Consider the following 57,671-nt stretch of genomic DNA (forward strand, 5'->3'; position numbering starts at 1 on the left):
GCGCATACAGGGCGCTGAGCTCGCGTGCCAGCACCGCCATCGACCAGCCGTCGCAGGCGATGTGGTGCAGGGTCAGCACCAGGACGTGGCGGTCGCCGGCGCATCGCACCAGGCAGCCGCGCAACAGCAGATCGGCGCTGAGGTCGAACGGTTGCGCCGCGCTGTGCTGCACCAGCGCGGCGATCCGCTGCTGCTGCGCCTCCGGCGCCAGCGCGCTCACGTCCTCGCGCGCCAGGCGGAACCGGCCCTGCTCCAGCACCACCTGCACCGGCCCCGCGTCGCCGTCGCCGTCGCGGATCACCGTGCGCAACACCTCGTGCCGTTGCACCAGCGCGGCAAGCGCCCGCTCCAACGCCGGCTCGTCCAAGGTGCCGTCGATCGCCATTGCGGTGGGCGAGTTGTACGCCGAGCTCGCATTCTCCAGTTCCGCGAGCAGCCATAGACGGTTCTGCGCGAAGGACAGCGGCACCGGACGGTCGTGCTGCAAGCGCGGGATCGTCGGCAGGCGCGCATCGCCGCTGGCGTCGGCGCTACGCTGCGCCAGCACCAGCGCTGCCTGTTCCTCGATGCTGGGCAGTTCGAACAGGCTCTTGAGGGTGAAGGCCACCTCGAACCGGCGCCGGATCTGGCTCGCCAGCCGCGTCGCCAGCAACGAGTGACCGCCCTTCTGGAAGAAGTTGTCGGTCACCGCGATGTCCTCGCGCTTGAGCAACGCCGTCCAGATCTCCAGCAGCGCCTGCTCCACCGCAGTGGACGGACCACGCCGCAATGCCGCAGCCCCCTGACCCCGCACCAACGCCGCCCGGTCGAGCTTGCCGCTGCGCGTCAGCGGCCACTCCCCCACCACCTCGTACCCGCTCGGCAACAGGTGCGCCGGCAGCCGCTCCGCCAGCGCCGCTTCCACCTGCCCGGCCGTGGACTCCGTCAACTCCACGTACGCCCACAGGCTGTCCTGCTCCAACTTGACCACCGCCGCCGCCACGCCCGGGCACGCCTGCAGCGCCGCCTCCACCTCGCCCAGCTCGATCCGATGCCCACGCACCTTCACCTGGTGATCGCTGCGCCCGACGAACTCCAATTCCCCCGCCGCGTTCCAGCGCACCCGGTCGCCGCTGCGGTATACCCGTTCGACACGACCCGGCAGCGGTTCCAGCGTCACGAAGCGCTCGCCACTGAGCTCGGGCCGGTTCCAGTAGCCGCGCGCCAGCGATCGCCCGCCGATGCACAGCTCGCCCACCGCCCCGCGCGGCAGCACCCGGCCCTGCCCGTCCAGCACCCAGTAGCGCCCCCCCGGCAACGGCCGCCCGATCGGCACCACCGCCTGCGCGGCATCTACCTCGTGCACGCTCGCGGTGATCGTGATCTCGGTCGGACCGTAGGAGTTGTACAGCGCGATCCCCGCACGCCCGGCGCCGAACCAGGCCTGCTGCAGCCCACGGTCCAGCACGTCGCCACCGCAGCTCACCCGCCGCAGCGCCGTGCCCGACCAGTCGTCCACCTCCAGCAACTGCCGCAGGTACGCCGGCACCACGTGCAGCCAGGTCACCCGCTGCGCACGCACATGCGCCAGCACCGCCTCCGGCTCGCTCATCCCGTCCGGGCGCAGCACCACGCTGCCACCAACGCACAGCGGCGCCAGCAACTGGCTCAGCGAGGCATCGAAGCTCATCGAGGCGAACAGCAGGCCGCGCTCGTCCTCGCCCAGCCCGTACTGCTGCGCCAACGCCGCCAGCTTGTCGGCCAGCGCCCCATGCTCGACCAGCACGCCCTTGGGCTGCCCGGTCGACCCGGAGGTGTGGATCATGTACGCCGCACTCTCGCGCGTGACCGGGCTGTCGAATGCCGCCGCCGACTGCGCGTCGGCCGCCTCCACCGCCACCACCGTCTGGCCCGACAGCGGCAACTGCGCGGCCAACCACTCCTCGGCGAGCACGTGGCCGATGCCGGCATCGGCCAGCAGGAAGGCCAGGCGCGCATCCGGATAGCCCGGATCCAGCGGCACGTACACCGCCCCGGCCTTCAGCGTGCCGAGCACGCTGGCCACCATGTCCAGCGTGCGCTGCTGGCACACCCCGACCCGGTCGCCGGGACGGACCCCGGCCGCGACCAGGGCGCGTGCGAACTGGTTGCTGCGCGCGTCCAGGCCGGCATGATCCAGCGCGTGGTCCTCCAGCAGCACCGCCGGCTGCGCCCCGCGCTGCTGCGCGTTGCTGCGCAGCCAGTGCGGCAGCAACGGCGCCGGCCGCTGCAACGGCGCGCCCTCGGCCAGGGCGCTCAACTCCGCCAGCTCGGCCTCGCCCACCATCGGCAGCGCCTGCACAGGCGTGGTGGGATCGGCCACCGCCGCCTGCAACAGCGTCTGGAAACTGTCAGCCATCCGCGCGATCGTCGCCGGCGTGAACAGGTCGGCCGAATAACCCCAATTCACTTCGATGCCTTCATCGACTGGCACTGCGTGCAGGGACAGGTCGAACTTGCTGACGCTGTAGTCCAGTTCGTGACGCTGCAATCCCAGGCTGGCGGAAGGCGCATCGCCACCGGCGCGGAAGTCGTACCCGAACATCACCTGCACCAGCGGGTGGTAGGCCAACGAACGTTCCGGATTGATCTGCTCCACGAGCAGTTCAAACGGAACCTGCTGGTGCTCCAGGTCGGAAAGAAAACGTACCTTCTGGGCGTTCAGGAACTCGGCAAGCGTCGTCTCGCCCGACACTTCGGTGCGCAGCACGAGGTTGTTGAGGAAGCAGCCGACCAGGGACTGCGCCGACTCTTCGCCACGGCTGGCGTTGGCCGATCCGACCAGGACGTCCCCACTGCCGCTCCACCTTGCCACCAGCAGCGAGAACAACGAGTGCAGCATCACGAACGGCGTGATCGAGAGTTCTGCGCACAGCAAGCGGATCCCGGCCTGCAGGTCGGGGCCGATCAGCTGCAGGTGGTATCCGCCTGCATGCCGTTGCTGTGATGCGCGAGGAAAGTCGAGCGGCAGGGTATGCAAGGTCGGCGCATCGGCCAGACGCTCGCGCCAATAGTCCAGCAATGCCTCCACGCGCGCACCCGAGAGCTGTCCGCGTTGCCAGGCTGCATAATCGACGTACTGGACGGCGTTGTCCGACAGCGGGCTTGGCGTGCCAGCGACGAATGCGCCGTAGAGCTCGTCCAGCTCGCGCAGCAGGATGCCGGTAGACCACCCATCGGTGGCGATATGGTGAATGGTCAGCACCAGTTCGTGATGCTCCGGTGCAAACAGCAGCAGTTGCGCGCGAAACGGCATGTCCGCCGCCAAATCGAACGGATGCAGCATCTCCTGGTCGAGGAGCGCGGCATGAAACTGGTGTTGCGCTTCCGCCGCGAGATGGCGCAGGTCGTGTTCGATGACGTCGAAGCCGGCAGCAGGCAGCACCTGCTGCAACGGTTCGCCATCGTCGTCGATGTAGACCGTCCGCAACACGGCGTGGCGCTGCACCAGCGCCCGCAGCGCCTGCGTGAGCGCCGGTACCGAAATCGCGCTGCGGATCGATCCAGCCAGGCGGGTGTTGTAGATCGCCTTTTCGGATAGCGTGGACTCCAGCCAGATGCGTCGCTGTGCGAACGAGACGACTTGAGGCCCTTGCAAACGGGAAGGATCGGCGACCAGATTGTCGCCCTCGTCGCCTGCGATACTGTTCCTGCCGAGCATCGCGATCAGCAGCAGCTTGTTCGCTTTGAGCACGTCCTTGATCGAATCCGGCACCTTGTTGCGCATGGCGGTCACCCGCAGCGCCCCCTCGACGACCGACAGCTCGATGCCCTCCTTCGCGCATAGCGCGAGGATCTCGGCAAGCTTCATAGCGAGAACTCCTCCACTGCGCCTTTTCCTTCGACGCGATTGACCAGAACCTCGATAAACGCTGCCTGTTCCTCGATGCTGGGCAGTTCGAACAGGCTCTTGAGGGTGAAGGCCACCTCGAACCGGCGCCGGATCTGGCTCGCCAGCCGCGTCGCCAGCAACGAGTGACCGCCCTTCTGGAAGAAGTTGTCGGTCACCGCGATGTCCTCGCGCTTGAGCAATGCCGTCCAGATCTCCAGCAACGCCTGCTCCACCGCATTGGACGGACCACGCCGCAATGCCGCAGCCCCCTGACCCCGCACCAACGCCGCCCGGTCGCGCTTGCCGCTACGCGTCAACGGCCACTCCCCCACCACCTCGTACCCGCTCGGCAACAGGTGCGCCGGCAGCCGCTCCGCCAGCGCCGCTTCCACCTGCCCGGCCGTGGACCCCGCCAACTCCACGTACGCCCACAGGCTGTCCTGCTCCACCTTGACCACCGCCGCCGCCACCCCCGGGCATGCCTGCAGTGCCGCCTCCACCTCGCCCAGCTCGATCCGATGCCCGCGCACCTTCACCTGGTGATCGCTGCGCCCGACGAACTCCAGCTCCCCCGCCGCATTCCAGCGCACCCGGTCGCCGCTGCGGTACATCCGTTCGCCACGACCCGGCAGCGGTTCCAGCGTCACGAAGCGCTCGCCACTGAGCTCGGGCCGGTTCCAGTAGCCGCGCGCCAGCGATCGCCCGCCGATGCACAGCTCGCCCACCGCCCCGCGCGGCAGCACCCGGCCCTGCCCGTCCAGCACCCAGTAGCGCACCCCCGGCAACGGCCGCCCGATCGGCACCACCGCCTGCGCCGCGCTCACCTCGTGCACACTCGCGGTGATCGTGATCTCGGTCGGACCGTAGGAGTTGTACAGCGCGATCCCCGCGCGCCCGGCGCCGAACCACGCCTGCTGCAGCCCACGGTCCAGCACGTCGCCACCGCAGCTCACCCGCCGCAGCGCCGTGCCCGACCAGTCGCCCACCTCCAGCAACTGCCGCAGGTACGCCGGCACCACGTGCAGCCAGGTCACCCGCTGCGCACGCACATGCGCCAGCACCGCCTCCGGCTCGCTCATCCCGTCCGGGCGCAGCACCACGCTGCCACCAACGCACAGCGGCGCCAGCAACTGGCTCAGCGAGGCATCGAAGCTCATCGAGGCGAACAGCAGGCCGCGCTCGTCCTCGCCCAGCCCGTACTGCTGCGCCAGCGCCGCGAGCTTGTCGGCCAGCGCCCCATGCTCGACCAGCACGCCCTTGGGCTGCCCGGTCGATCCGGAGGTGTGGATCATGTACGCCGCACTCTCGCGCGTGACCGGGCTGTCGAACGCCGCCGCCGACTGCGCGTCGGCCGCCTCCACCGCCACCACCGTCTGGCCCGACAGCGGCAACTGCGCCGCCAACCACTCCTCGGCGAGCACGTGGCCGATGCCGGCATCGGCCAACAGGAAGGCCAGGCGCGCATCCGGATAGCCCGGATCCAGCGGCACGTACACCGCCCCGGCCTTGAGCGTGCCGAGCACGCTGGCCACCATGTCCAGCGTGCGTTGCTGGCACACCCCGACCCGGTCACCGGGACGGACCCCGGCGGCGACCAGGGCGCGTGCGAACTGGTTGCTGCGCGCATCCAGCCCGGCATGATCCAGCGCCTGGTCCTCCAGCAGCACCGCCGGCTGTGCCCCGCGCTGCTGCGCGTTGCTGCGCAACCAGTGCGGCAGCAACGGCGCCGGCCGCTGCAACGGCGCGCCCTCGGCCAAGTCTGCCAGCTCCGCCAGCTCGGCCTCGCCCACCATCGGCAGCGCCTGCACAGGCGCGGCAGGATCGGCCACCGCCGCCTGCAACAGCGTCTGGAAACTGTCCGCCATCCGCGCGATCGTCGCCGGCGTGAACAGGTCCGTGGCATACCACCATTCCAGTTCGACTCCTTCCGGAGTCGGCCTGGCATAGAGCGTCAGATCGTAGTTGACGCTGGCCGGCGGGCCTGGCTCTGACGAAGTGGCGTCATTGGCAAGCTGCGCCAGTCCGTCGTGTCCCGAATAGACCAGATTGAGCACCACCTGGAAGAACGGGCTGTGGCTGCCGCGCACAGGATTGAGGCTGCGCACCAGCTCTTCGAATGGCATGTCGAAATGAGACTGGTCGCGAAGGTGGTCATCGCGCACGTTGCGCAGATGCTCAACGAACGAAGACGCGGTAGCGACCTCGTTGCGCAACACCACCGTATCGACGAATGCACCGACCATGTACCGCGTATCCGGGTGGTCGCGGTTGGCCGTGGCGGTGCCGATCACGACATCGCGCTCGCCGCCCCAACGGGCAAGGAAGGCGGAAAACACCGCCTGGAATCCAACGAACAGCGTGGCCCGGTGCTCAAGCAGCAATGCGGAAAATCGTTGCTGAACCGACGCTTCAATGCGATGAACATGGACCGCGCCCTGGCCACTGGGAATCGACGGCCGCACGTGATCCAGTGGCAGCGAATGGGTGGCGGGCGCCCCATCCAGGCGTCCGCGCCAGTAAGCTTCCAGCACCGGCAGCCGTTCGCCGACGCGGGTACGCTGCCATGCGGCGTAGTCGCGATACTGCACGGGCAACGGCGGCAACTGCGGCGTCCGGCCGGCCGCGATTGCCGCATACGCCTGACGCAGTTCCGTCGACAACACCTCGTTCGACCAGGCATCGGTGGCGATGTGATGCACGTTGAGCAACACCCAGTCGCGCTCTGCAAGCTTGATCAGCTGCGCGTCCAGCAACGGTCCCCTGCCCAGATCGCGAAACCTGCCAGCCTCAGCCTGAATCAGGCGCGCCAGCACACCGCCGCGCTGCGGGTCAGCGACATCACGCAGATCCGACGTCAGCATGGCGATATCACACTGCCCGTGGACAACCTGCCACAGGCCATCCTGGTATTCGAAGGTCGTGCGCAACGCCGCGTGGCGCTGCACGATCAGCTCAAGCGCGGCGCGCACATCGGCATCTGCCGATCCCGCCGGCAGCGCGATGGACACCAGAAGGTTGAAGCGGTCGCCCTGGCCAGTGACGTTGTCGACCAACCAGAACTTGTTCTGGCTGTAGGACGCTGGAACCCGTACGGCTCCGTCGGCAAGCACGGGAATCGCGCTCAGGTCGCCACGCTTCATCGCAGCGCGTATCCGCGACGCCATCGCTGCCAGCCGCGAATGTTCGAATACGTCGCGTACCGGCAGGACGCAACCGAACCGCTCGTGGATCCGGCCGCTGAGCTGGATGGCGATCAGCGAATGTCCACCCAGCATGAAGAAGCAGCTGTGCGATCGGACCGAACCTTCTTCCACACCTAGCAGGCTCGACCATATCTGCGCCAGTTGCTCCTCGACCGCATCGGTGAGCTCGCCTCCTTCCTGCGCGTCGATGAAGGTGCCATTGGCAAGCAAGGCCACGCGGTCCAGTTTGCCGTTGCCTGTCAGCGGCCACGCTGCAACGCTGGCGTAGCGCGAGGGCTGCATGTACTCAGGAAGTTGACCTGCGACCGCCTGACGTACCCGCTCCAGCGTATCGGCAATGGTCGCGTCGCCGGAATGCGCGATGAGGAAGGCCACGAGCTGCTGCGTCTGCGGATTCAGAACGACCCGCGCGTCGACGACGGCGCCCGTCGCGAGGATCGCGTGCTCAACTTCACCAGGCTCGACACGGAATCCCCGCACCTTGACCTGGGCATCGCGGCGGCCGACGAACTGCAGCCTGCCGTCGTCGCGCCAGCGGACCAGATCGCCAGTGCGATAGAGGCGTCCCCTGGCCTGGAACGGATCTTCAACGAAGGCCGTCGCAGTGAGATCGGCGCGGCCGAAGTAGCCCCGCGCCACGCAGTCGCCCCCTACGTGGAGTTCGCCGATCGATCCGAGCGGGAGCAGTTCCCGCCCCTCTCCCAGCACGTGCACGCGGCATCCCTGCATCGGGCCACCGATGGTGACCACGTCGTCGAGCTCCGCGTACGTACAGTTCACCGTGGTCTCGGTGGGACCGTAGGCGTTGACGACGCGCCTGCCGGTGCGGGCGCGGTATCGCTGCAACAGCGCCAAGGTGGACGCAGACGTATCGTCGCCGCCTACGATCAGGTGCGGCGCGTGGTGCGTGTCCAAGAGGTGCGGCACAAGCGCCGCGGCGAACGCAGGCGACGTCTTGAACACGGGCGCGGCATGCGCACGGACAAGCTCGGCGACCGCGGGCGGGTCGGTCATCTGCTCGCGGGAAAGCACGACGACCTTCGACCCTTCGCACAGCAAACCCAGCCCGATCAGGGACGGATCGAAGGTGAATGCATGACTGACCAGCCATGTCGACGGCAGTGCCGCCCCCAACGTTGCGCACTGCTGTGCGAAGCCGGCCATGAATCCGGCGAACTGGCGGTGCTCCACCATCACGCCCTTGGGCTGGCCCGTGGAGCCGGACGTCATCGCGACGTACATCAGGTCCTGCGGCCCGCTTGTACCCACGGCTGCGGGGTCGACGGCATCCCAGGGTCCATCGACGTCCACAATGGCGAAGCGCGCACCGAAGGTGCTGCGAACACGACCCACATCGTCCGCGACCAGCACCGCCGGCATGACGGCCTCCAGCAGCCGGCGGTTGTGTGCTGCCGGCGCTCGATCATCCAGGCAAAGGAATGCCGCGCCCGCCCTGAGCGACGCCAACATCGCAAGCAGCGTGCGCATGCCGCGGGTCACATGCACCGCCACGATCGGCTCCAGCCCAGCCGCAGCCGCAGCAGCAACGGCGCCACGGATGGCGCCGGCTAACGCCGCAACACGCACGGCGAGATCGCCGAAGCTGATCTCGCCGTGTGCATCGACCATGGCAATCGCCTGCGGCTGCCGCACCGCATGCGCTTCGAACCGATCGACCAGCGGTCGGAACGGTTCGGTGCTGTCGCCACCGGCACGCGAGTACGCCAGCAACCGCTCCCGCTCCGGCGCCTCCAGCATGGTCAGCGCGTGGATCTCAGCGTCCGGATCGGACACCGCCGAGATCGCCAACTGGACCAGGTGGCGGTGAAGGCGCTCGATCCATTCCGAGGTGAACAGATCGGCGCTGTAGTTGAAGTGGAATTCGATGCGGCCATCGCGCAGTCCGGACGCGTGCAGATTGAGGTCGTACTTCGCCAGCGGGGTTGCGACGAGCTGGAAGCCGGTCTCTGCGGCCTCATCTTCATCCACCATGTTCAACATGATCTGGAACAGCGGCGGAGCAGCTCCCGAGCGTCCCTGCTGCTGTGCTTTCGCCAGATGGCTGAACGGCACGTCGCTGTTGGCCAAGGCCTCGATGCTGGTCCGCTGCGCTTCCGCCACCAGCTGACGGAAACTCAGCCCGGCCCGGCATTCCAGCCGCAGCACGACCGGATCGGCGAACAGCCCGATCACGTTGTCCAGTCCCACGCCACTGCCATCGGCGGCGATACGTTTGGCAAACGGCACGCCGATGACGACGTCGCTGTTGTTCGCATGGCGCGCGAGCACGATCGCGAACAGCGCATGCAGCAACGTGAACAACGTAACGTTCAACTGCGCCGACAAAGTGCGCAGCTGCGCGGAATGCGCCTGCTCCATCGTGCAGATGAACGTCTGGCCGCGGTAGCTGCGCTCTTCCGGCCGTGCCTGCCTGAGCGGCAGTCCGTGCGACGCGGAAAGCCCGCTGAGCTTGCGCTGCCAGTACTCGAGTTGCCCTGCGTACGCCTGGGTCCCGTGCTGAAGATGCTGCGCCCTGCAGAAATCCAGATAGCTGGCGGGAGCTTCCGGCAGGGGCGGAAATCCTCCAGAGGAGTGAAATCCCAACAGCGCATCGAACTCGCGTTCGAATATCCCCAGCGACAGCGCATCGAAACAGATGTGATGAACGGTGAAGACCAACACGCTGCGATCGCCGGACCGCAAGTGGATCATGCGCAGCAGCGGCCCATGCGCGAGATCGAAGACGTGCACCAGGCATTCGTCGATGCAGGCATCAAGACCGGCCTGGGTGCCCGCCTCGCCATCGGCGGTGCCTTCCCGAAACGACCACGGCACCTCCGGGTCTGCCACAGGCAGCTGCACCACTTTGCCGTCGACCACATTGAACCGGACACGCAGCGCCGAGTGCCTGGCGACGATGTCCTGAACCGCCCTCCTTCCCGCGACGTCGTCGATATGGCAACCGAAGTCGCGGACGTAGACCAGGTTGTACAGGCCCTGCTCGGAGGCGATCTGGCAATGTAACCAGACACCCGCCTGCTGTGCCGTTACAGGAATGCCTCTATCTCCAACAGGCTGCAGCCGCGCATGCCGAGAAAACATTGCCTGTGTGTTCTTGAGCATCTGTAAACGACGTCCATGTCCTTGCGAATGCACGACCCACACAAAGTGATCGTGCAGGCGCTGATTGTTCCGCCTGACGGGCGAATGATCGCCTTGAGATACAAGACTGTTGCTGGCGGCCAAATTTTTCGCATATCCAATGCATCGAGCGGCTTGCCCGACGCAGCGAAATAAAAGCAATTAAACCCCACCCACCCTGCGAATCCGGTTGGGAGAAATAAATCAACAATTCCCTGTCGCACGCCTCGTTTTAAGATCTCGTACAGGCTGCGTTTATCGATTATTGCGCTTGCAATTTCAACGTGTCAATCGCACTGATTGGCATACAACGCACGCGTCTGAAGCGACCAATAAGGCTTCCCGCAGCGGGGTTTTCGCATATTTTTCGCTGCGCTGATGGCAGACGAAATGTTTACGCATGTAGACACTTTTTCAAATGGTCGTCGCGGAGCGCATCGAACGCACATGAACTTCATTCCAGAATCGGATCCCGGATACCCGCCGATCCATTTTTTTGAAGATAAAAAAGGAGTTCGCGTCACATATTATTGCGGCGTCGCCTGCGCAGATGCGAGCCCGCCTCGCTCGACAGACTTACGACAACCCGGCCGCGTCGTGCACGACGTTTCAGTACGAACCGCACGCCCTACGACCCACGCGGCAAGCGCACCCGCGCGCACAACCCGCCACCCTCGCGGTTGCTGAACTCCAGCGCACCGCCATGCGCCTGGCAGATCGCCGCGGCGATGGACAGGCCCAGGCCGCTGCCGCCCGAGTGCCGGGCGCGCGAATCCTCGGCCCGCCAGAAGCGGTCGACCATCCGCGGCAATACCTCGGGGGCCACGCCGGGGCCGCGATCGCAGACGCACACCAGCACCTCGCTGGACTCGGCGCTCAACTCGATCAGCAGGCGCTTGCCGGCAGCGCCATAGCGCAAGGCGTTGTCGATCAGCACCGACAGCACCTGGCCGATACGGTCGCGGTCGGCGCTGATCGACAGTCCGGCCGGCATACGCAGCTCCACGTCCATCTGCGCGGCCTGCAGCGGCTGCGCCAGCCAGGCCAGACGCTCGTGGATCAGGACGTCGATCGGGAAGCTGTACGGCTCCAGCATCAACTGGTTGGCGCGGGCCATCGACAGCAGGTGCAGGTCGCCGACCAGGCGATTGATCTGCTCCAGCTGGCGATGGACCATCTGCAATTGTTCGTCGCTGCAAGGGAAGACCCGGTCCAGCATGCCCTGCACTCGGCCCATCGCCGCGTTCAATGGCGTGCGCAGTTCGTGCGCGAGCATCGCGCTGGAATCGCGGATTTCGCGCTCGTATTGCTGCAGCTGCGCGGTCATGCCGTTGAAGTCCATCGCGAAGCTGGCCAGTTCGTCCGGCGCACGCGCGATCACCTTGGCGCGTGCGGAGAAGTCGCCGTCGCTGATGCGCCGGGCCGCCTCCGCCACGTTGGAGAACTGGCGCGACAACGGCCGCGAAGCCAGCAGCCCGCATACCACGATGACCGGGATCGATGAGATCACCAGCACCGCCAGCAGCAGCCAGTCGCGGCTGGCCAGGCCGGGCAGGAAGTCGGCCACGTCGTAGTAGCGTTCGAACAGTTGCCACAGGCGCTGCTCGTTGCTGTGCGGGTCCTGGCGCAGCTCCATCATTTCCTGGCGTGCCGCCGGCGGCAGCTTGTTCAGCGTCACGATGTCCCAGATCGCAAAGCGCAGCCACATGCCGAACACGATGGCCAGCACCGTGACCACCGCCAACGCGCTCATGCGCAGGCCGACCCACTGCCACAGCGGCGCGTGCGCGGTGCGGCGAGCGAATGGCCATTTCATCGGAAGCGGTAGCCGATCGCGCGCACCGTCACCAGCACGCCGGTGATGCGTTCGCCTTCCAGCTTCCTGCGCAGGTTGTGCACGTGGGCGTCCACCACCCGCTCCAGCGCGTCGCTTTCCGGCAGGCAGATTTCCAGCAGCTCGCTGCGCGTATAGGCCTTGAACGGCGTCTTCAGCAAGGTGGCCAGGATGTTGAATTCGGTCGGGGTCAGGTCCAGCGGCACCGGGTTGCCGTCGCCGTCCTGCACTGTGGCCAGGACCGCATTGGTGTCGACCGTGAGTCGTTCGTATTTCAGCGGCTCCTCGCTCGTCCTGGCCGGGCCGGCGCGGCGCAGCACCGCATACACCCGTGCGACCACTTCCTTGGGGCTGTAGGGCTTGACCACGTAGTCGTCGGCGCCGTAGCGCAGCGCGCCGAGTTTTTCCGGCTCGTCGCCCATCGCGGTCACCATGATCACCGGCGTGTCGCTGCTGCGGCGGATGCTCGACAGCACTTCGGTGCCGCTCAGTCTGGGCAGCATCACGTCCAGCAGCACCAGGTCCGGTTTCCACTGCGCGTGCAGTTGGATCGCGCGCTCGCCATCGCCGGCAATGGCGACGTCGAATCCGTCGCGGCGCAGGTACGCCTCGAGGATGCTGGCGCTGTCGGCGTCGTCTTCGACGACGAGAATCTTCTTGGAACTCATGCCCGGTGCAGCCCTTGTCGTGCGTCTTGACGAAATCTTGAAGATTCCTAGAAGCCAGCTTGAACTGGCCGACCGACTCTATCACTCGAGATTGGCCACCGACTGACCACCATGATTCTATCGCCCGCAGGCAAGGGTCCGCACCGCCCTCGCCTCCTCCTCGCCGCGCTGGTCGCACTGCTCGGCGGCTGCTCGCTGGCGCCGGTCTACGAGCGCCCGCAGGTCGTAGTGCCGCGCACGCTGGGTGGCGTGTCCGCAGCGCCGGCGCCGCAGGCAGCGGCCGCCACGGCGACTTTGTCCGAACAGGAACAGCAGTTCCTGCATGCGTTCTCGCCGAACCACGACCTGGCGCCATTGGTGCTCCAGGCGCTGGCGCACAACCCGGATTTCCGCAACACGGTGCTGCAGGTGCGGCAGGCGCGCGCGCAATACCGGATCGAGCGCGCGCAGCAGCTGCCGCAGATCGGGATCGACGCACAGCAGGCCCGGCAGAGCTACGACGCTTCGCAACAGCAGGAACGCTACGGGCAGAAGCTGGTCACCGCGGCGGTCGGCGTCGACGATTTCGAACTGGACCTGTTCGGCAAGCTGGCCTCGTTGTCCGCTGCCGCACAGCAGCGCTATCTGGCATCCAGCGCCGGCCAGCAGGCCGCGCGCGGCGCGCTGGTCGCCGAGCTGCTGCGCACCTATACGCTGGAACGCGCCGCCGCGCAGGCGCAGGCGCGCTTCCAGGCCATTGCCGACGACAATAAAGCGCTGCTCGCATTCGCCAGCGATCAGCACGATGTCGGGCTGATCTCCACCGACACGCTCGACCGCCAACGCCACCAAGCCGATCAGGCCCGGGTCCGCGCCCTGCAGGCGGCCAGCGACCACGCCGCCGCACGCCGCGCCCTGCAACTGGTCGCCGGCTACGACGCGCCGGCCGGCGCCGGCGAGCTTGAGGAATTGCTGCCGACCGATGCCGGCGGCATCGCCCTGCGCGACCTGGATTCGGCGGTACTGCTGCAGCGTCCGGACATCCAGCAAGCCGAAGCCGAATTGCGCGCGCGCAATGCCGACATCGGCGCCGCACGTGCCGCGTTCTTCCCGTCGATCCGCCTGAGCACATCGCTGGGAACTGCCAGCGACACCCTCAGCGGTCTGTTCCAGGCCGGCAGCCGCACCTGGAGTTTCGTTCCGCAACTGACCATGCCGCTCTTCGACTTCGGCCGCAATCGGGCCAACCTGGACATCGCGCAGCTGCGCAAGCAGGCCGGCGTCGCCGACTACGAGAAGGCGATCGAATCCGCCTTCCGCGAAGTGGCCGATGCGCTCGATGCCGGCCCTGCCTTGCAGCAACGCGAACAGCGCGAGCAGGCCAATCGCGATCGCGAACGGCAACGCATCGAGCGCATGGGCCGGCGCATCGCGCAAGGCCTGCAGGATCGGCCCGCGCTGCTCGGCGAACGCATCGCCGCCGAGCAGGCCGCACTGGATCACCTGCAAGCCCGCCAAGACCTGATCCTCAACCGCATCGCGCTGTTCCGCGCGTTCTATGGCGTGCAACTGCCGCACGCATCCTGATCCCCACGTCGAAGAGACCGCTCATGAAAACCATCGCCTTGCTTCCGCTCCTGGCCTGCGCCGCATCACCGCTGGCGGCCAACGCCGCAGATGCGGACGCATCCGGCTTCCGCCTGTTCGGCCACCAGACCGAACTCAGCGTGGGTGCCGCCGCAGTGGCGGCGCCGCGCTACTTCGGCTCCAGGGACGATCGCGTGCAATTCGCCCCGCTGATCGCGGCGCAGAGCGGCGTGCTGTTCTTCGACAGCGTGCGTGGCCTCGGCGCGCAATTCCAGAGCGATGGCGGCTTCTACGTCAGCCAGTCGTTCGGCTACGACCTGGGCCGGCTGGACCGCAACAGCAGCTGGCGCCCGGGTTCCAGGACCCTGGCCGGCATGGGCGACGTGCCCGGCTCGATCACCAGCCGCACCATGGTCGCACAGCAGTTCACCCCGTATCTGATGCTGGACGCCGAAGCCGAATTCGCCGTGAAGGACGGCGCGCGCCGCAACAACTATCGCGCCGGGGCCAAGTTCATCCTGCTGCAGAACGACAGCGACACGCTGACCATGAACCTGGACGCGCACTGGGGCGACCACCGCTACAACCAGGCCTATTTCGGGGTGACCGATGCGCAGAGCGCGCGTAGCGGGTTGGCCGCCTACAACGCCGGCTCCGGCCTGTACGCCTATTCGGTCGAGGCCAACTGGGACCACGCGCTGTCCAGGCACTGGAGTACCTCGCTGACGGTCGCCGGCACGCGCTATGTCGACAACGCCGACGGCAGCCCGATCGTGCAGCGCCGCGCCTTCGCCAGCGCCATCGGCGCCGTGACCTACACCTTCTGACCCGCCACGTAGAACGCCCATGAAACCGAGTCTTGCGATGTTCCTTTGCGTCTGCGTGCCACTGGCTGCAGTGTCGTTGACCGCCTGCAGCCGCGACACGCCGCCGCCTGCGGAAGCGCCGCGCGCGGTGAAGCTGGAGGCCGTCGGCAGCCGCGACGACACCGACGGCCATCGCTTCGTTGCCCAGGTGCGCCAGGCGCAGCGTGCCGAGCTCGGCTTCGAAGGCGGCGGCCGCATCGCCTCTGTCGAGGTGGACGTCGGCGACACGGTGCGCCAGGGCCAGATCCTGGCCCGGCTGGATCCGGAACCGAACCGCTTGCGCGCCGAGCAGGCCGAGGCCAACGTCCACATTGCGGCCGCCGACCTGCAACAGCAGCAGACCCAACTGGCCCAGCAGCAGGCCATGTTCGAGGACGGCGCCGCATCCGCGACCACCTTGACCGCCGCCAAGACCGCGTTCGCCAGTGCGCAAGCACGCCTGCGCAGTGCGCGATCGGACCTGGCGCTGGCACGCCGCGGCTTGCGCCAGGCCGATCTACGTGCGCCGTTCGACGGCAGCGTGGTGGCGCGGCTGCAGCAGCCCGATGCCAACGTGGCCGCGGGCCAGCCGGTGCTGCAACTGGAAGGCCGCGGGCATGCGCAGGTGACGGTCGCGCTGCCGGCGGCGCTGGCAGCGTCGCTGCGTCCCGGCCAGGCGGCGGCCGCGTATCGGGCCGACGGGCCCGGACAGGCGCTGCCGTTGCGACTGCGCAGCGTATCCGATCGCCTGGACGGCGGCGCCACCGTACAGGCGCTGTTCGAAAGCGCCGCGGACGACAGCGCCCACCTGCGCAGCGGCGAGAACCTGCTGCTTGCGCTGCCGCAGGAGCGGACACCGCCATTGAGCGTGCCGCTCAGCGCCGTGGTGCCGAGCATGGGCAACGGCAAGCCGATGGTGTTCGTCTACCAGGACGGCAACGCCACCGTGCGCCGCCGCCAGGTGGTGACCGGAGATGCCGAAGGCGGCCGCGTGCAGATCCACCAGGGCCTCGACGCCGGCGAGCGCATTGTCGCTGCCGGCGCGGCCTTCCTCAGCGACGGACAGCGCGTCGTCCCTTTCCGCCCCGCTACCCGCCTGACCGGCAACGCCTCGCCATGAACCTGACCCGCGCCACCCTCGCTTCGAGCCGCTTCGCGCTGTTCACCGCCGTGCTGATCCTGATCGGCGGCATCGTCACCTTCCTCGGCTTCCCTTCGCAGGAGGAGCCCAGCGTCACCGTGCGCGACGCGGTGGTGCAGGTCGCGTTTCCGGGCATGCCCAGCGAGCGCGTCGAGAACATGATCGCGCGCCCGCTCGAGGAACACCTGCGCGAACTGAGCGGCATCAAGAAGATCGTCACCACGGTGCGGCCGGGCAGCGCGATCGTGCAACTGACCGCGCGCGACGACGTCGACGACCTGCCCGCCCTATGGCAGCGGGTGCGCACCAAGGCCGCCGACGCGAGCGCCGAGTTGCCGCCGGGCACGCAGGGGCCGTTCGTCGACGACGATTTCGGCCGCGTCGCGATCGCCTCGATTGCGGTGACCGCGCCGGGCTTCACCACCAGCGAGATGCGCGCGCCGCTGCGGCAGATGCGCGAGCAGCTGTACACCGTGCCCGGCGTGGAGCGCGTCAGCTTCCACGGACTGCGCGAGGACCGCATCTACGTCGCCTTCGAGCGCACCCGGCTGAGCGAGGCCGGCGTGACGCCCAGCGCGGTGGCGCAGCAGCTGCGCACGCAGAACGTGGTCGCCAGCGGCGGCCAGATCGCCGCCTCCGGCCTGGCGATGACCGTCACCGCCTCCGGCGAGATCCGTAGCCTGGAGGAACTGCGCGACACGCTAATCTCGGTGCCCGGCGCCGACGGCGCACGCCAGATCCCGCTGTCGCAGCTGGCCCGCGTCGAGCTGATGCCGGCCGATCCACCGGAGAGCGCCGCCATCTACCAGGGCCGACCGGCGGTGGTGGTGGCGGTGTCGATGGCGCCCGGCTACAACGTCGCGCAAGTGGGCCAGGCGCTGCGGCAGAAGCTCGGCGAGACCGCGCGGATGCTGCCGGTCGGCTTTGCCCAGCACGTGGTCACATTCCAGGCCGACGTGGTCGAGCGCGAGATGGGCAAGATGCATCACGTCATGGGCGAGACCGTGCTCATCGTGATGGCGGTGGTGATGCTGTTCCTGGGCTGGCGCACCGGCCTGATCGTCGGTGCGATCGTGCCGCTGACCATCCTCGGCACACTGATCGTGATGCGTGCGCTGAGCGTGGAACTGCAGACGGTGTCCATCGCCGCGATCATCCTCGCGCTGGGGCTGCTGGTGGACAACGGCATCGTCATCGCCGAGGACATCGAGCGCCGCCTCGCCGCCGGCGAGGAGCGCCGGCACGCCTGCGAAGCGGCCGGGCGCACGCTGGCGCTACCGTTGCTGACCTCCTCGCTGGTCATCGTGCTCGCGTTCTCGCCGTTCTTCTTCGGCCAGACCAGCACCAACGAATACATGCGTTCGCTGGCGATCGTGCTGGCGGTCACCCTGCTCGGCTCGTGGCTGCTCAGCGTCACCGTGACCCCGCTGCTGTGCATGTACTTCGCGCGCGCACACGGCACTGCGCATGCCGAAGGCGCCGACCACTACGACTCCAGGCTGTACCGCGGCTACCGGCGCATCATCGAAACCCTGCTTGAACACAAGGCGCTGTTCCTGGGCAGCATGCTGCTGCTGTTGGCGGTGGCCGCCACCATCCTGGGCGCGATTCCCTACAGCTTCCTGCCCAAGTCCGACCGCCTGCAGTTCCAGATGCCGGTGACCCTGCAACCAGGCAGCGATGCGCGCGAAACCCTGCGCACCGTGCAATCGATCAGCCGCTGGCTGGCCGATCGCGAACGCTACCCCGAGATCGTGGACAGCATCGGCTACGTGGCCGACGGCGGACCGCGCATCGTGCTGGGCCTGAATCCGCCACAGGCCGCGGCCAACATCGCCTACTTCACCGTCAGCGTGCGCCCCGGCACCGACCTCGACGCGCTCATCGCCCGCGTCCGCCAGCACATGCGCCAGGGCTATCCTGCCGTGCGCGCCGAGCCCAAGCGCTTCTCGATGGGCTCGACCGAATCCGGCGTGGCGATCTACCGTGTGGTCGGGCCGGACGAAGCGCAGTTGCGCCGGATCGCCGCCGGCATCGCCCAGGCCTTGCGGCAGCTGCCCGGGACCATCGACGTCAGCGACGACTGGGAGATCCGCATTCCCCGCGTCGATGTCCGCGTCGACCAGGTCAAGGCGCGCCGCGCCGGAGTCGGCAGCGACGACATCGCCCAGGCGCTGCAACTGCGCTACAGCGGCATCGATGCCTCGGCGATTCGCGACGACAGCGTCAACGTGCCGATCGTGCTGCGCGGCGGCGCCGGCGAACGCGACGCGGCCAGCGATCCGGGCAGCACCCTGCTCTACCCACCATCCGGTGGTGCCGCCGTGCCGTTGTCGGCGATCGCCGAGATCGCCCTGTCCTCCGAACCGTCGGCGATCCAGCGCCGTAACCTGAGCCGCGCCATCACCGTCACCGGGCGCAACCCGGGCATGACCACCGACGAAGTCGTGACCGCCCTGGCCGACAAGATCGCCGCGCTGCGCCTGCCGCCCGGCTACCGCATCGAAATGGGCGGCGAGCTGGAGGATTCGGCCGAGGCCAACCAGGCCTTGCTGCAATACATGCCGCATGCGCTTGGCGCGATCCTGCTGTTGTTCATCTGGCAATTCAATTCGTTCCGCAAGCTGTTCATCGTCGTCTCCAGCGTGCCGTTCGTGCTGATCGGCGCCGCCCTCGCGCTGCTGCTCACCGGCTATCCGTTCGGCTTCATGGCCACCTTCGGCCTGCTCGCGCTGGCCGGCATCATCGTCAACAACGCGGTGCTGCTGCTGGAGCGCATCGATGCCGAACTTGCGGACGGCCTGAGCCTGCACGACGCGGTGGTCGCGGCGGCGGTCAAGCGCCTGCGCCCGATCGTGATGACCAAGCTGACCTGCATCGTCGGCCTGGTCCCGCTGATGCTGTTCGCCGGTCCGCTGTGGACCGGCATGGCGATCACCATGATCGGCGGCCTGGCGCTGGGCACGCTGGTCACGCTCGGCGTGATCCCGGTGCTGTACGAACTGCTGTTCGCGCTGCGCACCGGCCGCAGCGCGGCACGGGCGGCCGCGGCGTGATCGGCCAGCGCAAGCCCGGCCGGGCCTGGCGCTTGCTCGCCGTACTGTGCCTGGCGCTGGGCGCAAGCGGCTGCGCCATGGTCAAGCTGAAGTCGGTGAGCGCGGCCGAGTACATCCAGGCCAAGCGCGGCGACCCGCTCACCACCGGCCATCTCAGCGCCCCGGCGATCGAGACACTCGCCATGCTCGGCCTGAGCGAAAGCGCCTGCAGCGCCCGGACCCGCTACTGCGCCGAGCAGTTGCTCGACAACGATGGCGTAGCGCAGGAGCGCACGCTGGCGACCGTCGCCGAACTGTGGCTGCAGGCGTCGCTGCATCTGGCCAAGCGCCAGCCGCGTAGCGACGCCGAACTGAGCGCATGGCTGGAAACCGCACGCTACGCCTATGCCTACCTGTTCTTCAGCGCTCGCGCGCCCAGCGAACGCGCCTTCGAGGATCGCCAGACCCAAGTACGCGACTACTACAACTACGCGGTGCAACAGGCAGTGTCGGCGCTGTTCGTGCGCTATCGGCAACAGGGCCAGCTCGCCGGCAACGCGGCGGAATTGTCGGCCCTGCCCGGCTGGAGGATCATGCTGGATGTAGGCCATCTGGGCGCGTTGCAGGAAATGCCGATGCCGGACACGATGTTGCCCGCCAGCGGCCTGCGCTTCACCGGGCTGCGCAGCGTCTAGCGACGCGACGGGTTCGGTGCGGAGATGGTCGCGGTACTGCCGAACGCGGCCTCGTTGCGCGACGCGGCAAGCGCGCCTGACGAGACGAGCCCGGCCTACAGCGAAATGCCGACGCCGAGCCTGACCGTGCTGCTGCGCTTCGATGGCGACAGCCCGGCCAAGGTGCTGGCCAGTCGCGCCGTGCGGGTGGAAGCCTACGATCCGTACCTGAGCGCCGACGCCACGCTGGGCGGCCACGCCGTGCCGCTGGCCGGCAACTTCAGCGCCGGCCACGGCGTGTGGATGGCGCGCTCCGGTTTCGCCGCGCAGTCGTTGCGCACGCTGTTCGGCATGGCCCGTGGCATCGACCGGCCGCACATCTTCCTGACCCAGCCCTACGATCCCAACCGCCGCGTGCTGGTGCTGCTGCATGGCCTGGCCAGCAGCCCCGAGGCCTGGGTGAACCTGGCCAACGAGCTGCTCGGCGACGAACAACTGCGCGCCCGCTATCAGATCTGGCTGGTCTACTACCCGACCAACCTGCCGATCGCCTACAACCACATCGAGATCCGCAAGGGCCTGCAGCAGGCGCTGGACCATTTCGATCCACACCGGCGCAGCGCCTCGGCGCACGGCATGGTGCTGGTCGGGCACAGCATGGGCGGCGTGCTGGCGCGGTTGATGGTGTCCTCCAGCGGCGGCGATCATCTGTGGCAGCGCCTGTTCGGCGACGGTGCGCTCGATCCGCAGGCGCAGCAGGCACTGCGAAACAGGCTGTCGCCGATGCTGCATTTCGAGCCGATGGCCGAAGTCTCCGAGGCGATCTTCCTTGCCTCGCCGCATCGCGGAACCCCGCAGGCGAGCGGCATGCTCGGCAGCCTGGTGGGCGGCCTGATCGGCATGCCCGCGCGCATCCTCGACCAGTTCAAGGACATCACCGGCACCGGCCTGGTCGGCAAGCTGCCGACCAGCATGGACAACCTCAGCGACCACGACGACTTCGTCCAGGCCGCGGCGGACCTGAAGATCTCGCCGAAGGTGACCTTTCACTCGATCATCGCCCGCCGCGATCCGCGCATGCCGCTGGCGCGATCCGACGACGGCTTCGTGCCCTACTGGAGCGCGCATCTGGACGGCGCGGCGTCGGAAACCGTCATCACCTCCGGGCACAGCGTGCAGGAAACTCCGCAAGCCATCCTGGAAATCCGCAAGCTGCTGCGTTGAAGAAAACGCACGGCGCGTCGCAGACAAAAAAACACCCGGCAGTGCCGGGTGTCTTCTTGCGAAATGGCGTCCCCACGGGGATTCGAACCCCGGTCGCCACCGTGAAAGGGTGATGTCCTAGGCCTCTAGACGATGGGGACGCTGATGGTGTTGCCGCTTTGCGGACAGGCCTATGTCCGAAAACTTGGTGGAGCCAGCCGGGATCGAACCGGCGACCTCTTGCATGCCATGCAAGCGCTCTCCCAGCTGAGCTATGGCCCCACGTGTACTGGCAGAAGCGGAATCGTACCCGATTCCCGCGGAATGTACAAATCCCGCACAAAAAAAGTCCGGCAGCGCCGGACTTCAGATGTCTTGCAAATAAAATGGCGTCCCCACGGGGATTCGAACCCCGGTCGCCACCGTGAAAGGGTGATGTCCTAGGCCTCTAGACGATGGGGACGCTGATAACGATGTAGCTTTTGCGGACAGGCCTAGTGCCCGAAAAAGTTGGTGGAGCCAGCCGGGATCGAACCGGCGACCTCTTGCATGCCATGCAAGCGCTCTCCCAGCTGAGCTATGGCCCCACGTGTGCTGCGAGGAGCGGAATATTAGCGATGGCGCCTGGCACGCGCAAGCGTTTTTTGAAGTTTCTTCACTGCGGCGAGCCGCGCGATCGGCGCGTGCGCAGGCGCAAGCGTCGATCGCGCCCTGCTCGACAGGTCGAACGCGATCCATTGCGGCCTTGGAAAACCCGGATGCCGCATGCGTTGTACCCATGCGCCGGACCGAAGACGCACAGGCGCGCCGCATTCCAAGCAGCTGGCCAACTCCCGTTTCGGTCCTGCATATGGCCCTGGTCCTGCGGCGCAGGAATGCATCTGCGCGCGAACACGCATCCGCAGCGACAGCGGGTTCCGTAGCTGCAAGCGGCGCACGTCTGCACGCCATCGCGCGCGGCGCGCGCGATCGATCGCCCTGCCGTCAATGCAGAACGTTCGGCGCCCAGGAAACGCGGAGGCCATCCTGTCCTGCGTGGCCGGCGCTGCCTGGCAGCGCCGCAGGCGCCGCAACACGTGCGGCGAAAAAAAACGGCAGCCGAAGCTGCCGTAGGTCCTGGTGCCGAAGGTGGGACTCGAACCCACACGCTTTTAAGGGCGGCGGATTTTGAGTCCGCTGCGTCTACCGATTCCGCCACTTCGGCGCGGCCGCGAAGTATAGCCGACCGTATCGGCCTGCGACAGGGGTAAATCCTTCATCTTCGCCGGGATCGGGGTCTAGCCGAGGCCGTCGCCGCTGCCGCTATAATTTCTGTTCCCAAACCTTAACGAGCAAGCGATGTCGGCATTGCAGGGCCTGCGCATCCTGGTGGTCGAGAACGACGAAATGAACGCCACGCTGCTGGAACTGCAGCTCGCTCAGGCCGGCGCCGAAGTGCTGGGCCCGGCCGAGTCGGTACGGCAGGCGCTTGCGCTGATCGAGCAGGAGCGGCCGGACCGCGCGGTGCTCGATTTCCGCCTGGCCGCCGGCGAAACCAGCGAAGCGGTTGCACGCACGCTCACCGAGCATGCGATCCCCTATGTGCTGGCCACCGGCGTCGCCGCCGAATCGCTGCCTGCCGGCTTCGCCGCCGGGGTCGTGCTGACCAAGCCTTACCTGTCGGAACAGCTGATCAAGGCGCTGCTCGATGCTCACGCGAAAATGACCGCGCGGCCTTGACAATCCCGGGTCGGGAGCCTGCCCCACGGCAGGGATAGACTCAAGGAACACCGCCATCGACGCCCATGACCGCTCGGCCCCACCTGTCTGGCTGCCCGCCAACAGCGCCACGGGAGCGTTGCTGTGCGCCACCGATTGGTCCGGCCACGAACTGGGGCCGCTGCAGGAATGGCCGCAGAGCCTGCGCTCGGCGCTGTCGCTGTGCCTGAACTCGCGCTTCCCGATGGTGATCCGCTGGGGCCAGCGGATGATCAACCTGTACAACGACGCCTACATTCCGATCCTCGGGATGCGCCATCCCTTCGCGTTCGGGCGCGCCTCGGCCGAGGTGTGGCCGGACGTGTGGCCCACGGTCGGGTTGCAGGCCGAACGCGTGCTGGCGACCGGCGAGCCGACCTGGAACGCGCACGTGCCGTTCGTGCTGACGCGCAACGGCTACGACGAAGAGGCGTATTTCACTTTTTCCTATAGCCCGATCTTCGACGACCACGGCGGCATTGGCGGCGTGCTGTGCGTGTGTACCGAGGACACCGCGCAGATCAGGCTGGAACGCGAGCGCGATGCGCTGTTGAAGGCGCTGGACGCGCAGCGCACGCAGATGGCCGACGCGTTCGAGCAGTCGCCGGCGGCGCTGGCGATCCTGCGCGGCCCGGATTACGTTGTGGAGAGCGTCAACCGGCGCTACCAGCAACTGGTCGGGCCGCGCGAGGTCGTCGGCAAGCCGCTGGCCGAGGCGATCCCGGAGATCCTGCAGCAGGGCTTCATCGACCTGCTCGACAACGTGCGCGCCAGCGGCCAGCCGTTCACCGGCGAATCGATGACCTTCAACCTGCGCCGCACGCCGCACGAGGCGGTCTCGGAGACCACGCTGGAATGCGTGTACCAGCCGATGCGCGACGCCGAGGGCAACGTCACCGGCGTGCTGGTGCACGGGATCGACCGCACCGAGCAGGCGCGCGCGCAGGCGCACGACAGCTTCCTGCTGATGCTCGAGGATGCGCTGCAGAACCTGGACAGCGTCGAGGCCATCTGCGAAACCGGTGCCGCGCTGCTCGGCCAGCACCTGCAGGCGAACCGCTGCGCCTATGCGATCGTCGACACCGACGAGGACGCCTTCGACGTGCGCGCCGACTACGTCGACGGTACCGCGCACCTGACCGGCCGCTCGCGTTTCAGCGATTTCGGCAGCGACCTGCTCGACTGCGTGCGCGAGAACCGGCCGTGGGTGGTGCAGGACACCGAGGCGCATTCGCCGCCACTGCGCTTCGACGATCCCGGCTATCGGCGCCTGGGCATGCGCGCGATCCTGACCGCACCGCTGCACAAGGCCGGCCGCCTGGTGGCGGCGATCGGCGTGCATCAGGTGCAGCCGCGGGTCTGGACCTCGGCGGAAATCGAACTGGTGCGGCTGGTCGCGGCGCGCTGCTGGGAATCGATGGAGCGCGCCGGCGCGCAGTCGGACCTGGCACGCAGCGAGGCGCGCCTGCGCGAACTGGCCGACGCGATGCCGCAGATCGTGTTCACCGCCACGCCCGAGGGCGATGTCGACTACTTCAACCGGCGCTGGTACGAGTACACCGGGCTGCCGCCTGGCGACCGCGGCCCCGACAGCTGGCGCGCCGTGCATACCGAGGAAGGCCTGGCGCGGGTGATGCAGGCCTGGCCGGAGGCCGTACACAGCGGCCGGCCGTACGAGATCGAGTACCCATTGCGCCGCCACGACGGCAGTTACCGCTGGCATCTGGGCCGCGCGCTACCCATCCGCGACGGCGACGGCCGGATCGTGCGCTGGATCGGCACCAATACCGATATCCACGATCGCCGCGTGGTCGAACAACGGCTGCAGGAAAGCGAACTGCGCTTCCGCAACCTGTGCGACAACGCGCCGGTGCTGATCTGGATGGCCAACGCCGACGGCGATTGCGAGTACGTCAGCCGCCAGTGGTTCCTGTTCACCGGGCAGACCGAACAGGAGGCGATGGGATCGGGCTGGATGGAGAAGATCCATGCCGACGATGTCGCCGCCGTCGGCCATGCGCTGACCCGCGCCGCCGCCGATCGCCGCGCGTTCACCATCGAATACCGGCTGCGCCGCCACGACGGCGAATACCGTTGGTGCGTGGACACCGCCACGCCGCGCTTCAGCGCCGCCGGCCAGTTCCTCGGCTTCATCGGCTCGCTGATGGACATCGCCGAGCGCAAGCGGATCGAGAACGCCACCGCCGCCGAACGCGCGGCGCTGGAGATGATCACCACCGGCAAGCCGCTGACCGCGGTGCTCGAAGCCATCGCGCGCGGCATCGAGGCGCAAAGCGACGTGGGCCTGCGCTGCACCATCATGCTGGTCGACGAACACCGCCAATGCCTGCTGGAAGGCGCCGCGCCGAGCATGCCCGCGGTGTTCCGCAAGACGGTGCAGCGCCTGCCGATCGGCGAGCACAGCGGCAGCTGCGGACGCGCCGCGTTCCTGCGCCGGCAGGTGCTGTGCAGCGATGTGCGGGTGGACGCGAACTGGCAGCAGTACCTGGTGATGGCGGCCGAAGCGGACATCGTCGCCTGTTGCTCCACCCCGATCCTGGCCAGCGACGGCCAGGTCCTGGGCGTGGTCGCGCTGTACTACCCGTTCGTGCACTACCCGACCGCGCACGAGCAGGACCTGGCGCGCTCGGCCTCGCACCTGGCCGGCATCATCATCGAACGCCGCGAGACTGACCTGCGCCTGCAGCAGCTGCTTGCTGCCGAGCAGAGCGCGCGCGGCGAGGCCGAGCGCGCCAGCCGCATGAAGGACGAATTCCTGGCCACGCTGAGCCACGAACTGCGCACCCCGCTCAACGCGATCCTGGGCTGGTCGCGGCTGATGCAGGGCGAGGCGGTACGCGAGAAGGACCTGACCCGGGGCCTGGAGGTGATCGAGCGCAGCGCCCATGCGCAGGCGCAGATCATCGACGACCTGCTGGACATGAGCGCCATCCTGTCCGGCAAGGTGCGCCTGGAACCCGCCGAGCTGGACCTGTGCGCGCTGGCGGGCGAAGCGATCGATACGGCCCGGCCCGGCGCCGAGCGCAAAGGCATCGACATCGTCCTGACCCCGTGCAGCGACAGCGCCACCCTGCCCTATCTCGGCGACGCGGTGCGCCTGCAGCAGGTGCTGACCAACCTGATCGGCAATGCGATCAAGTTCACCCCTAGCGGGGGCAAGGTCACGGTGACGCTCGACCATAGCGCCACCCATCTGCGCATCAGCGTCAGCGACAGCGGCGCCGGCATCGACCCGCTGTTCCTGCCGCACGTATTCGACCGTTTCCGCCAGGCCGACGCCAGCAGCACGCGCAGCGCCGGCGGCCTGGGCCTGGGCCTGGCGATCGCCAAGCAACTGACGGAAATGCACCACGGCCAGCTGTCGGTCAGCAGCGAAGGGGTCGGCCTCGGCGCCACCTTTACCCTGCTGCTGCCGCGCAACGACCTGCCAGGCCTGGATCCGGCGCGGCGCAGCGACAGCGCGGCGCTCGCCGCCGCGGCGATGCAGCGCGGCAGGATCCGCCTGAACGGGCTGCGCGTGCTGGTCGTCGACGACGACATGGATTCGCGCGGCGTCACCCAGCGCTTCCTGCAGCAAGTCGGCGCGGTGGTCGACGCCGCAGTGTCCGCCGACGACGCCGAATCCCTGCTGCGCGAGCGTCCTTACGACCTGCTGGTCAGCGACGTGGGCATGCCGCGCCGCGACGGGCACAGTCTGATCCGCAGCGTGCGCGCCCGCGGTGCCGGTGCGGCCAGCCGCATCCCGGCGATCGCGTTGACCGCGTACGTGCGCGGCGAGGACCGCTCGCTGGCGCTGGAAGCCGGCTTCAACGCGCATCTGGGCAAGCCGGTGGACCCGGCCAAGCTGATCGCGCTGGCGGCCTCGCTGACCCAGCCGCAGATCGCCGCCGAGCAGGATCCGAACGCGCAGACCGAACCGGCCTGAGCCGGCGCGGCAACGCTGCGCGCCGTGCGTCCCGCGGCCCGCGGCCCGGCCAGCAGCACGCGGCTGTGCCCGCTCAGCTGCGCTTGGCGCGTGCGAACGCGTCGGCCAGGGCGCTGTTCTGCGGCGGCGCGGCCGCGGCGCGCGGCTTGCCGTTGCCTCCGCCATTGCCGCCATTGCCGCCGCGCGCATCGCGTTCGCGACGCGGCGCGCCTGCCGCCGGACGCGCGCCGCCGTCGCGCTCGCCGGCGCGCGCCGACGCCGGCGCCGGCGTATCGTCCAGGCGCCGGGTCAACGCGATGCGCTTGCGCGCCACGTCCACTTCCAGCACCTTGACCTTGACGATGTCGCCGGCCTTGACCACGTCGCGCGGATCCTTGACGTAGCTGTCGGACAACGCGGAGATGTGCACCAGCCCGTCCTGGTGCACGCCGATGTCGACGAACGCACCGAACGCGGCGACGTTGCTGACCACGCCCTCCAGCACCATGCCCGGCCTGAGGTCCTTGATGTCCTCCACCCCGTCGGCGAAGCGCGCGGCCTTGAACTCCGGACGCGGATCGCGGCCCGGCTTCTCCAGTTCCTTGAGGATGTCGCGCACGGTCGGCACGCCGAACTTTTCGTCGGTGAACTGGTCCGGCTTGAGCGCGCGCAGGAAGCCGCCGTCGCCGATCAGCGCCTTGATCGGCTTGCCGGTGGCGCCGACGATGCGCTCCACCACCGGATACGCTTCCGGGTGCACCGCCGAGGCGTCCAGCGGCTCGTCGCCGTCGGCGATGCGCAGGAAGCCGGCGCATTGCTCGAAGGTCTTCTCGCCCAGCCGCGGCACCTTCAGCAGTTCCTTGCGGCGCTTGAACGGGCCGTTGTCGTCGCGGTGGCGGACGATGTTCTCGGCCACGCTGGCCGACAGCCCGGACACGCGCGACAGCAGCGCCGCCGAAGCGGTGTTGACGTGGACGCCGACCGCGTTGACGCAGTCCTCCACGCGCGCGTCCAGCGCCCGCGCCAGGCGGTACTGGTCCACGTCGTGCTGGTACTGGCCCACGCCGATCGCCTTCGGCTCGATCTTGACCAGTTCCGCCAGCGGATCCTGCAGGCGCCGCGCGATCGACACCGCGCCGCGCAGCGACACGTCCAGCTGCGGGAACTCCTTGGCCGCGAATTCGGACGCCGAATATACCGACGCGCCGGCCTCGCTGACCACGATCTTCTCCAGCTTCAGCTGCGGGTTCTGCTTGATCAGGTCGGCGGCGAGCCTGTCGGTCTCGCGGCTGGCGGTGCCGTTGCCGATCGCGATCAGTTCCACGCCATGTTGCGTGCACAGCTGCCTGAGCGTGTGCAGCGACTGGTCCCACTGCTTGCGCGGCTCGTGCGGATAGATGGTATCGGTGGCGAGCAGCTTGCCGGTGGCATCGACCACCGCGATCTTGCAGCCGGTGCGGATGCCCGGATCCAGGCCCAGGGTCACCCGCGCGCCGGCCGGCGCGGCCAGCATCAGGTCCTGCAGGTTGTCGCCGAACACCGCGATCGCCTCGGCTTCGGCCTTCTCGCGCGCCTGGTTGAACAGGTCCAGCAGCAGGTGCATGTGCAGCTTGGCGCGCCAGGTCAGGCGGCAGGCATCGAGCAGCCAGCGGTCGCCGGGGCGGCCCTGGTTGGCGATGCCGGCGCGCAGCGCGACGCGGCCCTCGGCGTACTGGTGGCCGGCCTCGGCGTCGCTGCCCGGGTCCAGTTCCAGGTACACGATTTCCTCGCGGCGCGCGCGGAACAGCGCCAGCAGCCGGTGCGAGGGAATCTTGGCCAGCGCCTCGGCATGGTCGAAGTAGTCGCGGTACTTGGCGCCTTCCTGCTCCTTGCCCTCGGCCACGCGCGCGCGGATCACGCCGACGTCGCCGAGCCAGCCGCGCAGTTCGCCGACCAACGCCGCGTCTTCGCCCCAGCGCTCCATCAGGATCGCGCGCGCGCCCTCCAGCGCCGCCTTGACGTCGGCCACGCCCTTGTCGGCGTCGACGAAGCTCGCGGCGAAGCTGTCCGGCGTCAGCGACGGGTCGGCCAGCAGGCCATCGGCCAGCGGTTCCAGGCCCGCTTCGCGCGCGATCTGCGCACGCGTGCGGCGCTTGGGCTTGTACGGCAGGTACAGGTCTTCCAGCCGCGACTTGGTATCGGCGGCGACGATCTCCGCGCGCAGTTCGTCGCTGAGCTTGCCCTGTTCGTCGATGCTGGCCAGCACCGCGGCGCGGCGGTCTTCCAGCTCGCGCAGATAGGTCAGGCGGGTTTCCAGGTTGCGCAACTGGGTGTCGTCGAGGCCGCCGGTGACTTCCTTGCGGTAGCGCGCGATGAACGGGACGCTGGCGCCTTCGTCGAGCAAGGCGATCGCGGCGCGCGCCTGCGCGGGCTGGGCGCCGATCTCCTCGGCGATGGTACGGGCGATCTGCTGGGCGAGCTGAGTGTCGTGCATTGCGTCCGGCCGGAGCCGCCTTGCGGAAAACCGGCATTTTCGCAGCGCCCGGGCCATCGGGGAACCCGTTGACAGGCGCGCGCCGACCTGTCGGCGTCAGCGCACGCCGACCAGCCCGCCTGTCGCCATCAGCTCACGCCGGTGGGGCCGTCCAGCACGATGCGCACCTTGCGGGTCAGGTCCAGGCGGTTGTAGGGCTTGGACAGCACCTCGAACTCGGCGCCGCCGGCATCGGTGCGCTCGATCGTGGACTCGGCGTAGCCGGTGGTCAGCAACACCTTGAGCCTGGGCCGGCGCCGCCGCGCCTCACGCGCCAGCATCACCCCGTTGAGCCCGCCGGGCATGATCAGGTCCGAATACAGCAGGTCCACGTGCACCCCGGTGTCGAGCAGTTCCAACGCCTCGCGCGCGTTGTGCACGACGTGGGTGGCGTAGCCCTGGTCCTCCAGGAACAGGCGCGCCAGTTCGGCGATGTCCGGCCGGTCCTCCACGATCAGGATCGTCTCGTCGCCCTGCCGGTCGAACGCGCGGCGGGTGCGCGAATCGCGCGGCGAGACGTTCTCGACGTTGTCGTCGATCGGGAAGTACAGCCGCACCGTGGTGCCGTGGCCCTCTTCCGAATACAACCGCACCGCGCCGCCGGACTGCTTGGCGAAGCCGTACACCATCGACAGGCCCAGGCCGGTGCCCTTGCCCTCGTCCTTGGTGGTGAAGAACGGATCCAGCACGTGGGCCAGCACGTCCGGCGACATGCCGCTGCCGTTGTCGGTGACCGAGACGCAGACGTAGTGGCCGGGCAACAGGTTGTCGTAGGTGGTGGGTTCGTCGGCGCGGATCGACACGTTGCGGGTCTGGATGACCAGGCGCGGCGCAGGCTGCGCGGCCATCGCGTCGCGCGCGTTGATCAGGATGTTGAGCAGCGCCACCTCGGCCTGGGTCGGATCGATCCGGCAGTTGCGCAGGTCGGCCGCCAGGTCCAGCGCGAAGGTGATGCCGTCGCCCAGCGTGCGCTCGGCCACGTCGCTCATGCCGGCGACCAGCGCGTTGAGGTTGAGCACGCGCCCTTCCAGCTTCTGCTTGCGCGCGAAGGCCAGCAATTGCTGGGTCAGCCGCGCGGCCTGGCCGGCGGCGTCGCGCGCGCGCTCCACGCTCTTGCGCAGCCGCGCCGGATCCAGCGGCTCGCGCTCCACCGCATGCTCGATCAGTTCCAGATAGCCGGACATGACCTGCAGCAGGTTGTTGAAGTCGTGCGCGATGCCGCCGGTCAGCTGGCCCAGCGCCTCCATCTTCTGCGCCTGGCGCAAGGCGTCCTCGGTATCGCGGCGGCGGCTGACGTCCAGCTGCGAGCCGAAGAAGTAGACCAGCTCGCCGTGCTCGTTGTAGACCGGCGAGATGAACAACGCATTCCAGAAACTGGAACCGTCCTTGCGATAGTTGAGGATCTCCACCGCCACTTCGCTGCGTGTGGCGATCGCCTCGCGAACGCTGTCCACGGTATCGCGATCGGTGTCCGGTCCCTGCAGGAAGCGGCAGTTGTTGCCGAGCAGTTCGTCGCTGCTGTAGCCGGTCATCTCCACGAACGCGCGGTTGACGAACACGATGGGGTTGTCCGCCTGCCTGGGATCGGTGACGATCATCGGCATGCGCGTGGTTTCCACGGCGGCGAAGAAGATGTCGCTGCGGTGGTCGGACAGGTCGGCGGTGGTGTTTTCGTGGACGGTGACGCGCGATGGCTTACGGGTATCGGGTGCTGGCATGGTCGATCGTAGTTCCATGCGAACCGTTGCTGGCCCGCCTATGCGGGCGACCACACCGGGGTCCGCACGCCGGCGTCAACGCGAATAGTACTTGTGCAGCCGTTCCACGACGATTTCGTCCTGCAACGATTCCAGCGCCATGATCCGCACCTGCCGATCGCTCACCGCAAGCACGCGTTCGACGTAGATCTCCGGCCCTGAGGCGGTTTCCTTCATCGACTTGCTGAAGCCGTAGGGCATCACGCCCTTCTCGCCATCCTTGCTGCCACCGATATACAGAACGACCGACATGACGCTTCCTCTGTTGGGAATTCGTGGAACTGGCGCGCAGCCTACACAGCGCCACGTGAGGGGATTCTCCACGCAGGTTAATCGTCGCTGTTTGCCCGCAGATGACTTACTTCTTTCTCACACCGGCTTAACTGCCCATGCCCGGTAGTCGCGCACCCCTCCCTGGCGGACCTGCATGGATCTCAAGAGCGGCTACCCCTTCTGGTCCGTGCGCAACGGCCTGATCCAGGCCTTCCCGCAACTGCGCAGCGACCTGCGCTGCGATGTGGCGATCGTCGGCGGCGGCATCACCGCCGCGCTGATCGCCGACGAACTGTCGGCGCACGGCCACGAGGTCGTCGTGCTGGAGCAACGCGACGTCGGCTGGGGCAGTACCGCCGCCAGCACCGCATTGCTGCAGTACGAGATCGACACCCACATGATCGACCTGGCCAAGCGCTACGACGAGGACGCCGCCGCCCTCGCCTACCGCTCCTGCGCGCAGGCGGTGGAGCAGTTGCGGGCGCTGGCGCGGCCGCTGCGCGATGTCGACTTCGGCTGGAACGACAGCCTGTACTACGCCAGCCGCCGCCGTCACGTGCGCGTACTGCAGCAGGAGCTGCAGCTGCGCGCGCGCCACGGACTCGAGGTGGAGTGGCTGGATGCGCAGGCGCTGCGCGCCGACTACGGCATCGACGCCCACGGCGCGATCCTCAGCCGCCAGGCGGCGCGGGTGGATCCCTACCGCCTGACCTACCGCCTGCTCGGCCGCGCGCACAAGCGCGGCGTCGGGGTCTACGACCGCACCCGCGTCGAGCTCATCGACCTGAGCCGCCGCGGCGCCACCCTGCATACCGAGCAGGGCCTGCAGGTCCGCGCCGGGCACGTGGTGATCGCGGCCGGCTACGCCAGCCAGCGCTGGCTGGACCCGCGCGTGGCCCGCAACCGCAGCAGCTACGCATTCGTCAGCGATCCGCTGGACGACGCGATGCTCGGCGCGCTGAAGCACACGATGGTGTGGGAAAGCGCGCGCCCCTACCTGTACCTGCGCACCACCGGCAACGGGCGCATCGTCGCCGGCGGCGAGGACGACGGCGTGGACATCCCGCTGCGCCGCGACGCCCGCGTCGACGGCAAGGCGCGCACGCTGTCGCGCAAGATCGCCAAGGCGATGCCGGGCCTGGACCTGAAGCCCACCTTCGCCTGGGCCGGCACCTTCGCCGAAACCGAAGACGGCCTGCCCTTCTTCGGCCCGCATCCGCAGCGCGGGCCGCGCATGCAGTTCGCGATGGCCTACGGCGGCAATGGCATCACCTACAGCATGCTCGGCGCCAGCCTGTTGCGTGCGCACATCGAGCGCCGCGCGCATCCGCTCAAGCAGCTGTTCGGTTTCGCCCGGCTGGACTGAGCTCAGCTCCGCCCCGGCCACCAGCCGCGGCCGAGCATCGCGTAGCGATCGGCGGCGCGCTCAAGCGGGTTGCGTACATGGACGCCGCCGCAGGCGAAGTACACCGGCAGGAACAGCGGCCCCAGCACCAGGTACTGCAGCACGTGGGCGCGCTCGTGATCGCCGAGGCGTACGTTCGGGTGCCGGCAGCGGCCGGCGGCGTGTTCGTAGGTGGCACAGGCCACGTCCAGGTCGTCGGCGCTGACCAGGATCACGTTGCCCAGCGTCAATGCGCCGCGCGGCCCCCAGGGAAACCGGTCGAACACCAGCGCCAGCTCGCGCCGGCTGATGCGTGCACGGGCACCGACCAGCATCGCGGCGAGTCCGGCGGTCAGGCCCAGCAGCGTATTGGGCAAGGTCCACAGCGCGCCCAGCACGAACCCGGCCCGGCGCAGCGCCGTCGCCGGCTGCGTCAATCGGCTTCGTTGGGAATCAGCAGCCACAGGATCAGATAGACCAGGATGCCGGGGAACGCGGCCGAGGCGATCGAGCCGATCACGTAGACCACGCGCAGCAGCGTCGCGCTCCAGCCGAAGCGATGCGCGATGCCGCCGATCACGCCGGCGATCATGCGATCGTCGAGCGAGCGCGACAGCGTACGGGTGGGTTTGGGCTGGGACATGGCGGCGGCTCCTGCGGCAAATGCGCGCTCAGTCTGGGCGCGGCGCCGCGGGCGGGGCGTGACGGCGCAGCACCGCCAGCTGTTGCGCGAACCAGGCCGCCGCATCCTGCTCCGGCTGGCCCGGACACGCCACCCGGTAAGCCTTGCCGCTGCTACTGCTTTGGCTGGCGCCGCGCTCGATGAACTGCTCGGCGGTGGCGGCCATCTCGCGCTTGCGCAGGTAGTCGTACTTGCGCTGCAGGTGCGCCTTGGCCTCCGCCGCCGGATACCAGCTGCCGTTGCGCTGGAACCGGCACGGCGAAGCCTGCAAGGCCGCCAGCAGCGCGTTGATTTCGCGCTCGGCGACCGGCGACGGCGCGGCTGCGGCCGCGACCGTGCAAACGCAGGCCAGGCCGAACGCGAACAGGCGCATGCCGAGCCGCTGCGCGGATCGCGTGGTGGGTTTCATCATGCGTCTATTCTCCGCCATCGCGCTCGGCCAGCCAGCGGTGCAGCGCCGCCGGCACTTCGCGTTGCGCGCGGCCGGACACGTAGATGCCGATGTGGCCGCCGCGAAAGCTGAGCTCGGCGTAGTCCTCGCTGCCGACCAGGCCGCGCAGCGCGCGCGATGCGTCCGGCGGCACCAGGTGGTCCTGCTCGGCATAGACATTGAGCACCGGCATGGCGACCCGGGCCAGGTCCACAGCGTGGTCGCCGATGCGCGCGCGGCCATGCATCAGCGCGTTGTCCTGGTAGAACTGCTTGACGAACTCGCGGAACGTCTCGCCGGCCAGGTCGGGCGAATCGAAGATCCATTTTTCCATGCGCAGGAAGTCCTCCAGCGCGCGCGGATCGTCGAGGATGTCCAGCAGCCCGACGTATTTCTGCAGGTTCAACCGGAACGGCTTGAGCATCAGGTAGCTGGCGTTCATCAGATCCGCCGGCACGTTGCCCAGCGTGTCCACGAACAGATCCACGTCCACCTGGCGCGCCCAGTTGGACAGCATGTTGTCCGGAGTATGGAAATCCACCGGGGTCACCATCGTCACCAGGTTGCGCACCTTCGCCGGCTGCAGCGCCGCATAGCACAGCGAGAAGGTGCCGCCCTGGCAGATGCCGAGCACGTTGACCGGCGCGCCGGCCGTGGCCGCGCGCAGGTGGTCGACCGCGCCGTCGATGTAGCGCAGCAGATAGTCTTCCAGGGTCAGGTAGCGCTCGGACCGGTCCGGATAGCCCCAGTCGAGCACGTAGACGTCCTCGCCCAGCGCCAGCAGACCCTGCACCAGCGAGCGGTCGGCCTGCAGGTCGACCATGTACGGGCGGTTGACCAGCGCATAGACGATCAGCAGCGGCACCTTCGCGGTCGGCGGCTTGCTGCCGACGAAGCGGTACAGCACCACCTTGCCGTCGCGCCACACCTCCTGCCGCTCGGTGACGCCGTACTGCACCTCGTCCAGCCCGGGCAGCACGCGCAGCCCTTCCATGAGCTTGCGCTGCAGCTCCAGGGTTTCCTGCAGCAGGTCGTCGCTGCTGAAGCTCAACGGCCCTTTCATGCGCGGCCCCGGCGCGGCGCCACGCCCGGCTTGCCACGCGCCGGCCTGGCGGCGGGCTTGGACGCCGCGGCAGACCTTGATGACGCGACAGGTTTGGACGGCGCGACAGGCTTGGACTTGACCGGCGGCTTGGACGCGGAAGCGGCGCGCTTGGTGGGCCGCTTCGCGGCGGCCTTGGCCGGCGTGCCGGCTGGCGCCGCCTTGGACGCGGGAGCAGCGGCAGGCCGGCCGCGCGACTGCGGACGCGATGCGGGTGCGGCGTTCTCGGTGGACTGGGGGTTCGCCGTCGCCGCGACCGGCGCGGCACCGCGCTCCAGCCGCCGCAGCCGCCGCTCCAGATCGGCGATGTGCCGATGCGCGGCATCCAGTTCGCTGCGGGTCGGCAGGCCCAATTGCTCGCACAGTTGCTCGGTCTCGCGCTGCAGCAGCGAACGCAGGCGCATCTGCGCGTTGGCGAAGCCGGCATAGACCTCGCGGAACTCCTCCGACAACGCCGAAGCCGCATAGGCCTCCTCGGCGGCGTCGATCCACAGGTCGAACATCGCCCGCGCGTTGGTCAGCTGGCGGCCGGGATCCTCGTGCTCGCGCAGCTTGGCCTCGAACACGCCGAAGGCGTTGTCGATCGCGCCCTGCAACTGGCCCATGTACGCCTGCAGCTGCGCCTGGTAGTCCTGCTGCGCCTTGGCCAGCGCGCGCCAGCGCGCATGGTGGTTGCGGCCCGGGCCGAAGCCCGGCATCTGCAGCCACGGCCCGCTGTCGCGCTGCCAACCCTGCAGCCATTGCGCCGCCTGCTGCAGCCACGGATCCACGCCGGCCTGGCCGGCGCCGCGGGCGGTGCCGAGCAACCATTGCAGCATCTGCTCGCGCTGGCCCTGCACCTGCTGCTTCCAGGCCGCGGCCACGTCCGCGCTGCCCGCATCGCGCCCGGCGAACTGCGCGGCCACCTGCTGCATCGCGCCGAACCAGTTGCCGGCCTGTCGCTGCAGCTGCGCCACCGCATCCTCGGTCTGAGGCGCGGCGCCGCGCGGCAGCCATTGCGCCCAGGTGTCGATCGCCTCGCGCCACGGACCAGCGGCGCCATCGGCGGGCGCTGCGGGCGCAGCCCCGCCCTGGCGCAGCGCCTCGCTCCACGCGCCCCAGTACTGCCGCGCCAACGCCTCGAAATCGCCGGCATCGTTGCCGCCGCTAGCCTTCATCGCCACCCTCCCAGGTCAGACGGGGATGATAGCAACTGCACCCGGTCAGGGCTTGGGAATACGCAGGGTCTTGCTGATCATCAGCGAACCGGACAGCGCGAACAGCAGCACCAGCGGGTGCAGCAGCCACGGCCCCAGCCGCCATTGGCCCCACCACAGCGCGTCGCCGATGTGGCCCAGGTACGCGGCGACCGCGAGCACGATCACCAACGCCAGGCTGCTGGGGATTGGCGTGCCTTCGAAATACGGGACCTTGTCGCCGTCGCCGGCCAGCTGCTCGGCGGTGACGTTGTAGCGCGCCAGGCGGCTGACCCCGCAACACACGAAGAAGCTCAGCACCAGCCAGTCCCAGCCGCCCTGCATGCCGCAGGCGTAGGCCAGCGCGGCCGGGGCGACGCCGAAGGAGATCACGTCGGCCAGCGAATCCAGTTCGCGGCCGAGGGTGGACGAGGACTTGCGCCAGCGCGCCACGCGCCCGTCCAGCGCATCGAACACGAACGCCAGCGGGATCAGCGCCATGCCGATCAGCAGGTCGCTGCGCCGGCCCTCCTGCAGGAAGCGCATCGACGCGAACACCGCGCCGGTGCCGCAGAAGGCGTTGGCCAGGGTGAACCAGTCGGCCAACTGGAATTCGCGCAGCATGGAGAAGTGGCGTTTCATCGGCATAGCGTGGCGGATCCAGCGTGAGAAGGGTGCGACCGGCACAGGGTAGCGTGGCGCCAGCGCAGTGGCGAGGATCGCCGCCATGGCGGCGTCGCGGCGCGCTGCTACGCTTGTCGCCCCTCGCCCACAGGTGCTTCCCATGCAGACCGTCCTGATCACCGGCGCCGCCAGCGGCATCGGCGCCGGCATCGCCCGCGAACTGGCCGCCGGCGGCCGCCACATCGTCGTCAGCGACCTGGATGTGCGCGCGGCCGCCGCAGTGGCCGCGCAACTGCGCGAGGCCGGCGGCTCGGCCGAGGCGGTGGCGCTGGACGTGAGCAGCGAGGCCAGCATCGATGCGGCCCTGGCGGCGATCTCGCGGCCGGTGGACGTGCTGGTCAACAACGCCGGATTGCAGCACGTGGCGCCGCTGCAGGACTTCCCGATGGCCAAGTGGAGCCTGCTGGTCGAAGTGATGCTGACCGGCGTGGCGCGGCTGACCCAGGCGCTGCTGCCGGGCATGCGCGCGCGCGGCTTCGGCCGCATCGTCAACATCGGCAGCATCCATTCGCTGGTCGCCAGCCCGTACAAGAGCGCTTACGTCGCCGCCAAGCACGGCCTGGTCGGGTTTTCCAAGGCCGTCGCGCTGGAGACCGCCGATACCGACATCACCATCAACACGCTGTGCCCCAGCTATGTGAAGACGCCGCTGGTGGACAAGCAGATCGCCGACCAGGCGCGCACCCGCGGCATCTCCGAGGCCGACGTGATCGCGCAGGTGATGCTCAAGCCGATGCCCAAGGGCGTGTTCATCGATTACGACGAGCTGGCCGGCTGCGTCGCGTTCCTGGCCTCGCCGGCGGCGCGCAACATCACCGCGCAGACCATCGCCATCGACGGCGGCTGGACCGCGCAATAGCGCGACGGCGCGTGCCGGCAACAATGGGGTTGCGGAACGGCGATCCTTGCTGGCGAATTTTTCGCCAATGCGGCGGCGGGCGTTGCGCTGCAACGCGGCCGCACTCTTATCCACAGACTTCGGTCGGTTCCATCCACACCCGCTGTGGAGAAGCGCGGCAGCGGCTGGCGAAAGTTTCGCCAGTCGGCAAAATCGGCCAGCCGTATCAGCGACTTGCCGCGCTTGCCCACAGGCTTGTGCAGGATCGATCCACAGCCGCTGTGGACAAGCGCAGCGCAGGCGCGGTGGCGCTCAGACCCGCGAGTAGCGCCACGACAGCATGCGCCCGTCGCGATACGGCATCACCCCGTGGAACGGACGTGGATCGGCGTCGAACACCAGCGGCAGGAAATGGCGGTCGCCCTCCCACAGCGGCAGCAATGGCATGTCCGCCACCGGCACCCAGGCCAGCGTGCCCTCGGCGTTCTCGGCGAACGGTTCGCCACTGTAGGCGCTGATCAGGAACAGGAAGCCCAGCCAGTCCTCGCCGTGCTTGCCAAAGCCGGGCCAGCTGATGGTGCCGCGCAATTGCAGCGCCTCGCATTCGATGCCGGCCTCCTCGCGGATCTCGCGGCGCATGCCGTCCAGCACGTCCTCGTCGGCCTCGACCTTGCCGCCCAGGCCGTTGTACTTGCCCAGGTGATGGTCGCCGGGCCGCGCGTTGCGATGGATCAGCAGCACCTTGGAACGGTCGGGCGACAGCACGTAGCCCAGCGTGGCGACGATCGGGGTGTAAGGCATGCGGCGGTCGGGCGAGTCGGCGGGCGCGCAGTATGCCGCATCCGCCGCGGCGAGCGGTCTATGCCACCACGCTTACAGCAGCGGCACCGGCGCGTCCTGCGCCGGCCGCGGCAATGGCGCGGCCGGCTTCAGCGTGGCCACGCCATGGCCGCGTTCGGCCAGGTATTCCAGCCATTTGCTGAGGAAGGTGTTCATGCGCATGCGGTGGCTGATCAGTTCCGCCGGCGGCGGATACAGCCCCATCACGTCCTGCCAGCGGCGGCCGACGTAGCAATGCGTGGTCTCGGCCTGGCGCGCATCGCGGTACATGCGCACGTAGGCCGACGGGTCCGGCTCGCCGGTGAGCGGGTCGCACAGGTCGTAGGTCAGGCGCAGTTCCACCGTGTAGCGGTGGTGCTCGATCACGTCCAGGCGCAGGTCCAGGCCGTCGCCGATCGAGGACAGGTAGCTGCCCACGGCCAGGTCCGACGGGACGAACAGGCGATTCAGGTGAACGTAGTTCTCGGCGTACAGCCCCATCAGCCAGCCGAATCGGCTGAGCCGGGGGATGCGTTCGCTGCGGGTCAGGGCGTGCTGCATGGAGCCGATGCTACACGTTGAAACGCCCGCGCGGCAGCATTGACGGATCGCCCGTGCCGGCCTACCTTGGAGGTCTCGGCACGGCGTTTTGCGGCCTGCCCGATGCGCCCTCCCTCTGGCGCCGCCGCATTCAGAACATCTCGCGCTGCAGGCCCAGCGTCGCCAGCACCTTGCTGGAAATCTCCTCGATCGAGGTATGCGTGGTGCTCAGGGTCGGGATCCGCTCCATCCTGAACATGGTCTCGGCCGCGGACACCTCGCGTCGGCACGTCTCCAGGTTGGAATAGCGCGAATTCGGCCGCCGCTCCTGGCGGATCTGCTGCAGGCGGTCCGGGTCGATGGTCAGCCCGAACAGCTTGCTGCGGTAGGGACGCAGCCGCGGCGGCAGCCGGTCGTGTTCCAGGTCCTCCTCGGTCAACGGATAGTTGGCCGCGCGCACGCCGTAATGCAGCGCCAGGTAGATGCAGGTCGGCGTCTTGCCGGCGCGCGAGACGGCAACCAGGATCAGGTCGGCCTCGTCGTAGTTGATCGCGATGCCGTCGTCGTGGGCCAACGCGAAGTTCATCGCGTTGATGCGGCGGTGATAGGTCTCGAAATCGACCATGCCGTGCGCCCGCCCTACCCGCGAATGCCGCGGCGCGTTCAATTCGCGCTCCAGCGGCTCGATGAACGGCGCGAACACATCGAGCATCAGCGCGCCGCTTTCGGACAGCAGCATGCTCAGCTGCGGATCGACGCAGGAGTTGACCACGATCGGCCGCACCTGGTAACGCTCCCCCGCGGCGTGGATGCGCTGCGCCGCTTCGCGCGCTTTTTCCGGATCGTCGATGAACGACATGCGGTCGGTGACGAAGCTGAAACCGCTGAACTGGGTGAGCAGGCTATGCCCAATGGTTTCAGCGGTGATACCGGTTCCATCGGACACGTAGAACACCGGTCGGATCGTCGACATAGCCTGCATTCTCCTTGCTGAAACCCAACGGATGCACCCGCTTGAGCTTGTGCCCACTCGGGTGCGCACTGCATGATATCGGCTTCTTCCCCCACGGACGCGGCCACTCTGCCCGCCTCGGGCGATGGCCCTACGGAGCATCGCGCTTGAACGAGAACATCCTTTGGTTGCACGAGTTGCGCTTGACCGACCTGGCCCGCGTCGGTGGCAAGAACTCTTCCCTCGGCGAAATGATCGGCAACCTGGCAGGACTCGGCGTCTCGGTGCCCGGCGGTTTCGCCACCACCGCCGAAGCGTTCAAGGCGTTCGTCGCCCACAACAATCTCTACCAGCGCATCTTCGACAAGCTGGCGACGCTGGACGTGGAAGACGTCGGCGCGCTGACCGTGGCCGGCAAGGAAATCCGCGGCTGGGTCACCGAGGCGCCGCTGCAGCCGGAGCTGGACCAGGCGATCCGCGACGCCTACGCGCAGCTGTGCGCCGAGAACGGCGGCGGCGACGTGGCAGTGGCGGTGCGCTCATCCGCAACCGCCGAAGACCTGCCCGACGCCAGCTTCGCCGGCCAGCAGGAGACCTTCCTCAACGTGACCGGCGCCGACGACGTGGTGCACAAGGTCAAGGAAGTCTTCGCCAGCCTGTACAACGACCGCGCCATCGCCTACCGCGTGCACCACGGCTTCAAGCACGAGGACGTGTTCCTGTCGGCCGGCGTGCAGCTGATGGTGCGCTCCGGCGTCGGCGCCTCCGGCGTGCTGTTCACGCTCGACACCGAGTCCGGTTTCCGCGACGTGGTGTTCGTTACCTCGAGCTTCGGCCTCGGCGAGATGGTCGTGCAGGGCGCGGTCAATCCCGACGAGTTCTACGTCTACAAGCCCACCCTCAATGCCGGCAAGCCGGCGATCCTGCGCCGTTCGCTGGGCAGCAAGCTGATCCGCATGGTGTATTCGGATGTGCCCGGCGAGCGCGTTCGCATCGAGGACACCCCGGCCGAACTGCGCAACACCTTCTCGATCAGCGACGAGGACGTGCAGGAGCTGTCCAAGCAGGCGCTGGTGATCGAGAAGCACTACCAGCGGCCGATGGACATCGAGTGGGCGAAGGACGGCGTCAGCGGCAAGCTGTTCATCGTGCAGGCGCGTCCTGAAACCGTGAAGTCGCGCGGCCATGCCACCCAGATCGAGCGCTTCGCGCTGGAAAAGCGCGGCACGGTGATCGCCGAAGGCCGCGCTATCGGCCAGAAGATCGGCGCCGGCGTGGCCCGCGTGGTGCGCAGCCTGGACGACATGAGCCGGGTGCAGGCCGGCGACGTGCTGGTCGCGGACATGACCGATCCCGATTGGGAGCCGGTGATGAAGCGCGCCTCGGCGATCGTCACCAACCGCGGCGGCCGCACCTGCCACGCGGCGATCATCGCCCGCGAGCTGGGCGTGCCGGCGGTGGTCGGCACCGGCAACGCGATGGAGCTGATCGAGGACGGCCGCGAGGTCACGGTCAGTTGCGCCGAGGGCGACACCGGCTTCATCTACGCCGACCTGCTGCCGTTCGAGCGCACCACCACCGACCTGGGCAATATGCCGCCGGCGCCGCTGAAGATCATGATGAACGTGGCCAACCCGGAGCGCGCGTTCGACTTCGGCCAGTTGCCCAACGCCGGCATCGGCCTGGCGCGGCTGGAGATGATCATCGCCGCGCACATCGGCATCCATCCCAACGCGCTGCTGGAGTACGCCAAGCAGGACGCGGCGACCAAGAAGAAGATCGACGAGAAGATCGCCGGCTATGCCGATCCGGTCAGTTTCTACATCAACCGCTTGGCCGAAGGCATCGCCACGCTGACCGCGTCGGTGGCGCCGAACCCGGTGATCGTGCGCCTGTCGGACTTCAAGTCCAACGAGTACGCCAACCTGATCGGCGGCAGCAACTACGAGCCGCACGAAGAGAACCCGATGATCGGCTTCCGCGGCGCCAGCCGCTACGTCGATCCGAGCTTCTCGGCCGCGTTCGCGCTGGAATGCAAGGCGGTGCTCAAGGTCCGCAACGAGATGGGCCTGGACAACATGTGGGTGATGATCCCGTTCGTGCGCACCCTCGAGGAAGGCCGCAAGGTCATCGAGGTGCTGGCCCAGAACGGGCTGCGCCAGGGCGAGAACAACCTGAAGATCATCATGATGTGCGAGGTGCCGTCGAACGCGCTGCTCGCCGACGAGTTCCTGGAGATCTTCGACGGCTTCTCGATCGGCTCCAACGACCTGACCCAGCTCACCCTGGGCCTGGATCGCGATTCGTCGATCGTGGCGCACCTGTTCGACGAGCGTAATCCGGCGGTGAAGAAGATGCTGTCGATGGCGATCAAGGCCGCGCGCGCCAAGGGCAAGTACGTCGGCATCTGCGGCCAGGGTCCATCGGATCACCCGGACCTGGCCGAGTGGCTGATGCAGGAAGGCATCGAGTCGGTGTCGCTGAATCCCGACACCGTGGTCGATACCTGGTTGCGCCTGGCCAAGCTGAAAGCCGCCGGCTGATGGCGACGGCAGCAACGTTGATGGCGGCGGCCGCGGCGGCCGCCCCCGCCGCACCGGCACAGGTGCGGCAATCCTTGAGCTGGCGGGACCTGGATTGGGCGCAGTACGCGCTCAACTGGGGCGTGGCGCTGGTCATCCTGGTGCTGGGGATGTGGATCGCCAAGCGCCTGAGCCAATGGCTGCACCGTGCGCTGATGCGCGCACGGGTGGAAACCACGCTCAGCAATTTCCTGCGCAACGTCGCCTATGCGCTGCTGCTGGTGCTGGTGTTCGTGTCGGCGCTGCAGAAGATCGGGGTGCCGCCGACGTCGCTGTTCGCGGTGCTCGGCGCGGCCGGCCTGGCGGTCGGCCTGGCGCTGAAGGATTCGCTGTCCAATATCGCCTCGGGGGTGATGCTGATCGTGCTGCGGCCGATGCGCGACGGCGACCACGTGGTCATAGCCGGGCAGGAAGGCATCGTCGACGAGATCCGGATCTTCCAGACCCGCATCCGCAGCTTCGACGAGCGCATGATCACCCTGCCCAACAGCACCATCACCACCGCGCCGATCGTCAACTACAGCACCCTGCCCAACCGGCGCCTGGAGATCACCGTCGGCGTCGGCTATGGCGACGACCTGAAGAAAGCCCAGCAGCTGCTGCTGCAGATCGCCCAGGACAATCCGGCCATCCTGGAGACGCCGGCGCCGTTCGTGCAGGTCACCAACCTGGGCGAGAGCACGGTGGACCTGATGCTGTTCGCCTACGCCAGGAACGGCGACTTCGGCGCGGCCAAGAGCACCACGCTCGAGAACATCCGCAACCAGCTGCTGGAGAACGGGCTCAGCATTCCCTATCCGCAGCGCGATCTGCACGTGTACCACCACGATGCCGATGGCCGCCCGATCGCCGAGCTGTTGCTGAAGGGTGTGACCGACGACGGCGAGACCAAGCAGGGCCCGCCGCTGGCCCGTTGAGGCCATCCCGGCGCGTCGCAAGACCGTGCCCGCCAGGCACGGTCCTACGCGCTGCATCGCGGGACTTCAGCGCGCGGCGCCGCCGCCCTGCCCGCTCAGCGCACCCATGAACGGACGGTAGTAGCGCAGTTCGTCGATCGAGTCGTGCACGTCGCTGAGCGCGGTGTGCGAGGAGGTCTTGTTGAGTCCCGAGGCGATCGCCGGTGCCCAGCGCCGCGCCAGTTCCTTCAATGTGGACACGTCCAGGTTGCGGTAATGGAAGAAGCGCTCCAGCCGCGGCATCTGCCGGTGCAGGAAACGCCGGTCCTGGCAGATCGAGTTGCCGCACATCGGCGAAGCGCCGGGCTTGCACCACTGCGCCAGGAACGCCACGGTCTGCGCCTCGGCCTGGCCCAGGGTGACGTTGCTGTCGAGCACGCGCTGCCACAGCCCGGAATGGCGATGCTGGTTGCGGTTCCACTCGTCCATCGCCTGCAGCGTCTGCAGCGGATGGGCGATGGCGAATTCCGGACCCTCGGCCAGCACGTTGAGCTGCGTGTCGGTGACCACCGTGGCGATCTCGATGATCGAATCCTTGTCGGTATCCAATCCGGTCATTTCCAGATCGATCCAGATCAGACGATCGTTGTCCACGCGCGGTTCCGCCATAGCACCATCCAGTCGTTCGCGGCGGCGATGCCGGCGCGGGGGTTTCGTATCGGTCGCGCATGATAGCGCGCGCCGCGCAGCGGCTTCACGCCCGGCGGCAGCGCTCAGCCGCCGAGCAGCGGCCTGCCGCGCTTGGCGCGGAAATAGTTGGTCAGGCGCAGCCCGGCCGGTGCCGCCAGCACCCCGCCGCGCACCTGCACGCGGTGGTTGTGGCGCGGATCGGCCACCAGATCGAACACGCTGCCGCAGGCGCCGGTCTTCGGATCCGCCGCCGCGAACACCAGCTGCGCCACGCGCGCGTGCACCACCGCCATCGCGCACATCGCGCACGGCTCCAGGGTCACGTACAGAGTGCTGCCGACCAAGCGATGGTTGCCGAGCCGGCGCCCGGCCTGGCGCAGCGCCACGATCTCGGCGTGCGCGCTGGGGTCGTGCTCGGCGATGTTGAGGTTCCAGCCCTCGCCCAGCACCTCGTCCGTGGCCGAGACCAGCACCGCGCCGACCGGAATCTCGTCGAACTCGCGCTCGGCGCGGTCGGCAAGGGCCAGCGCGTGCAGCATCCAGCGTTCGTCGCGCGCGGCGCTGTCGTCCGCGCCGTTCATCGCGCCGCGGCGTGCTTGCGCACGAACTCGGCGAACACCGCCAGCGTGGCTTCGCTGACGTGGTGTTCGATGCCCTCGGCGTCGCGCCGCGCGATGTCCTCGTCGATGCCCAAGGCCAGCAGGAACTGCTCCACGGTCTGGTGCCGCTGCCGGCTGGCGGCCGCCAGCGCCTCGCCCTCCGGCGTCAGGAACACGCCGCGATACGGCCGCTGCACCACCCAGCCGCCCTTGACCAGGCGCTTGAGCATCTTCGCCACGGTCGGCTGGGCCACGCCCAGGCGCGCGGCGATGTCCACCTGCCGCGCCTCGCCGCCATCGGCCAGCAAGTCGGAGATCAGCTCCACATAGTCCTCGATCAGCTCCAGGCGGTGCGCCTCGCGCACCTGGCGGAAGCTTTCGACCTGTACCTGCGCGTCGAGCAGCACCGCCCCTGGCGCCGTCAACTTCCCGCTTTTCTGCATCGCAACGCCCTTGTCCGTGCCGGCGCACGCCGGCCGCCGCCTATTCTGGCCGAAATTGCGCCTATCGCCGCGATTCGATTTGCCAATGCTAAGTAGCATAGCAAGTGCTATATAATTCTTCGTGCTCCTTCCTCGCGCGCTTCCGCCATGGCCGATCCCCTGCCCGATTCCAACGCCGCCTGGCCGCAGGCCAGCGGCCCGCCACGGCGCAGCCTCGGGCGCATGAACGGCAGCGTCGCCGTGCCCAGCGGCGGCCTCGGCTGGCGCCGCTTCCTGGCCTTCCTCGGGCCGGGCTACATGGTTTCGGTGGGCTACATGGACCCGGGCAACTGGGCCACCGACATCGCCGGCGGCTCGCATTTCGGCTACCTGCTGCTGTCGGTGATCCTGCTGTCGAACCTGATGGCGATCGTGCTGCAGGGCCTGGCGGCGCGGCTGGGCATCGCCACCGGCCGCGACCTGGCGCAGGCCTGCCGCGAGTACTATTCCAGGCCGGTCAACTTCCTGCTGTGGCTGGCCTGCGAGGCGGCGATCGTGGCCTGTGACCTGGCCGAGGTGATCGGCACCGCGATCGCGCTGAAGCTGCTGTTCGGCATCCCGTTGACCGTCGGCGCGATCATCACCGCGGTCGACGCGCTGCTGGTGCTGTACCTGATGCGGCGCGGCTTCCGCACGCTGGAGGCGTTCGTGATCGCGCTGCTGCTGGTGATCTTCGCCTGCTTCCTGGTGCAGATCGCGCTGGCCGCGCCGCCGCTGCGCGAGGTGCTGGCCGGCTTCATCCCGCGTGCCGAAGTGGTGACCAACCCGGCCGCGCTGTACCTGGCGATCGGCATCATCGGCGCCACGGTGATGCCGCACAACCTGTACCTGCACTCGTCGATCGTGCAGACCCGCGCCTACGAACGCAACGACCAGGGCCGCCGCTCGGCGCTGCGCTGGGCGCTGACCGACAGCACCATCGCACTGAGCCTGGCGCTGTTCGTCAACGCCGCGATCCTGGTGCTGGCCGCGGCGGTGTTCCATGCACATGGCCGCACCGACGTGGAGGAGATCGAGCAGGCCTACGAACTGCTGGCGCCGATGCTCGGCGTCGGCCTGGCCTCGACCCTGTTCGCGGTGGCGTTGCTGGCCTCGGGCATCAACTCCACGGTGACCGCGACGCTGGCCGGACAGATCGTGATGGAAGGCTTCCTGCACCTGCGCATCCCGGCGTGGGCGCGGCGCCTGCTGACCCGTGGCCTGGCGATCGTGCCGGTGGTGGTGGTGACCTGGCTGTACGGCGAGCAAGGCACTGCCAAGCTGCTGGTGCTGAGCCAGGTGTTGCTGTCGATGCAGTTGCCGTTCGCGGTGATCCCGCTGGTGCGCTTCGTCGCCGACAAACGCAAGATGGGCGCGCTGGTGGCGCCGCGCTGGCTGATCAGGCTGTCGTGGGCGATCGCCGCGCTGATCGTGGCGCTGAACGTGAAGCTGCTCGCCGATACCCTGCTGCACTGAGCCGCGGCCGCCGCCTGCACAGCGCGACGCGCCAGGTCACGAACACAGCGGCGCGGCCTCCGACTTGCCGGACGTGCCGGCGTTGGCCCGCACCTGCTGCAGCGCGGCGGCCAGTTCGTCCAACCGATAGGGCTTGGACAGGATCTGCACGCCTTCGGCCTCGGCCGCGGACTTCGCCGCTTCCGCATAGCCGCTGGTGAGCAGGATCGGCAGCGCCTTGCGCCGCGTGCGGATTTCGTGGACCAGCTCCAGGCCGTTCATGCCGCCGGGCATCATGATGTCGGAGAACACGATGTCCACCGCGCGCTCGTTGGCCAGCGCGCCCAGCGCCGCCGCCGCGCTGGCCACGCGGGTGACCTGGTACCCCAGCTGGCGCAGCATCTCGCCGACCAGGGCCGCGACCTCGTCGTCGTCCTCCACCAGCAGCACATAGCCGGCTTCGCCCGGGGCACGGCGCGCGACCTGCACGTCCACCAGGTGCCGCTCGTCCGGTGCCGGCGCGCGGAACGAGCGCGGCAGCAGCAGATGGATCGCCGTGCCCTGCCCGACATCGCTGTCGATGTGGATGGAACCGCCGGATTGCTGCACGAACCCGTGCACCTGCGCCAGGCCCAGGCCCGAGCCCTTGCCGATGTCCTTGGTGGTGTAGAACGGTTCGAACACCCGCGCCTTCACCTCTGGCGCCATGCCGGTGCCGGTGTCGATGATCGACAGCCGGATGAAATCCGGATCGGTCTTGCCGGCGCCCGCCACGTTCTGCGCCCGCACCACGATGGTGCCGCCGTTGGGCATCGCATCGCGCGCGTTGACCGTGAGGTTGAGCACCACCAGCTCCAGTTCGCCGGGGTCCACCTCGATCGGCCACAGCTCCTCGGCGAAATCGAAATCCACGTGCACGTCGCCGCGCAGGCTGCGGTCCAGCAGCTCGCGCATGCCGCCGATCTGCCGGGTCAGGTCGACCGGCTCTGGCTTGAGTTCCTGTCGCCGCGAGAACGCCAGCAGTTGCCGGGTCAGTCCGGCGCCGCGTTGCGCGGCCTTCTGCATGCCGTCCATCAGCCGCTTGCGTATGGCCGGATCGGCCTGCGTGTCGAGCATCGCCAGGCCGCCGGAGATCACCATCAGCAGGTTGTTGAAATCGTGCGCGACGCCACCGGTCAATTGCCCGATCGCCTCGATCTTCTGCGCCTGGCGCAGGGTTTCCTCGACCCGGGCGCGTTCGTCCATCTGCGTGCGCAGCAGGCGGTTGGCCTCTTCCAGCTCGCGCGTGCGCGCCACCACCTGCGCTTCCAGTTCCTGCGCCGCCGAGGCCTGCACCTGCAGCAGCGAGCGCACTTCGTACTGGCGGGCGCGGGCGCGCAGCGCGGCGCGGATGGTGCTGGTGAAGGTGATGGCCTGCACCGGCCGTTCGAGCAGCGCGACGTTGCGCAGCGAGGCCACTAGGTTGCGGCGCCAGGCCACCACGGACGGTTGTTCCTGATGGCTGGTCAGCACCAGGAACGGCAGGTCCGACCAGGCCGGCTGCGCATCGGCCCAGGCATACAGCGCCGCCGCATCCTTGCCGAACAGGCCTTCCTCGGCGACGAACACCGCCGCGGCGCCGACGCCCAGCTCCCGCACCAGCGCGTCTAGGTCCGCGCAGTTGTAGGCCACCACACCGCCACGCCGCAGCAGTTCCACCGAAGCCGCGCCATCGCGCCCGATCGGCGCATGCACGAGGACGCGGTGCTCGGTCGCGTCGCTGCTGCTCATGCAAGCGTATCCAGCAGCGGCAGATCCTCCCCGCTGTAGCGTGGCGTTCCGGAGAAGATGCCGCTGAATCCCTTGAGCGGCGGACCGACGTGGATGCCGTCGCCGCTGAGGCGGAATTCGCGGATGGTGTTCTCGTGGCTGCCGCTGCGCTTCTTCACCACCGACAGCGCGCGGCGCACCGTACCGTTCACCTCGAAATAGCGCAGCATCAGCACCGAATCGCTCAGGTAGCTCAGGTCCAGCGGCGTTTCCATCGGGCCGACCAGGCCATGCTGCGCCAGCACCAGGATGGTCAGCACGCCCTGCTGGCCCAGGTAGCTGAGCAGCTCGTGCATCTGCAGGATCAGGAAGCGCTCGTCCGGCATCGCATTGAGGTAGCCGTTGAGGCTGTCGATGACGATGACCTTCGCACCGTCCACCTCCACGCTGCGGCGCACGGTCGCGGCGAACTGGCCCGGCGACATCTCCGCCGGGTCGATCTGCTGGAAACGGATCAGCCCGTTGTCGAGCTTGTCCTTCAGCGGCAGGCCCAAGGTCCGGGCGCGCGCCTCCACCGTGCTGCGGCCCTCGTCGAAGGCGAAGAACACGCTGTGTTCGCCACGCTCGGCCGCGGCGATGGCGAAGCTCAACGCCAGCGAGGACTTGCCCACGCCGGCCGCGCCCAGCAGCAGGACATTGGTGCCGCGCTCCAGCCCGCCGCCGAGCAGGCGATCCAGCTCGGCGTTGCCGCTGGGAGCGACTTCTTCGATCTGGTGATGCTTGTATTCGGCCGCGATCAGCCGCGGATAGATCTCCAGCCCGCCTTTTTCGATGGTGAAGTCGTGGTAGCCGCCGCGGAACTGGATGCCGCGCATCTTGATCACACGCAGGCGCCGACGTTCGGCGCCGTAGTCGATGGCCAACTGCTCCAGCAGCACCACGCCGTGGGTGATGGAATGCAGCTGCAAGTCGTTTTCCTGCGAGGACAGGTCGTCGAGCAGGATCACCGTGCACTGGCGGCTGGCGAAGAAATGCTTCAGCGCCAGCACCTGGCGGCGATAGCGCAGCGGACTCTGCGCAAGCAGGCGCAGTTCCGACAGGCTGTCCAGGACCACGCGGCTGGGATTGAGCTGTTCGATCTTGTCGAAGATCAGCTTGGTGGTCTCGGTCAGTTCCATTTCCGCCGGATGGAACACGGTGAGTTCGCGCTCCGGATCCAGCGCGGTCTCCGGCGGCACCAGTTCGAACACCTCGACCTGGTTCATGCTCCAGCCGTGGCGGGCAGCCACCAGGCGCAGTTCGCGCTGGGTCTCGGACAGGGTGATGTAGAGCACGCGCTCGCCATGCCGCGCGCCTTCCAGCAGGAACTGCAAGGCGATGGTGGTCTTGCCGGTGCCTGGCCGGCCTTCGTACAGGTAGAGGCGGTTGGCATCGACGCCGCCGCCAAGGATGTTGTCCAGACCCACACTGCCGGTCGAGATGCGTGGCAGGTCATCGCTGTTCACGTGCTCGGGCTGCGGTTGGGGTGTCATGGTCGTCCTTTTTGGTTGCATTTTGGATTGAAAGGCAGTGCTCTCCCACGGCGTTCCGCGGGCCACGCGCAGCGACTCGGATGCGAGTTCGCCCTGCGTCAGCACGCCTCGTCCAGATGTGCGGCCGGCGCACGCCCCCACGGGCACGCCCCATGCTCACGCATCATCGACGCCAAGCACACTACGTTCGGCAAAGTGATTTTTCTGTGTAGGCACAAGCGGCGTCGGACGCGCCGCCAACGGCCTTCATGTCATGCGCAATCGCGCCACAAACGGCGCCGATCGCCGGCCTGGTTTCATACCGTCGCGACGATGCGGGCCCTGAAAACAAACTGACTGGAGCCGGCCGGGCGCGAAGCACCGCGGCATCGGCGCGGCACGCCGTGGCGACGACATCGCCGGGCGCGGTGGCGAGGTCATGCACTGCCTTGCGAATCGAGCGTCCCCAACAGCTCGTGCATGCGATACGGCTTGGACAGGAAACGCGCCGTGGGCGGCAACGGCGGCAGCTGCGAGAGCGCGTAGCCGGACACCAGGATCGTCACGCAGTCCGGATTCATCGCCTGCGCGGTCCGCGCGACCTCGATGCCGCTCACGCCGCCGGGCATGCTGATGTCGCTGATCACGCAGTCGAACTGCCCGATGGCCAGTTCCGCCTGCGCCTGGATGCCGTTGGCCGCCTCGAGCACCTCGAACCCGGCATCCTTCAGAGCGAGGACCGTCACCATCCGCAGCAACGCGTCGTCCTCGACGTACAGGATCTTTCTGTTGGTCATGGCGTCAATTCGCAACGGGGATGTACATGGTGACCAGGGTGCCGTCCCCCTCCTTGCTTTCGATGGTCGCGAACCCGCCCGACTGGCCGGCGAATCCGAACACCTGGCTCAAGCCCAGGCCGCTGCCGCTGCCGACGTCCTTGGTGGTGAAGAACGGTTCCATGGCGCGCAGCCGCACCTCCTCGGACATGCCCGGGCCGTCGTCCTGCACCGCGACGCAGACGTAGTCCTGATCGGGCTTGGCTTCCACGTGCTGGGTCGCGTCGGACCGGCACAGCCGGGTGGAAATCACGATCCGGCCGTGCGGCATCGCATCGCGCGCGTTCGCGACAAGGTTCATCAGCGCCGCCTCGAACTGGCTGGCGTCGACGACGACGGTCGGCAGCGCCTCGGCGAGCGCGAACTCGCAGGCGATGCTCTCGCCGGCCACACGCCGATACAGCTCGGCGGCCTCGACGATCAGCGCATTGACCTCGTTCGGCTCGGGCACCAGGTCCTGGCCGCGGGCGAAAGCCAGCATCTGCTGCGACAGCCTGCTGCCGCGCTCGGCCGCGTCGGTCGCCGCGCCGATCAGCAGCTTGCTGCGTGCGTCGTGCTGGCTCTTGGCCAGCAGGTCCAGGCTGCCGACGATGATCGCCAGCAGGTTGTTGAAATCGTGCGCGATGCCCAGCGTCAAGCGGCCGATGGCCTGCACCTTCTGCGCCTGCGCCAGGGCGCGTTCGGCCTTGCGCAGGTTTTCGGCGGCGTTGAACTTTTCGGTGACGTCGCGGGTGACCTTTGCATAGCCCACCAGTTCGCCGTCCTTCCACACCGGATCGATGACGACGCTGGCGCGGAAATGCGAGCCGTCCTTCCTCACCCGCCAGCCCTCGGCCTCGTAGCGGCCTTCGCGCTTGGCCGTGTCCAGCCCCTTCCGCGGCAAGCCGTCGGCGGCGTCCTGCGGGGTATAGAACCGGGAAAAATGCTGGCCGATGATCTCGGCCTCTTCGTAGCCCTTGATGTGGCGGCCGCCGGTATTCCAGCTGAGGATGAAGCCGTCCGGGTCGAGCATGTAGATCGCGTAGTCGGTCACGCTCTGCAGGAGCAGCCGGTCTGCTTCGGTCGCAAGCGGAATGCGCATTCAATCAAGGTGGCGCTGTGAAGTGCACTCAAAGTAGCCAGCCATTTGTTAGTTTTTTGTGGATTTCGTCCCCGTTGCAGCGAATCGCCCGCGCGCCCTTGCCGCGCCCGGTGCAGGACAGCCAGCCGGCGGGACGTTAGGGGCTGCGCTTGCTGCAACCGGCCCGCTCCGGCACGTCCTGTCGCGCATCGCCATCGGCGGCTTCCTGGCCGCCATGGTGGATTGCCTTGGCCGGCGGGCTTCGCCTCGGCCGGCGTCGGTCGGCGCCAGCCGCGCCGGCGCCGGCGGGAATGCGCAGCGCGCGCGGGCTCGGTGGCCAACCCCGGGTTCGCGCCGCAGGCCGACCATCTCTTTAACATGATCGCCAGCGCCATCCTGACAACGCCTTCGAACAACGCTGCCGTGAAGCCGGCGCGTTGATCGGATCAGCGATCGGATCCGTCGGGTCCGATCGGCTTGCGGATAGCCAGCGCGATCTTCGTCCGTGATCGACGAAGATCCGAAAACCGGCACGCGCTGCCGCACGGTGTCGATGCCTTGGCCATGGGGATTTGCATGTCCTGATCCACAGCGATCCAAGCCGAGGCCATTGCAGGTAATCTTCGCCGCAATTTGCTGTGGCTGGAGCCGCTGATCTCGGACGAACTCTTGGAAGGTCGAGCGAGCAAGAGACCGGCGCATTCGAAACCGCGTTTGGCTTCTACCAAGAAGCCGGCGCAAACGACGGGAAGGAGTTTTGACATAATTGCGACAGCGTTCGCTTGGCGAAGTGGCTGGCGGTTGCTCGTCGCCGCAACGGCGTGTCTTGTCGGCGTCTCCACAGCCGCCGCGCACACGCCGACGCTTCCGGTCCAGACGCTGGAGAGTCCATCGATCGCGCGGCCGGTCGACCACGTCTTTGCCGGCACGATCGAACTCGACGTCGAGCAGGCCGATATCGCGCACAAGCTGTTCGTCGTTCGCGAGCGCATCCCGGTACAGCAGGCGGGCGCCATGACCCTGCTCTACCCACGCTGGGAAGCGGCGAGCCATGGACCGAGCCTCTCAGTAGTCGATCTCGCCGGGCTGCAGGTGGAGGCCGATGGCCGGCCGCTGGCATGGCGCCGCAATCCGCACGATCCGCACGCCTTCGATCTGGAGGTGCCTGCCGGCACGCGAACGATCGAGGTGCGGTTCCAGATCGTGGGCGCCGACGATGAGCTCTCGCCGGACCTGGTGGTCGTGCCCTGGCAGCGGCTGATCCTGTACCCGGCCGGCTGGTACGCGCGCAACTTGACCATTGCCGCGACCGTGACGTTCCCGGCGGGACTGCAGCCCTTCACCTCGCTCGTGGCGCTCGACACCCGCGATGGCAGATCGCGGTTCGCGCCAGCCTCGCTCGAAACCCTGCTCGACGCGCCGGTCTATGCTGCGCGCCACGCTCGGCAGCTGTCGTTGTCCGCGCTGGGACCGGCGACGGTGTCGGTCGACCTGATCGCGCGCCGGCCCGACGATCTGGCCGTCGCGACGGAGCGCATCGAGGCCCTGAGCCGCATGGTGGAGCAGGCGGGCGCCGTGTTCGGCGCGGCGCCGTTCGGGCACTACGCCTTCCTCGCCCGCATGGAGGACGACGGGTCGGCCGGGGGAACCGAGCACCGGAGGTCGAGCGAGATTTCCCTGCCCTCGAACTACTTCTCCGACTGGGAGGGACAGCTCAACAACCGCGATATCCTCGCGCACGAATTCGTCCACGCCTGGAACGGCCTCTATCGGACGCCCGCCGATCTGTGGACGCCGACGCCGAATGAGCCGCAAGGCGGCAGCCTGCTCTGGGTCTACGAAGGACAGACGGAGTTCTGGGGTCGCGTACTGGCCGCGCGATCGGGGCTGCGCACGCGCGAGGAGACGCTCGACAAGCTGGCGCTCGATGCGGCCGAAATCGCCAACCGCCCGGGCCGTGCCTGGCGATCGCTGTCGGACGACGTCAACTATCCCGCGTTCATGCTGCGCAAGGCGGTTCCATGGCGCGACTGGCAACGCCGCCGGGACTATTACCTGGAGGGCGTCCTGCTGTGGCTCGACGTCGACGCCCTGTTGCGCAAGCAGAGCGGCGGACGGCGCGGGATCGATGATTTTGCGAAGATCTTTTTCGCCGGCGCCGCGCCCGATGCGCCGACGCGGACCTATGTATTCGACGATGTGGCCAAGGCGCTGAACGCGGTCGCGCCGTATGACTGGCCCCGCTTCCTCCGGCGCTGGCTCGACGGCCACGCGGAACTCGACGTGTCCGAGGGGCTGGCACGCCAGGGATGGCGGCTGGCCTACAGCGACACCGCGACCGCAACGTACCGCCAGAACGAGAAGGAACTCGAGGTGACCGATCTGTCCTACTCGATCGGGTTGACGGTGGCCGATAGCGGGCTGGTCCGTTCGATCGCGTGGGATGGGCCGGCCTACCGCGCGGGCATCGGCCCAAAGACGAAGATCGTGTCCGTCGGCGGCGTGCCGTTCACGGGCGAGGGGCTGATCGAAGCGGTGCGCCATGCAGCGAACGCTCCGATCAGCGTGACGTTCGAGCAGGACGGCCGCACTGTCACTCGCACCCTGGAGTACCGCGGCACGCTGCGCTACCCGCACCTGGAACGGATCGCGGGACAGCCGGATCGACTGGGGACGCTGTTCGCGCCGCGGCAAAAATGATCCAGCCTCCGCTGCGCGTCGCCGGCGCTGCCGCCGCCCTGCCCTGCTGACCGGCGATCGGGGCGCGGCTTTTCCTCAGTCCCCAATATCGAAAGATCTTCCGAGCATGGCGATCGTCCCGAGTTGGGGGCAAGCACCTGCCTACGAGCTTCTGCGATGCGCGCGGCCCACTCCAGCATGGCAACCCGCGCCACGTCTTCCAGTTCCTTGTGGCTGGCACCGTCGCGGACCAGATGGACATGCCGGTCTGCACGGTCTGGACGAAGCGGCGAGAGCGCGGACATCGGTCGTGCCGGGATCTCTGCATCGGCAATGGCACGGCGCAGACGTGACTCGAGGCGTCCAGGGTGACCGCCCGGGCGATTTCACCAGTTCGCCGAGTCCCGCATGGCCTTCGCTGCCGACCGAGGAGCGCGTGGCCATGCAGCCGCGCGAAATGTCGGCCACGCCCCCGTCAGGGCCGCCGCTTGGCACGGCCATATATTATGGTCATCATATAAACAGAAAGGCGATGCGCCCTGCAGACGCCAATCTTGCCGAAGCCGTCCGCGCCCTGCGGCCGGCCCACATTGGAGACATGCCAGTGAATCTCGTCGACGAAATCGCCCCCGGCCTTTCCGGGCTTGAGACCCTGCAGGCGCTGATCGCCGCCGGAGGCCGACCGCCGATCGGCGATTCGCTGGACTTCACTTTCGTCGAAGCCGGCGATGGTTGGGCCGTCTTCGCAGGCACGCCCGGCATGCACGCCTACAACCCGATCGGCACCGTCCACGGCGGCTATGCCGCGACGCTGCTCGATTCGGCGTGCGGTTGCGCCGTACATTCCACGTTGTCAGCGGACCAGGCCTACACCACTTTGGAACTGAAGGTTTCGTACCTGCGCCCGATCACCGCCGACACCGGCCCGCTCCGCGCGGAAGGCCGCGTCCTGTCCGTCGGCCGCCGTGCCGCCTTTGCCGAGGCGACGCTGAAGGACGCCAACGCGCGCATCTATGCCAGCGCGACCTCGACCCTGCTGGTGATGGAGCGCCCGCAACGGCAGCGCTCCTGACCCGAAAAAACAGCAACTGCAAAGTTCGTCCGGATACGCCGGAAGATCCGCAACCGTCTCGATGGACCTTGGGACGGTCGCGTGCACCATGAGAGCGCCCTCCGGCACGTCTCCCTCACGCTCGAGCGCAATCTCGGCGAAGGCCCTTGGCGCTCCCAGCGCCGGAAAGCCCGCCGGCGGCACAGCCGCAGTCCAACGGCCATGAAGTCGCAAGCCTCACGACGAGCTTTACCGAGCCAGTACAGCGCATTGCCCCGGCGTTCGACGAGCTGCAGCGCATGTTCCGTTTCGCCGTCCACCGACATAGCGCTCCAGGATGCATCTAGCGGCGCCCAGGCATGCACGAAAGACAAACCGTAGATCGCGGCCGGGTCATTCCACCCATCGCTTGCTCTCGTCTCCTACGTTGAGGCCCGTCCAACGCGCCGCGAACGCCAGCATGTCGGCCGCCTCCTCGATCACCTTGCTGGTCGGCTTGCCTGTGCCATGGCCCGCTCGGGCATCGACCCGCAGCAGCCGCGGCCGGGGCCCCAGGTCCGCAGCCTGCAGTGCAGCGACATATTTATAGCTATGCGCCGGCACGACGCGATTGTCCGCATCGGCGGTCATCACTAGGATCGCGGGATACGGCTTGCCTGCCCTGACATTGTGATAGGGCGAATAGGACAGGAGGTTGCGGAAATCGGCCTCGCGCTCGCTATCGCCGTACTCGCCAAGCCACAAGGCGCCGCCGGTGAACTTGCCGAAACGCAGCATGTCCATGACGCCGACGCTCGGCAGTGCCGCCGCAAACAGGTCGGGACGCTGGTTGACGACCGCACCGACCATCAATCCGCCCGCGGAGTCGCCATAGATCGCGACGCCGTCGGACGGCGCCATCTTGTTCGCGCGCAGATACTCGGCCGCGCCGATCATGTCGTCGAAGCCGTTCTGCTTCTTCAAGCCGCGCCCTGCCGCATGCCACGCTGCGCCATATTCGCCGCCGCCGCGCATGTTGACGAACGCGACAGCGCCGCCCTGCAGAATCCACGGAGTCAGCATGGCGGAATAACCCGGCGGCATGCTGATCGCGAAGCCACCATAGCCGGTCAGGAGGGTCGGAACGGGGCCAGACGTACCTTTCCGCCGTGCGATGAACATCGGCACCCGCGCGCCGTCCTTCGACCGATAAAAATGTTGCGAGACGGCGATCGAGGCCAGGTCGGCGCCGATCTTTGGCGTTACCCATGCACCCACTCGTCCGCTCGCGACGTCATATCGATAGACCGTATTGGGCTGGTTGAAGCTCGCGTAGACGAAGAATGCTTCGCGATCCTCCGGCTCGCCGACGACAGTGCTCACGCTGCCGATGCCGGGCAAATTCACGATGCCCTCGGCGCTGCCATCAAGCTTGAAGCGGTGGATCTCCGATTTGGCGTCGACAAGGTAGGTTGCGAGGAGCCGCCCCCCGGACAGATATCCGCCGGTCAAGATGGCGTCCTGCTGCGGCAGCAGGTCCGTGAACACTGGCCTCGGCGCATCGAGATCCACGCTCACGATTTTCGATCGTTCGGCGCCCTTGTCGGTCATCAGCAGGAGCCTCGTGCCGACATTGCCAATGACCGACCATCGATCCCGTGCGTTCTCGATCAATGGGCGGGGCGATCGGCCGCGCCGCCCCAGGTCGACCACCGAGACGTCGGCATGCACCAGATCATCGCTCGAATAGACGATCGCATAACGGCCATCGGCGGTGAGGCCGGCAGAGTTGATCCGCCCAGGCTTCGATGGTGTCGCGAAGAACAGCGTGTCGTCCGCCTGTGGCGTGCCGATCCGATGGAAATAAATGGCGTGATTGAGAAGACTTGCGGCGTCGGCGGCGCCGCGCCTGGGTTCGGGATATCGGGAATAGTAGAAACCCGATCCGTCATTGGCCCATGCGATCTGCGTGAACCGTGCCCACTGCACGACGTCACCCGTCGCCTTCCCGGTTGTCACGTCGAGGACGCGGATCGTGCGCCAGTCGCTGCCGCCATCCTGCACGGCATAGGCCACGCGCGTCCCGTCTCGTGATGCCCTCCATTCCGCAAACGCGACGGTGCCGTCCTTCGACCATGCCGCGGGATCGATCA

The 57,671-nt window shown here is 68.0% G+C and carries 39 protein-coding genes and 5 tRNA genes (1 of these 44 running past the window's edge); 15 read left to right on the plus strand and 29 right to left on the minus strand.

Going from position 1 to position 57,671, the window contains the following annotated elements:
- From J2Y70_RS17670 to J2Y70_RS17685, 4 genes are all read right to left on the minus strand, one after another.
- Positions 1 to 3,829: amino acid adenylation domain-containing protein (locus J2Y70_RS17670; protein WP_309920462.1), on the minus strand; the 3,829-nt coding region annotated here is incomplete at its 3' end.
- Complete coding sequence (locus tag J2Y70_RS17675) at positions 3,826 to 10,176, minus strand: non-ribosomal peptide synthetase (RefSeq protein WP_309920464.1); 6,351 nt, start codon at positions 10,174 to 10,176, stop codon at positions 3,826 to 3,828. The genes J2Y70_RS17675 and J2Y70_RS17670, both read right to left, overlap by 4 nt.
- A 646-nt stretch (positions 10,177 to 10,822) precedes the next feature.
- The gene (locus tag J2Y70_RS17680) at positions 10,823 to 12,010 is read right to left on the minus strand and encodes an ATP-binding protein (RefSeq protein ID WP_309920467.1); all 1,188 of its coding nucleotides are present in this window, start codon (positions 12,008 to 12,010) and stop codon (positions 10,823 to 10,825) included.
- Entirely contained in the window at positions 12,007 to 12,696 is a 690-nt protein-coding gene (locus J2Y70_RS17685; protein ID WP_309920470.1) for a response regulator, read from the minus strand. The genes J2Y70_RS17680 and J2Y70_RS17685 overlap by 4 nt, the downstream gene beginning before the upstream one ends.
- A 111-nt stretch (positions 12,697 to 12,807) precedes the next feature.
- Between J2Y70_RS17685 and J2Y70_RS17690 the strand changes: the two genes are divergently transcribed.
- From J2Y70_RS17690 to J2Y70_RS17715, 6 genes are read left to right on the plus strand one after another with little or no spacing between them, the layout of a single operon-like run.
- Positions 12,808 to 14,262 (plus strand): efflux transporter outer membrane subunit, encoded by a 1,455-nt coding sequence (locus J2Y70_RS17690; RefSeq protein WP_309920473.1) that lies wholly within the window; start codon positions 12,808 to 12,810, stop codon positions 14,260 to 14,262.
- A 23-nt stretch (positions 14,263 to 14,285) separates the two neighbouring features.
- Positions 14,286 to 15,089, plus strand: coding sequence for a MipA/OmpV family protein (locus J2Y70_RS17695; protein WP_309920476.1), 804 nt, complete (start codon positions 14,286 to 14,288; stop codon positions 15,087 to 15,089).
- 19 nt (positions 15,090 to 15,108) lie between these two features.
- A complete protein-coding gene (locus J2Y70_RS17700; protein WP_309920478.1) occupies positions 15,109 to 16,227 on the plus strand; it encodes an efflux RND transporter periplasmic adaptor subunit in 1,119 nt (372 codons plus the stop codon).
- On the plus strand, positions 16,224 to 19,304 hold the full coding sequence (locus tag J2Y70_RS17705) for an efflux RND transporter permease subunit (RefSeq protein ID WP_309920480.1): 3,081 nt from the start codon (positions 16,224 to 16,226) through the stop codon (positions 19,302 to 19,304). The genes J2Y70_RS17700 and J2Y70_RS17705 overlap by 4 nt, the downstream gene beginning before the upstream one ends.
- A gap of 32 nt (positions 19,305 to 19,336) precedes the next feature.
- On the plus strand, positions 19,337 to 19,978 hold the full coding sequence (locus tag J2Y70_RS17710; protein WP_309920483.1) for a hypothetical protein: 642 nt from the start codon (positions 19,337 to 19,339) through the stop codon (positions 19,976 to 19,978).
- Positions 19,979 to 20,002: 24 nt separating this feature from the next.
- Positions 20,003 to 21,181, plus strand: coding sequence for an alpha/beta fold hydrolase (locus tag J2Y70_RS17715; protein ID WP_309920485.1), 1,179 nt, complete (start codon positions 20,003 to 20,005; stop codon positions 21,179 to 21,181).
- Positions 21,182 to 21,245: 64 nt separating this feature from the next.
- Here J2Y70_RS17715 and J2Y70_RS17720 read toward each other — a convergent pair.
- The 5 genes from J2Y70_RS17720 to J2Y70_RS17740 form a co-directional block, all read right to left on the minus strand.
- A tRNA-Glu gene (locus tag J2Y70_RS17720) sits at positions 21,246 to 21,321 on the minus strand.
- Positions 21,322 to 21,366: 45 nt separating this feature from the next.
- Positions 21,367 to 21,442, minus strand: a tRNA-Ala gene (locus tag J2Y70_RS17725).
- A gap of 105 nt (positions 21,443 to 21,547) precedes the next feature.
- Positions 21,548 to 21,623: transfer RNA gene (locus J2Y70_RS17730), tRNA-Glu, on the minus strand.
- A 48-nt stretch (positions 21,624 to 21,671) separates the two neighbouring features.
- A tRNA-Ala gene (locus J2Y70_RS17735) sits at positions 21,672 to 21,747 on the minus strand.
- Between the two features lie 530 nt (positions 21,748 to 22,277).
- Positions 22,278 to 22,364 (minus strand) — tRNA-Leu (locus J2Y70_RS17740).
- A 134-nt stretch (positions 22,365 to 22,498) separates the two neighbouring features.
- On the opposite strand from J2Y70_RS17740, the gene J2Y70_RS17745 reads away from it, so the two are divergent.
- Together J2Y70_RS17745 and J2Y70_RS17750 are read left to right on the plus strand one after the other, a co-directional pair.
- On the plus strand, positions 22,499 to 22,879 hold the full coding sequence (locus J2Y70_RS17745; RefSeq protein ID WP_263394614.1) for a response regulator: 381 nt from the start codon (positions 22,499 to 22,501) through the stop codon (positions 22,877 to 22,879).
- A 118-nt stretch (positions 22,880 to 22,997) separates the two neighbouring features.
- The gene (locus J2Y70_RS17750) at positions 22,998 to 26,843 is read left to right on the plus strand and encodes a PAS domain-containing protein (RefSeq protein WP_309920490.1); all 3,846 of its coding nucleotides are present in this window, start codon (positions 22,998 to 23,000) and stop codon (positions 26,841 to 26,843) included.
- A 73-nt stretch (positions 26,844 to 26,916) separates the two neighbouring features.
- Here the strand turns inward: J2Y70_RS17750 and J2Y70_RS17755 are convergent, their stop codons facing one another.
- The 3 genes from J2Y70_RS17755 to J2Y70_RS17765 all read right to left on the minus strand — a co-directional run bounded on the left by J2Y70_RS17755 (position 26,917) and on the right by J2Y70_RS17765 (position 31,343).
- Complete coding sequence (locus J2Y70_RS17755; RefSeq protein ID WP_309920493.1) at positions 26,917 to 29,295, minus strand: Tex family protein; 2,379 nt, start codon at positions 29,293 to 29,295, stop codon at positions 26,917 to 26,919.
- A 128-nt stretch (positions 29,296 to 29,423) separates the two neighbouring features.
- On the minus strand, positions 29,424 to 31,052 hold the full coding sequence (locus J2Y70_RS17760; RefSeq protein WP_309920496.1) for a hybrid sensor histidine kinase/response regulator: 1,629 nt from the start codon (positions 31,050 to 31,052) through the stop codon (positions 29,424 to 29,426).
- A 75-nt stretch (positions 31,053 to 31,127) separates the two neighbouring features.
- The gene (locus J2Y70_RS17765) at positions 31,128 to 31,343 is read right to left on the minus strand and encodes a hypothetical protein (RefSeq protein WP_263394618.1); all 216 of its coding nucleotides are present in this window, start codon (positions 31,341 to 31,343) and stop codon (positions 31,128 to 31,130) included.
- A gap of 175 nt (positions 31,344 to 31,518) precedes the next feature.
- Between J2Y70_RS17765 and J2Y70_RS17770 the strand changes: the two genes are divergently transcribed.
- Positions 31,519 to 32,730 (plus strand): FAD-dependent oxidoreductase, encoded by a 1,212-nt coding sequence (locus J2Y70_RS17770; protein ID WP_309920501.1) that lies wholly within the window; start codon positions 31,519 to 31,521, stop codon positions 32,728 to 32,730.
- Positions 32,731 to 32,732: 2 nt separating this feature from the next.
- On the opposite strand, the gene J2Y70_RS17775 is transcribed toward J2Y70_RS17770, so the two are convergent.
- The 6 genes from J2Y70_RS17775 to J2Y70_RS17800 are packed head-to-tail and all read right to left on the minus strand — an operon-like array spanning position 32,733 to position 36,779.
- Positions 32,733 to 33,185 carry a hypothetical protein gene (locus J2Y70_RS17775; protein WP_309920504.1) on the minus strand — a complete coding sequence of 151 codons (453 nt, stop codon included), beginning with the start codon at positions 33,183 to 33,185 and terminating at the stop codon, positions 32,733 to 32,735.
- The gene (locus tag J2Y70_RS17780) at positions 33,182 to 33,391 is read right to left on the minus strand and encodes a PspC domain-containing protein (protein ID WP_263394620.1); all 210 of its coding nucleotides are present in this window, start codon (positions 33,389 to 33,391) and stop codon (positions 33,182 to 33,184) included. The genes J2Y70_RS17775 and J2Y70_RS17780 overlap by 4 nt, the downstream gene beginning before the upstream one ends.
- A 28-nt stretch (positions 33,392 to 33,419) precedes the next feature.
- Positions 33,420 to 33,803, minus strand: a complete 384-nt coding sequence (locus tag J2Y70_RS17785) for a DUF5329 domain-containing protein (protein WP_309920783.1) — start codon at positions 33,801 to 33,803, stop codon at positions 33,420 to 33,422.
- Between the two features lie 43 nt (positions 33,804 to 33,846).
- Positions 33,847 to 34,923 (minus strand): class III poly(R)-hydroxyalkanoic acid synthase subunit PhaC, encoded by a 1,077-nt coding sequence (locus J2Y70_RS17790; RefSeq protein WP_309920508.1) that lies wholly within the window; start codon positions 34,921 to 34,923, stop codon positions 33,847 to 33,849.
- Positions 34,920 to 36,119, minus strand: coding sequence for a class III poly(R)-hydroxyalkanoic acid synthase subunit PhaE (gene phaE, locus J2Y70_RS17795; protein ID WP_309920510.1), 1,200 nt, complete (start codon positions 36,117 to 36,119; stop codon positions 34,920 to 34,922). The genes J2Y70_RS17790 and phaE overlap by 4 nt, the downstream gene beginning before the upstream one ends.
- 45 nt (positions 36,120 to 36,164) lie before the next feature.
- Positions 36,165 to 36,779: a phosphatidylcholine/phosphatidylserine synthase gene (locus tag J2Y70_RS17800; protein ID WP_263394623.1), complete on the minus strand. Its 615-nt coding sequence runs from the start codon at positions 36,777 to 36,779 to the stop codon at positions 36,165 to 36,167.
- A 142-nt stretch (positions 36,780 to 36,921) separates the two neighbouring features.
- Between J2Y70_RS17800 and J2Y70_RS17805 the strand changes: the two genes are divergently transcribed.
- Positions 36,922 to 37,680, plus strand: a complete 759-nt coding sequence (locus J2Y70_RS17805) for a 3-hydroxybutyrate dehydrogenase (RefSeq protein ID WP_309920516.1) — start codon at positions 36,922 to 36,924, stop codon at positions 37,678 to 37,680.
- A 291-nt stretch (positions 37,681 to 37,971) separates the two neighbouring features.
- Here the strand turns inward: J2Y70_RS17805 and J2Y70_RS17810 are convergent, their stop codons facing one another.
- The 3 genes from J2Y70_RS17810 to J2Y70_RS17820 all read right to left on the minus strand — a co-directional run bounded on the left by J2Y70_RS17810 (position 37,972) and on the right by J2Y70_RS17820 (position 39,991).
- Positions 37,972 to 38,460 (minus strand): 8-oxo-dGTP diphosphatase, encoded by a 489-nt coding sequence (locus J2Y70_RS17810; protein WP_309920519.1) that lies wholly within the window; start codon positions 38,458 to 38,460, stop codon positions 37,972 to 37,974.
- 72 nt (positions 38,461 to 38,532) lie between these two features.
- Positions 38,533 to 39,039, minus strand: coding sequence for a DUF1249 domain-containing protein (locus tag J2Y70_RS17815; RefSeq protein WP_263394626.1), 507 nt, complete (start codon positions 39,037 to 39,039; stop codon positions 38,533 to 38,535).
- A 130-nt stretch (positions 39,040 to 39,169) separates the two neighbouring features.
- Positions 39,170 to 39,991, minus strand: a complete 822-nt coding sequence (locus tag J2Y70_RS17820) for a pyruvate, water dikinase regulatory protein (protein ID WP_263394627.1) — start codon at positions 39,989 to 39,991, stop codon at positions 39,170 to 39,172.
- A 146-nt stretch (positions 39,992 to 40,137) separates the two neighbouring features.
- Here J2Y70_RS17820 and ppsA point away from each other — a divergent pair, with 146 nt between their 5' ends.
- Together ppsA and J2Y70_RS17830 are read left to right on the plus strand one after the other, a co-directional pair.
- Positions 40,138 to 42,513, plus strand: a complete 2,376-nt coding sequence (gene ppsA, locus J2Y70_RS17825; protein ID WP_309920526.1) for a phosphoenolpyruvate synthase — start codon at positions 40,138 to 40,140, stop codon at positions 42,511 to 42,513.
- Positions 42,513 to 43,469, plus strand: a complete 957-nt coding sequence (locus tag J2Y70_RS17830) for a mechanosensitive ion channel family protein (RefSeq protein WP_309920529.1) — start codon at positions 42,513 to 42,515, stop codon at positions 43,467 to 43,469. The genes ppsA and J2Y70_RS17830 overlap by 1 nt, the downstream gene beginning before the upstream one ends.
- Positions 43,470 to 43,535: 66 nt before the next feature.
- On the opposite strand, the gene orn is transcribed toward J2Y70_RS17830, so the two are convergent.
- The 3 genes from orn to mntR all read right to left on the minus strand — a co-directional run bounded on the left by orn (position 43,536) and on the right by mntR (position 45,180).
- A complete protein-coding gene (gene orn, locus J2Y70_RS17835; protein ID WP_263394630.1) occupies positions 43,536 to 44,117 on the minus strand; it encodes an oligoribonuclease in 582 nt (193 codons plus the stop codon).
- Between the two features lie 104 nt (positions 44,118 to 44,221).
- On the minus strand, positions 44,222 to 44,719 hold the full coding sequence (gene tadA, locus J2Y70_RS17840; RefSeq protein WP_309920532.1) for a tRNA adenosine(34) deaminase TadA: 498 nt from the start codon (positions 44,717 to 44,719) through the stop codon (positions 44,222 to 44,224).
- Positions 44,716 to 45,180, minus strand: coding sequence for a manganese-binding transcriptional regulator MntR (gene mntR, locus J2Y70_RS17845; protein WP_263394632.1), 465 nt, complete (start codon positions 45,178 to 45,180; stop codon positions 44,716 to 44,718). The genes tadA and mntR overlap by 4 nt, the downstream gene beginning before the upstream one ends.
- 147 nt (positions 45,181 to 45,327) lie before the next feature.
- Here mntR and J2Y70_RS17850 point away from each other — a divergent pair, with 147 nt between their 5' ends.
- Positions 45,328 to 46,674, plus strand: coding sequence for an Nramp family divalent metal transporter (locus J2Y70_RS17850; protein ID WP_309920537.1), 1,347 nt, complete (start codon positions 45,328 to 45,330; stop codon positions 46,672 to 46,674).
- Positions 46,675 to 46,710: 36 nt separating this feature from the next.
- Here the strand turns inward: J2Y70_RS17850 and J2Y70_RS17855 are convergent, their stop codons facing one another.
- The 4 genes from J2Y70_RS17855 to J2Y70_RS17870 form a co-directional block, all read right to left on the minus strand.
- The gene (locus tag J2Y70_RS17855; RefSeq protein WP_309920539.1) at positions 46,711 to 48,423 is read right to left on the minus strand and encodes a response regulator; all 1,713 of its coding nucleotides are present in this window, start codon (positions 48,421 to 48,423) and stop codon (positions 46,711 to 46,713) included.
- Entirely contained in the window at positions 48,420 to 49,934 is a 1,515-nt protein-coding gene (locus tag J2Y70_RS17860) for an ATPase domain-containing protein (RefSeq protein WP_309920542.1), read from the minus strand. Before J2Y70_RS17860 ends, J2Y70_RS17855 begins: the two co-directional genes overlap by 4 nt.
- A 416-nt stretch (positions 49,935 to 50,350) precedes the next feature.
- Positions 50,351 to 50,710, minus strand: a complete 360-nt coding sequence (locus J2Y70_RS17865) for a response regulator (RefSeq protein ID WP_309920545.1) — start codon at positions 50,708 to 50,710, stop codon at positions 50,351 to 50,353.
- Between the two features lie 4 nt (positions 50,711 to 50,714).
- Complete coding sequence (locus J2Y70_RS17870; RefSeq protein WP_309920548.1) at positions 50,715 to 51,830, minus strand: ATP-binding protein; 1,116 nt, start codon at positions 51,828 to 51,830, stop codon at positions 50,715 to 50,717.
- Between the two features lie 780 nt (positions 51,831 to 52,610).
- On the opposite strand from J2Y70_RS17870, the gene J2Y70_RS17875 reads away from it, so the two are divergent.
- Positions 52,611 to 54,509 carry a M61 family peptidase gene (locus J2Y70_RS17875; protein ID WP_309920551.1) on the plus strand — a complete coding sequence of 633 codons (1,899 nt, stop codon included), beginning with the start codon at positions 52,611 to 52,613 and terminating at the stop codon, positions 54,507 to 54,509.
- A gap of 583 nt (positions 54,510 to 55,092) precedes the next feature.
- The gene (locus J2Y70_RS17880; RefSeq protein ID WP_309920553.1) at positions 55,093 to 55,560 is read left to right on the plus strand and encodes a PaaI family thioesterase; all 468 of its coding nucleotides are present in this window, start codon (positions 55,093 to 55,095) and stop codon (positions 55,558 to 55,560) included.
- Positions 55,561 to 55,932: 372 nt separating this feature from the next.
- Here the strand turns inward: J2Y70_RS17880 and J2Y70_RS17885 are convergent, their stop codons facing one another.
- Positions 55,933 to 57,671 carry the 3' portion of a prolyl oligopeptidase family serine peptidase gene (locus tag J2Y70_RS17885; protein WP_309920556.1) on the minus strand. It continues 415 nt past the right edge of the window, so only the last 1,739 of its 2,154 coding nucleotides appear in the window; its start codon lies off the right edge, out of view; it ends in the stop codon at positions 55,933 to 55,935.

The sequence above is a fragment of the Xanthomonas sp. 1678 genome, from assembly GCF_031455575.1.
Lineage (GTDB): Bacteria > Pseudomonadota > Gammaproteobacteria > Xanthomonadales > Xanthomonadaceae > Xanthomonas_A.

Bases quoted from the DNA above. Each gene is read 5' to 3' on its own strand.
- J2Y70_RS17815 (WP_263394626.1), bottom strand. From the start codon at position 39,039: ATGCAGCACGCCCTGACCCGCAGCGAACGCATCCCCCGGCTCAGCCGA.
- J2Y70_RS17755 (WP_309920493.1), bottom strand. From the start codon at position 29,295: ATGCACGACACTCAGCTCGCCCAGCAGATCGCCCGTACCATCGCCGAG.
- J2Y70_RS17785 (WP_309920783.1), bottom strand. From the start codon at position 33,803: ATGCGCCTGTTCGCGTTCGGCCTGGCCTGCGTTTGCACGGTCGCGGCC.
- J2Y70_RS17790 (WP_309920508.1), bottom strand. From the start codon at position 34,923: ATGAAAGGGCCGTTGAGCTTCAGCAGCGACGACCTGCTGCAGGAAACC.
- tadA (WP_309920532.1), bottom strand. From the start codon at position 44,719: ATGAACGGCGCGGACGACAGCGCCGCGCGCGACGAACGCTGGATGCTG.
- J2Y70_RS17850 (WP_309920537.1), top strand. From the start codon at position 45,328: ATGGCCGATCCCCTGCCCGATTCCAACGCCGCCTGGCCGCAGGCCAGC.
- J2Y70_RS17820 (WP_263394627.1), bottom strand. From the start codon at position 39,991: ATGTCGACGATCCGACCGGTGTTCTACGTGTCCGATGGAACCGGTATC.
- J2Y70_RS17680 (WP_309920467.1), bottom strand. From the start codon at position 12,010: ATGAAATGGCCATTCGCTCGCCGCACCGCGCACGCGCCGCTGTGGCAG.
- J2Y70_RS17855 (WP_309920539.1), bottom strand. From the start codon at position 48,423: ATGAGCAGCAGCGACGCGACCGAGCACCGCGTCCTCGTGCATGCGCCG.
- J2Y70_RS17810 (WP_309920519.1), bottom strand. From the start codon at position 38,460: ATGCCTTACACCCCGATCGTCGCCACGCTGGGCTACGTGCTGTCGCCC.
- J2Y70_RS17865 (WP_309920545.1), bottom strand. From the start codon at position 50,710: ATGACCAACAGAAAGATCCTGTACGTCGAGGACGACGCGTTGCTGCGG.
- J2Y70_RS17685 (WP_309920470.1), bottom strand. From the start codon at position 12,696: ATGAGTTCCAAGAAGATTCTCGTCGTCGAAGACGACGCCGACAGCGCC.
- J2Y70_RS17690 (WP_309920473.1), top strand. From the start codon at position 12,808: ATGATTCTATCGCCCGCAGGCAAGGGTCCGCACCGCCCTCGCCTCCTC.
- J2Y70_RS17830 (WP_309920529.1), top strand. From the start codon at position 42,513: ATGGCGACGGCAGCAACGTTGATGGCGGCGGCCGCGGCGGCCGCCCCC.
- J2Y70_RS17695 (WP_309920476.1), top strand. From the start codon at position 14,286: ATGAAAACCATCGCCTTGCTTCCGCTCCTGGCCTGCGCCGCATCACCG.
- J2Y70_RS17860 (WP_309920542.1), bottom strand. From the start codon at position 49,934: ATGACACCCCAACCGCAGCCCGAGCACGTGAACAGCGATGACCTGCCA.
- mntR (WP_263394632.1), bottom strand. From the start codon at position 45,180: ATGCAGAAAAGCGGGAAGTTGACGGCGCCAGGGGCGGTGCTGCTCGAC.
- J2Y70_RS17745 (WP_263394614.1), top strand. From the start codon at position 22,499: ATGTCGGCATTGCAGGGCCTGCGCATCCTGGTGGTCGAGAACGACGAA.
- J2Y70_RS17765 (WP_263394618.1), bottom strand. From the start codon at position 31,343: ATGTCGGTCGTTCTGTATATCGGTGGCAGCAAGGATGGCGAGAAGGGC.
- J2Y70_RS17675 (WP_309920464.1), bottom strand. From the start codon at position 10,176: ATGCTCAAGAACACACAGGCAATGTTTTCTCGGCATGCGCGGCTGCAG.
- J2Y70_RS17870 (WP_309920548.1), bottom strand. From the start codon at position 51,830: ATGCGCATTCCGCTTGCGACCGAAGCAGACCGGCTGCTCCTGCAGAGC.
- J2Y70_RS17715 (WP_309920485.1), top strand. From the start codon at position 20,003: ATGGTCGCGGTACTGCCGAACGCGGCCTCGTTGCGCGACGCGGCAAGC.
- phaE (WP_309920510.1), bottom strand. From the start codon at position 36,119: ATGAAGGCTAGCGGCGGCAACGATGCCGGCGATTTCGAGGCGTTGGCG.
- orn (WP_263394630.1), bottom strand. From the start codon at position 44,117: ATGGCGGAACCGCGCGTGGACAACGATCGTCTGATCTGGATCGATCTG.
- J2Y70_RS17805 (WP_309920516.1), top strand. From the start codon at position 36,922: ATGCAGACCGTCCTGATCACCGGCGCCGCCAGCGGCATCGGCGCCGGC.
- J2Y70_RS17770 (WP_309920501.1), top strand. From the start codon at position 31,519: ATGGATCTCAAGAGCGGCTACCCCTTCTGGTCCGTGCGCAACGGCCTG.
- J2Y70_RS17705 (WP_309920480.1), top strand. From the start codon at position 16,224: ATGAACCTGACCCGCGCCACCCTCGCTTCGAGCCGCTTCGCGCTGTTC.
- J2Y70_RS17780 (WP_263394620.1), bottom strand. From the start codon at position 33,391: ATGTCCCAGCCCAAACCCACCCGTACGCTGTCGCGCTCGCTCGACGAT.
- J2Y70_RS17800 (WP_263394623.1), bottom strand. From the start codon at position 36,779: ATGAAACGCCACTTCTCCATGCTGCGCGAATTCCAGTTGGCCGACTGG.
- J2Y70_RS17700 (WP_309920478.1), top strand. From the start codon at position 15,109: ATGAAACCGAGTCTTGCGATGTTCCTTTGCGTCTGCGTGCCACTGGCT.
- J2Y70_RS17760 (WP_309920496.1), bottom strand. From the start codon at position 31,052: ATGCCAGCACCCGATACCCGTAAGCCATCGCGCGTCACCGTCCACGAA.